Genomic DNA, 57,671 nt, shown 5'->3' with positions numbered 1-57,671 from the left:
TATAAAACAGTCCGCATGCAATTCTCCATGCCCATGAATTGCCAATCTTATCGACGATTGGCCATTCGGGATAATTACCCTGAAAAGCTGGCTCAGGCTGTATTTTAAATTGCAGATAATTCATATACATGTTCTTTGTTGCGATCATCATCCCGAAAACATCCTTAAAAAAATGCGGAGAGTGCGGATCTTTTTCAGTATCGCTATAGGCATGGTGCATCCGGTGCAGGATGGCATAAGCCCTGGGGTTTAAAAATGATGAGCCTTGCGAGATCAGCAATATCAGGTAGAAAAAACGCTCCCAAAAAAGCTCCATTTTAAACATCTTGTGCGACGAGTAACGGTGAAGGAAAAAGGTTTGGCTAAACAGGGATAAAAACCAATGGCAAAGAAAAAAAATGAAGATAATCATGTATAGGGTGTATGCTTTATAAACGTAGTTTGAGGGCGTTTAGTTTTTAATCGTGTAGAAAAAACGCTTTAAATTAAGCGTTTAGATAAAAAGAATCCTGTTCCAATGCATAGAACAGGATTCTTTTTTAATTATTTATTATCTCCCGAAATCGTCTTGAACGCGTACGATATCGCTTTCATCTGATGGGTTTGAAGCATCGGTATGCTGCCATATTTCTGCTACAACACCCCAATCTTCTAAACCGATTAAACGGTGGCGTTCGCCTTGTTGTAATTTGATCTGATCTTTTGGAGCATATTTTTTCACTTCACCTTCTTCATCAGTTTGGCTGGTTTTAATGCCAACAGTACCAGTTACCACTTGCCAGATTTCGGCTCTGCGGTGGTGATATTGCCAAGAAAGACGTGTATTTGGTGCAACAATTAAAATTTTCGGGCTTAATTTACCCCCAATTTTAAGGTCTTCTACGTTTAATCCATCAAAATAAGTATCGGCAAACTGTTGCGCCTGGGCTTCATCTATTACAAAGAAACCACCCCAAGGACGGGTTTCATCGCGGTTTACTACATTAAAACCTTCAATTTTTAAACGTTGTGCTACGCTTTCGAATATTTCTTTTTTGTCGTTTGTCATTGATAAAATATTAGTTTTCTAATGATTGTCAAGGTTTACAGGCATTAATTTATCTCCTGTGCGGTTCTATAATTTGCCGCAAAAATAAGCCTAATAAATTAAAAAAGCCGCTTCAAGCTTTTTATTTTTTTAAACTCAATTTACAAATTACCGTAAAATCTGTCCATATAATAGTTAAAGGCTGTAAAATTGCCGACAAACACCTCCATTGCTTTAGTATGCTCCCGAGCGGCGGCGAGGAATCTCTATTCGGTTTTGCTTCAGCCGAAACGACGATGAAAACGGATGCCTCATATCGGGCACCCGTTTTTTTTGTTAAAACATTATTTATGGTCGGTGTGACACCAACCATTAGAAATAATAAAATACTGTTGTTTAATAACCTGGATTTGGGGTCAGGTTAGGATTGTTTTTGATTTCTGAAGTAGGAATCGGGAACAATAAATGTTTGGTTTGCAATGGTTGGTTTACACTTTTATTAACGTGGCCAACAAAATTATCAAAACCATTGGTACTTTCATTGTACACTTTACGCAAACGGACCATATCAAACCAGGTAATACCTTCGTAACACAGCTCGTGCCAGCGCTCTCTCCAAACCGCTTCTTCAAACTGTGTCTGGCTCAAACCTGCAAGATCAGCCAACTGCGCTCTTTTTCGTACTGCATTTACCGCAGCATAGGCAGCAACATTCGGACTGCCATCTGCCCTGTTCTGTGCTTCGGCATAAATTAATAAGGTTTCGGCATAACGGATCTGTGGAATATTCAGATCGCTCCTGCTGGTACCCTCGACACCAAGTGTTCCATTTGCAACCAGATCGAAGTGTTTAAAAACATAAGGCTTACCGCGGTTAATCAGCGGCATTTTAAATCCATCGGTATAATAATCGGTAAAGAAATAACCTTCTCTGTTTTTAGCCCTTAAATCTCCTGCCTCATACGAGCCATAAAAACCTGCTGTTGGAATAGCCGTTCCAATCCCATCAATTTTAGAAACCAGTGGCTGGTGCAAAGGTAAATAAGATGACTGCAAGGGGTTACCAGATCCGGCAGCATCATTGTACTGGATCCCGAATAAATGCTCTACTTTATTGTCATTCTTCGCATCGTGCAGGGCTCCATAATTAGGGAGCAGGCCGAGTGATGCTGGATTCCCAGTTGAATAATCGATTATCTCTTTGGCTTTATCTGCAGCTAATTTATAATAAGCTGCTCCTTTGTTAAGGGGTTGTCCGGCCATGGTTAAATATACTTTTGCCAGTTCAGATTTAATTGCTGCTGTAGAAACACGTCCACTTGCATCCATCAAAGGCAAACCGGCCGCTTCTGCAGCAACCAGATCGTCAACAATGAGTTTGTAAACCTGTTCTTGTGGAGCACGTGAAGGAGAAAAATTGGGATCGTTAGGGCTGGTAATCGGTTTAGTAATTAAAGGCACATCGCCCCATAAACGTACCAGGTAAAAATAGGCCCAGGCCCTGATGAAAGCAGCCTCTCCCAAAATCCTTTTTTTCTGTGCATTGTCCATCGGGTTAATGCCCGGAACTTTATCCAACACCAGGTTTGTTTGTGCAATTACTTTATAAAATCCGTTCCAGGTTTGGTTAACATGCAGGTTTGTTCCGTCATAAATGAGTGAATACAAATTGTTCAGATCGGAGTTTTGTGCGGTTTCGGTAGATTGTATGCCGGTTGGCGCATCAAGCATCTGCCAGTTGTTGGAATAAATACCGGCACCATTTCCAATAAACCGGATCTCTGCATAAACAGCAGCAATACCTGCTTCTGCATGTTCTGGTAAAGTATAAAAATTATCGGGTGAAAGATTGGTGGGGTCTGTTTCATCTAAAAACTTCTTACATCCCGAATTCCCTATTATAGCGCTGCTTAGCAACAACAAAGCAGCGATATTTTTTATGTTTATTTTCATGTTGATATTCTTTCTATAGTTAATGTTTATAATCCAATGTTTAAACCTACCATGAAAGTAGTTGGCTTTGGATAATCAAAAAATGTTTGACCTTGGGCAAATGCATTTCCATAGGTAGTTACCTCAGGGTCGTTACCTGTATACTTGGTTGCCAGGAAGAAATTTTGAACCGATGCATAAACACGGAGTTTGCTTAAGCGTAATTTTTCGACAAGTGTCTTATCAAAAGTATAACCCAATAAAAGGTTTTTTCCACGGATGAAAGAACCGTCTTCTAACCAATGGGTATCCACATTGGTTACATATCCGGCAGATTGATCTCTGATTGCAGCAATTGGTGTATTTTGATTTTGAGGAGTCCAGGCATTTAATACACTGGCAAAACTATTGGCCTGTACCTGTCTGTCTTCACCCGAGTGATGGGTCATATTCAACACATCATTACCGTAAGAGTATTGAAGTTCTACAATCAGCTCTAAGTTTTTATAGCGGAATGAATTACCAAACGATCCCCAGCCTTTCGGTGTTCCGTTACCGATAATCTGGCGGTCGGCATCTGTAATGGCACGATCGCCGTTTACATCCAAATATTTAATATCGCCCGGAAGCAAAGTTTTACCACCCCGGTAACTGACATATTTAGCAGCCTCTGCCCTTTCGGCCTCGCTCCAGGTCCCTAAACGTACAAGCCCCCAGAATGAGCCCACAGGCTCACCTACCCTGATAATACCCGTTTGATTGGTGAAATTTGGGTTACCCACCCCAAAAATATCATCAGGAGTGGCCAAAGAGAGTACTTTGTTACGGTTAAGGGAGATATTGAAGCTGGTTTTCCAGGTAAAATTGTCTGTTTGTACGTTTACCGTATTAATTCCTAAATCTAAGCCTTTGTTCTGCATCGACCCAATATTTTTTCTGATCACCGCGTATCCTGTAGTACGTGGAACCGGGGCATCCAATAACATATCGGTTGTTTTTCTGTAATAAAGATCAGCTTCTAAATTAATGCGGTTGTTAAACAGGCCCAATTCTAAACCGGCATCAACCTGTGCTGTTTTTTCCCAAACCAGGTCCGGATTCGCCAACCTGCCGATACCAATACCTGTTACCCTACTATCGTTAATAATGGCAGCGTTATTAACCAATGTGGCGAGCGACTGATAGGCAGGAAGTTCTGAGTTACCACTTAAACCATAACTGGCTCTTAGTTTTAAGTTAGAAATGGTTTTGTTTCCTTTGAGAAAATCTTCATCTGAAGCTTTCCAGGCCAATGCCGCTGAAGGGAAAAAGGCAAATTTATGGTTCTCTCCGAATTTGGATGACCCATCTACCCTACCTGTAAAAGTAACCAGGTATTTATCTTTAAAGGCATAGTTCAATCTTCCAAAATAAGAGTTAAAAGCCGATCTGTTCCGGCTAGAGCCCACCGTAATCGATTTACTTCCAGAGCCCATGTTATTGTTTCCGTAAAAATCGGTTACAAAGTTCTCGGCATGGCTGGTATTGCTAAAGAAACTGGTAGCCTGCCAGGAGATACCCAATAATGCATTAATGGCATGCGACTCTGCAAAACGTTTGTTATAGGTTAAATAGTTTTCCAATGACCAGAAGGTTTCGCGATCATCGGTTACATTCGCCGTTCCATTCTGTCCATCAGAGATACCGTATAATTGCTTGGCATTATATTCGTTAATGTTACGGCTCACAATATTGGCGCCTAACTGGGTACGGAATTCTAAATCTTTGCTAAAGCTAATGGTAGAATAAATACTCCCCAAAGCAGTTTGGGTAACCATTCCATATTTTTGATCGGTTAAGATGTGCACCGGATTGGAGCCTCCTTCTGCCCATGGAATCAGTTTATTATCACCCCACTTGCCATCTGCCAGTTTAATTGGTAGAAAAGGAAATGCTTCTGTAATCATACGGACTGAATTTAAGCCGCCTGTTCCCTGATCAACAATGTTTTCATTCTGGTTATTGTAGCTCAAATTACCACCTACCTTTAACCATGGTTTAATTTTACTATCGAAATTAAACCTGCCTGAATATCGTTTTAAATAAGAGTTTAGTAAAAGTCCCTGGTCATCGCGATAGCCTGCAAAAACACCGTAAGTGCTATTTTCGTTTCCACCTGTAAAACCCAGCTGGTGATTTTGCGAAAGTTTGTTCTGTGTAGATTCTTTCAGCCAATCGGTATTATATAATGGATTTCCACTGCTATCGAAAAATTGAGGCAAGGCAATTCTGGCGGCTTTGGGCACAGGTGTGGATGCGTAACTTCCTGCTGCCCAACCTACGGGGTCGTAAACTTTAATATTCTCATAAGCCAGATCCTGCACTTTAACATACTCAAAGGCATCGAGCATTTTAACATGGTGTGCCGCCAATGTATTTATACCAAAATCTGCATCATAGGTAATGCGTTGGGCATTTGCTGTTCCTTTTTTCGTGGTGATTAAAATTACTCCATTTGCACCTCTTGCACCGTATATCGCTGTTGAAGATGCATCCTTTAACACCTCTACCGAAGCGATATCGCTTGGATTAATGTAATCGATAGCGTTACTGTTCTGTGTTTGCGAGCCCACTGGCAAAGCCACACCATCTACCACATAAAGCGGATTGTTACTCGTGTTGATTGAACTAAATCCGCGGATTTTGATATTCGTCTGTCCGCCGGGTCTACCCGAGTTGGTGTTTACCTGTACGCCAGAAATACGGCCAGCCAGTGCTTGGTTTAGGGATGAAGAAGGACGTTCCTGAAGTTCGCTTGCTTTAACCACACCAACAGAACCCGTAAGGTCTGTTTTTTTTACCGACCCATAACCAATTACCACTACTTCATCTAACTTATTCGCTTCGGCAGGCATCATTTTAACACTAATATTCGCTTCGTTCCCTACTGTTATATCTTTGTTTTGATAACCCATATAGGAAAAACGGATTACATCGTTTGTGTTGGCCTCAATGCTGAACTTACCAGCTTCATCGGTTACAGCCGTTTTACCTGAAGAAATGTTTTTGATACCAACACCTGGAATAGGCATGTTTTTTTCGTCTGATACGGTTCCTGTAATTACTTTTCGGTTTTGGATATGCACTAAGGGCATATTTGGCACGGAAAACCCCTCGGATTTTTCAGTAACCGGATTCATCGAAAAAGCAGGGCTATTGAGCAAAAAAAGCGCAGAAAGCCCTGAAATCTTTAGTAGATTGATTTTCATCGGTTTTAGGTTTAGTAAATGGTTAGTTAATAATATATAATTTAAACTGCTGGCTGATAAAACGTTTTATTAATTGTTTTATAAAAAATAATTGACGGTAAATCATCATTTTTAATCAGAAGGCTTTGCGTTAAAAGCAATTGTGTGATGGGAGATCGTATTTTTAAACGGGTTAAAAACTACACACAAATAAACTACACAGACATATACTGCACCACAAGGAGCAAATATTCTTAAGCTCATCATCATATTTGGTTATTGATAAATCGATTTATCAATTCAATATTAAATATTTTATCACAAAATCAAGAATATTATTTTGATAATTAAAATCACGCTGTTGTATGAATTCGATTATAGTATGATTACTTTTACAGGGGCTAAAATTTTTGAGTAAATATCCTAGGTAAATCAAAAAATGGCTCGATCTAAAATCATTATACCTCACCTACTTAAGTGTATTTTTAAGAATTTGATAAAAAAATTAAGTTTTTTTCAAGAGAAAGCACATCAGGTTTCTTATAAGTATTATTGATCAGCATTGCCTATCACCAATGTGTGTTTGGGTTATTGTCGTATATAAATGAGAAAGCCTCATATTGCTATGAGGCTAATTATTTTGTTTTATTCGCATCCACCAATAAAACTAAACCAAACAAACTAATGAAATTAAAAGACAAATAAGTTTGAGAATTGTTTTAATAAATAAAATCTTTTAATATTTTTTTATTGGGTTATAAGGAATAAAAATAGATGCTGCAAAAAAAAAGCGATTGAGATCTGTGTCAGACCATGATAAAAAACGATAATACAAAAAGGCACCAAAAAAATTTCGGTGCCTTTTAATGTTGCGCTGTATTTCTGATTAATTTAAATCAAAACGGTCTAAATTCATTACTTTATTCCAGGTGGCCACAAAGTCGTTCACGAATTTGCCTTGTCCATCCGAGCTTGCATACACCTCTGCTATTGCTCTTAATTCTGCATTAGAACCAAATACAAGATCTGCACGGGTTGCGGTCCATTTTGGCTGACCAGTTGAACGGCTGCTTCCGATATAGAGTTCTTTATCTTCTGCAACAGCTTTCCATGCGGTTTCCATATCCAGTAGGTTTACAAAAAAGTCGTTAGTTAACTGGCCGGGTTTTTCGGTTAAGACACCATTTTTCGAACCATCAAAATTCGTGTCCAGCGCACGCAAACCACCTACCAACACCGTTAGTTCAGGTGCTGTCAAAGTTAGCAACTGTGCTTTATCAATCAGGAATTCTTCTGTAGGAACAGGAGATTTTGAATTACGGTAGTTACGGAAACCATCAGCAACTGGCTCTAAATAACCAAAAGATTCTACATCGGTTTGCTCTTGCGAAGCATCCATTCGGCCTGGAGTAAAAGGCACTGTAACTGAATGGCCCGCGGCAGCAGCAGCTTTTTCTACCGCAGCAGCACCCGCCAATACAATTAAATCGGCTAAGGAAACATTCTTATCATCAATTTGTGCTGCATTAAATTCATTTTGAATACCTGCCAATACGCCCAATACTTTTTGCAATTGTGGAGGATTGTTAACCGCCCAATCTTTTTGAGGAGCCAAACGTATCCGTGCACCATTGGCACCACCACGTTTATCAGAACCGCGGAAAGTAGAAGCCGAAGCCCACGCAGTAGACACTAGTTCGGCCACACTCAATCCTGAAGTCAATACTTTTGCCTTTAATGTTGCGATATCACTTTCGTTAATCAATGCATGGTTAACCGCAGGTATTGGATCTTGCCAAAGCAGTTCTTCCTGTGGTACATCTGGCCCTAAATAACGTGCCAAAGGCCCCATATCGCGATGGGTTAATTTAAACCACGCCCGGGCAAATGCATCAGCAAACTGATCTGGATTTTCTAAGAAACGTCTTGATATTTTTTCATAAGCCGGATCGAACCTTAAAGAAAGATCGGTGGTAAGCATCGTTGGCAGATGTTTTTTCGAACCGTCAAATGCATCAGGAATAATGGCGGCTGCATTTATAGCTTTCCATTGATGTGCGCCGGCAGGGCTTTTGGTCAACTCCCATTCAAATCCAAACAGGTTTTCAAAGAAGTTATTGCTCCATTGTGTTGGTGTGGTGGTCCAGATTACTTCTAATCCACTCGTAATCGCATCAGCACCTTTGCCGGAAGCATAACTGTTGTTCCATCCTAAACCCTGGCTTTCTATACCAGCAGCTTCGGGCTCTTTACCTACATGATCTGCTGAAGCAGCACCATGGGTTTTGCCAAAAGTATGTCCACCAGCAATTAATGCTACTGTTTCTTCATCATCCATTGCCATACGGCCAAAAGTATCGCGGATATCTTTAGCAGCAAGAATTGGATCCGGGTTTCCATCCGGGCCTTCAGGGTTTACATATATTAATCCCATCTGCACTGCTGCAAGTGGTTTTTCTAAATTACGGGAGTGTACGTCGCCATCGGCATCATCATCTGTAACCACTACACCATGTGCTTTATCTGCACCATCAGAGCCGTGTCCGTAACGGAGATCGCCACCCAACCAGGTGGTTTCCGAACCCCAATATACCGATTCGTCAGCTTCCCAAACATCCTCGCGACCGCCGGCAAAACCAAAGGTTTTAAAGCCCATCGATTCTAAGGCAATATTACCGGTTAAGATCATTAAATCTGCCCACGAAATCTTGCGCCCATATTTTTGTTTAATCGGCCAAAGTAATCTGCGGGCTTTATCAAGACTCACATTATCCGGCCAGCTGTTCAGCGGTGCAAAACGTTGTAATCCGGCACCGGCACCACCACGCCCATCGCCCACCCTGTAGGTTCCGGCACTGTGCCATGCCATACGGATAAATAAACCTCCATAGTGACCAAAATCTGCCGGCCACCAATCTTGCGAATCGGTCATCAGTGCATGAAGGTCTGCTTTTAATGCTGCTAAGTCTAAACTTTTAAAAGCTTCGGCATAACTAAATTCACCATCCATTGGGTTAGATAAGTTAGAATGCTGGCGTAAAATACCCAACTTTAACTGCTTTGGCCACCAGTCGCCATTTCTGGTACCGCCACCACCTACATTACTTTTCATGCTGCCATTATGAAACGGGCACTTGCTAATATCGTTCGATTCTTTTTCCATATATTTTTTGTTAGTATAATCTAATTCCTTATTAAAGCTTAACCAGATTATTATAAATTTAGAGAATTGAAAGAACTAATCACAATCATTTAATTCTATAATGGAATAGTTAGAATCTATTACTATGCTATATCAGCAATTTAGGAGGATGCCAGGGCTTAGATCATTAAAATTTAACCTTATGTTAATTCTTCCTTAAAATAAAAAGGCCCCATTAAGTATTTAAATTTCGGAAGATATAATGTAACTGGCTTTCTCAGAATATACCCAGAAATTTCTTCTTCTTTTTACCGTTCTGTTTCCTGGCTTTTTCGGTTGCTTTTACTTGTTGGGCCCATTGCATTTTTGCTTTCCGGATGCTGTCTTCCCTCGCTGTTTGCAGCGCTTGTCTGTATTGCTGATTTGCGATTTCAAATGGTGACCGGTATGGGGTTGTCGGCAAGGCCGTAATATTATTGTTTTCTGTCTTAGCTAAGCTGTAAACTACAAAGGCGACAACTAAAGTACAGGCGGCAGCGTAGCCTAAAAAAGCCTTTCTTGGCGCATGGATATAATTTCCCTGGTGATATTCACCAGTCGAACCATTGTATTTTATTCCAGCCTTGAAAGCAAGGGGTTTTAATGCTGCCAGCTCTTTTTCAAGCTTTTCGTTCTTTTGCTGTGCCTCACCATATAAGGCGGCATAATGTAAGGTCTCATTGGGTATAGTATTTTCTCTGTGCCTGATGTCTTGTGGTACCGACAATATTCCCGCAGTAACTGCCTTCTGCAGTTCCATTCCATTGGCATACCGTTCATCTGGATTTTTTTGAAGGCATCGCCCGATCAGCTCGATCAACCAGTGGGGCACCTGCATTTCCGCATGCAGAATATCGTCCGGAAAGGTATTTTCCAGATTGCTCTTACGCAGTAACATGGCATCGGGGATTTCCTTTTCGAGATGTGATATCATGACCGTATTGCGGGCGGTATCACCTCCCTCTTCGAGTGGAAAAGGAACCTGGCCGGCCAGGAGTTCATACAGGATGACACCGTAACTATAAATGTCTGTTTGTAGCAGCATTTTCCCCTCATGCTGTTCCGGAGCCATAAATTCTACTGCCCCGGCATGGCGAATGCTTGTTCTGCGCTGCTCTTCACTCATAATGGCCAGGCCAAAATCCAATAGCACGTAATTGGCGGTCAGCGTATTGTACTTCACATTATTGCTTTTAACATCGCCATGTTTGACCCCAAACTGATGACAGTGTTCAAGTGCTGCAGCCAGTTGTTCAGCGACTTTCAGCAGTTCTTTTATGGTGAAAACTTTTTGATGCGGAGGCAATAGCAGTTCGCTGAGTTCGGGCCCTTCGATGTATTCCATTTCTATATAAGGAAAAGATCCGCTATCGGTAATCCCCGAACTGAGTATCTTCACCACATTTGGGCTGGGATGGGCGTTTACCTGCTGCAGTTTATTCACTTCATTGAGAAAATTCCGGTAGTTTTTATCGCTTTCATCTTCCACGTAAATTGGTGTAGGAATAAGTTTGATGGCAGAATAAACAGGCCCCATGCGCATCCCCTTGTAAACAGATCCCTGCCCACCGGTTTTTAAGGCACCGAGGTTTTGTAGCCCTTCTGCAATTGTAAAAATTTTACTCATGATGCTGCGCCTTAAAGCTAAACTCCAATACGACCGATTCGCCTAAGATAATCTGATCTCCCTCGGCTAATTCCTGCCCGATCTGCGTAGCATGGAGTTTTACCGTCTTTTCGGTAAGCGCTGAACGCAGTTTGACCTTATTGCGGGGCGGTATCCCACCTTCATCTGCGAAGATTACAAATTTGGCTATGCTGGTATCCCATTCGATATGCGCATGCTGCCGGCTGATGTACTTATTTCGTTCATCATCACTTTCCGATGGAAATGCAATGTGGTTGGTGCGGAAATAACCTTCATCAGACTGTGCCTTTTCATCTCTGCCGATATTGTATTTCCCACCCGCAGAAGTTATTTCGTAGCTTGGCTGTAAAGTCTTGCCGCTAAGTGCTTTCAGGTAGGCTTTAGCCTGTTGCTTAACAAAATGGGTTTTGGTTTTGACCAACAGTGCTATCGGCAGATTTTGCATTTCAACCGCGTCGTCGGGAATAGCTTCGTCGAAAGCAACTGTGAGTGACCAGCCTGAGGGCAGATCCAGGGAATAGTCATCACTGATGCGTTGTATCTCGTTTTTTAATTGGTCGGGATCCTCGGTAAACACGGCAGCTTCATACACATGGCGCGCTGCGGGGCTGCAGTGTATAAAAATACCCAAGCCTTTGATATTTGCGCCTTCTCCGCCCTCCGCTTTTTGTAACTCCTGTTTTACAAACTGTAGTAATGCGTGCCTGATTCCCTTCACATCATCGGGATGTTCCCCACTTGCGCTTTTGAAGAGGTCGAATATCATTTTCATCTGTATGTTTTGTTAGTGCTTGCTACTGTGTTATTAAAATATCGAATTAAACATCTGCTCTGTTCTCAATTGTAGTGAAGCTATACAAATTATTGAATGATGGTTTGAGTTAAAATGTTTCATCTTTTCAATTAAATTCCGGTATAGCTGCCTTGTCATCAGTTTTGGCCGAAGGAACAATGCTTTTAATATAGCCACCCGCTTTTAAGAACGGGATTACATGTCTGCCAGCCAATCGTACAGCGTCCGATGATCCTTTGGTAGCCTCAATGCGTATACAAACTACAATATGACCATTGCCAGTTGCAGTCGGTGCAAAAAACACATACCAGCCATCATTGATCTGCTGTTTTTTCCAGATCCGCTCCGGCGTACCGGTTTTACCTGCAACGGCCAGTCCAAGCGTTTGCACTTTTGGACTGCTCTGTTTAATCATGTACTCCTGCATCAGTTTGGCGTATACCGGATTGTTTACCAATTTCGTACCAGTTTTTATCGACTGTGGCTGATCGCTTACTTTAAGTACAAACCTGTTTGCAATCATATTTCCATTATTTGCAATCCCCGCAGCCATTCTTGCCACTGCCGCTGGGGTTGCAATGAGTGCGCCCTGGCCCCAAGACATCCCGGAAATTCCCTTTGCCCTGGTCCTTCGGATATTGTTGGGATCATACTTTGGTTTGGTGTTGAATTCGGTCCTGCGCCAAAGCTGTTTCCATTTTTCTTCCTGTGCTCCGTTTTCGCTGGGCTTATTGTAATAATACCCTCCTGCCCCATGTAAGAACATGCCTGTTTTTAAGTACAGCTCGCCCATGTTTTCCTGCAGCTGCTCCTGGTTTGCAAGTTTGATGAAATAGACGTTGTTGGATTTCACCACCGCCCGTTCCAGATCAATCCATCCCGTTTCATCCGGCTCGATACCTTTTGTACGGATACGTTCCCAGGAGGCCACCTGGTATTTTTTTTCGGCAGCAGCCATGCCCAATTTATTGAAGGATGCCATGGCGGTAATCAGCTTAGCGGTTGAGCCTGGCTGTGTGAAATTGGTAAAGCCAAGGTCAGCGGTCGTTGTCCACCCCGAAAGCTGGTTCTGTTCTGCATTGGTCATGGTTAACCGTTCCCAATCATGTATGGGTGGCAGTGGATATACGGCTGAAGTAAGGACATCGCCAGAACTTGCTTCCATGATCACTACAGAAACCCGGTTATCCGATAATGAAGTGTCACGGGCAATAGACTTTTGAATCTTGGTCTGCAGGCCGGCATCCAGGGTTAACTGTACATCGCGGTTTTTATTTTTAAAATCTTCCACCTTTTTGCTGCTGATTCCGGCAAGGAGTAACGGAGAAAGTGCGGCGTAATCTTTTTTCACAACCGTCATTTCCTTAACTCCCCGTGCCAGGAAACGGTTTTCGCTGTATCTCTTTGCAAGGACGGTAAAGCTCTTTAGAGGCAGTTTAAAGCCGCGGAGTTCGGCCGCGTGTTCATAATCGGCAAAATAGCCATTAACACTTCCGTTAAATATTCCTGAATTTGCATCGCCTGTCCAAAAAAACAGTTGTTCTTCGAAAGGATAATACCGGTCTAAACGTTGATGTACCGCAGAATCGAGATTGTAATTCGGGATACCCGCACCGATGAGCTTAAAATGTTGCGCCTTCACACTGTCGACGTTGCTGGTTGCCATTAAAATCCCCTTGCGGTCGTGTATGGTTCCGGCTTTTAAACGGCTCATCAATATTGCGACCCGGGGATTGTAACTGAACATTCTCGCGCCGCTACGGTCGGCTACCAAGGCTGGCTGTACTACCCATTTCCGGTTGTTTAGCACATAGCCCGCTACATTAACGCCCAATAGCATGATGCCCAAACAGGCAGCAATCAAGGCCGGAACCAGGTTTTTGTCCTGCGCTTTGGCAATGTACTGCATCTGTACTTCGCTGCCTCGGACAGCAGATACCGAAATCAAAAATCCGGCGGCTAAAAAATTGAGTACAAGTGATGATCCCCCATAACTTTGAAAGGGCAGGGATACCCCAGATAGCGGTAGCGCACCGGTAGAACCACCTGCTATGAGCAGGAACTGTACAAAGGTGGATACGCCGACCCCTGCACTTAAATAAAAGAGAAATGGTGATCCGGTCCTCCTCCCGATAATAATGGATCGATGAAGGTACAACAGGAACAACAGGAAGATGCATAACATGCCCGTTAATCCAAATTCTTCACCTATCGAAGGTAAGATCATATCGGTATGTGCTTCTGGAATGGTTTTAGCAAAGCCCTGCCCCACGCCCTGGCCGGTTGCGCCGCCTGTAGACATGGCCCACAGGCCGTTGGCCACCTGGTCGCCGCCATAAACCTCATTGTTCCAGGCATCCTGCCAGATTGCTTTGCGATCTCCCAGGCGCTGCACAGGCCCAGGGAAGATGCGATCCAGATATGGAATCTGATCAATCGTTAAAAAAGCCGACATGATCACCAGCACCATGATGGCAGATTCACTGAGCTGCCTGCGCCCGAAAAACATTAGCAGACCGACCAAAAGCAAGGTAATTCCAGTGGATATCCATATGTTTTCAAAAATCCATGAGGCCAATACGTACAACACGATAGCGCCTGCCATGAACATAAAATCGCCCCGGGAGAATGAAAATAGTATAATAAAGGTGAAACAAACCACCATCGCCGGACCAAGGTCTCCCAATATCAGAAATAACATGAGGGTCAACAGTATCGCCAATAGGGCAAAGGAGAAAAATGACCATCTTTTTTTCCAGCTCATATATTCACTGATCAGTTTCTCGTTTACGGCAAAAAATCCTGCAAGAAAAAAAATGATCAGATACTTTACCACCTCACTGGGCTGAAATCCGAACAGGTTTACCTTTACACCACTTCCTTCTGGCCCGGTTCCGAATAAGATAGTGAGTGCCAGCAATCCAATAGCGGCCAGGGCCCAGGGCCAGCCGTTTGCGGCTGATCGGATGTTCTTAAATAAAAGTAGGCGGTAAAGCCAGGTATCGGTATTGAAACGGCGCAGTTTAATGCACAGTATCAATAAGATGCCTCCGAAACCCATTAGCAGGTATAAAAGGGAATCTTTAGCTAAAAAACGGTCGCGCAGCGGATCCTGCAAACTCAGCAGCATCAGGAATGAGATGCCTGTGAGCATCATCACTACGGGCAATATAACCTGATCGGTAGTGCTGAATTTCCATGACAGGATGAAGTGGACAAGTAAAAATCCACCGATCAGGCTTCCGCAGATGATCATAAACCACTTGTTGAATTCCTCAGGTGTTCTGATGATCAGTGATTTTTCCTTTTTGAGGATATTGAAATCCCTGGTAGAGAAAAGCTTTATCGTATGTGGACGCTGTTCAAATGCGAAGGCGGTATTTTCATCAAGGTTTTGTACGCCCTTTGAGGCGCCAAACTGAAAACCTGGTTTTAAAGGTAATATTTTGAATGCCTGGTTGCCGGGCAACTTGGCAAAAGTGAATTCCCCTGCAGTACCGGTACGGGCATAGGCGGTGAGCTGAAGTAATTTCCGTTTACCGGCAGTATCCAAAGTATAAACCTTTGTAATGCCATTTGATTTTTCAGTTATATTTTTGATGGTTTCTGTCGGCTCATCATTGTAAATACTGTCCTGCGGCAAAATCATTTCCAAACGGACTAAAACACCAGGCGCAGCTTTTTTATTCGCTACGATTTTCCCGCTGATATCATGCTCGCCCATGCCGATATTTACCTGGGAGGGGTATGGGCGGGGATTACTTTGCTCCTGGTCGAATCTAAGCGAATCATCACCGGTATAACCAAGCAATGCCCGGGATGCCAACACCCTTGCTTTAAATGATTTCCCCCCTGTTTTATAGGCCTCATCTGCAGGTAAAAAGTACCTGCGTTTGTTCACTTCGCCAATGTTGTCGAGTTGCCCGGCATTTGGCGTTGCAGATGCAATGGTTTTTTCTATCAGATCAATGTCCCGCTGATCTTCAAAATAGTAACCTTTTTTAAGTAGGTTATGGATATGTTCGGCAGGTTTTTCCGCATTCAGGTTAACCATCGTGCCGGCGTTTAAGCGTGGAGCAACTTCTGCAAATCTAGGCTGAATGATCGCGTATAACTGATAAAAAAAGAGTGCGAGAACGGTTGCGGTGGCTAATATGAAGATCCTTTCCTGAGCCCGGCTCACTTTGACAGTTCCTTTATTCTGCTCCATTTTTTGAATCTGCGGTTTTAGGGGTGTTACCTTTTAGTGGATCAATCTTCATTAGTGCTGCATTTACCGGTTTCCGGTCAGGGAAATGGATGCTATTCTGTACCGGGATTAAACAATTGGTGAAGGTGACATTTTTGAGTAACAGTGCCTGGTCTGAAATGGCGATAGCGGTAGCGAAACCTTTAAACTGCAGGCTGTCAAGCTTCAATAGCCTGGATTGAGCGCGCATCGTTATGGCTGCACCTTTGTATCCGCTATCCGCTTGCAGCACAATGCCCTTTGCGATAACATACAGGGTATCTTTCCGCAGACTTAACGTATCGCTGATCAGGACCGGACTTTTAAAAATCGAGTCTGATAGTACCAGCGTGTCCCACAGGGCATGGTCAAATGCATCTTGTAGTAACTGCTCCTGGCTGTTTCTCACTTTTTGTTTTGGTGATGGATTAAGGGTAGAGACCGTATCTGTAGTGTGCGGGTTCTGCAAATACAAAAATACGGTAGTGCCGAGAAGGATGAGGCATAAAATAACCAGCGCAGTGAACCAATAATTTCTTTTGGGCGTTGCATGAATTGCCGGTGCTGGACTTTCAGGCGTCGGTATCGCCTCATTATTTTCTGCTCCTGCGGCTGCCTGGGGCTGTTGTGTAAAGTCTGGCCTGGTTGGCATTACCTTTTGAGGCGCTTTGTTATTCTGCAGCAGCACAACGGTAATGTTGTCACGGCCTCCATTTTCATTGGCAAGCGCGATGAGATTGCCTGCTTTTTTAGCAAGTGTATCCCCTTGGAGAAGCAGGGTGGTGATATCCTGCCTGTTTACCATATCGGTCAACCCATCACTGCATAATAAGAGAAGATCGCCCGGCAGGAAAGGAGATTGACCGGTTTCAATATAGCTCTCATCGGCAGCAATCTGATCGCTGAAACCGATTGCCTTATTAATTTCATTGCGTTTTGGATGCTGCATAGCAGCAGCCTCGTCCAATCTTCCCGAATCTTCCAGAAAACCTACAAATGAATGGTCTTTAGAGATTTTGATCAGCGATCCGTCCCGTAGCAGGTATAATCGGGTATCACCAACGTGCGCATAATAAAATTGATTGTGCTCAATATCCGCAATTACCATAGTGGCCACACAGGCCATTTCAGAAAGGTCTGTTTCTGTTTGCTTTTTGGCAATGATCACTTCATTTGTATTCCTGAACGCCATGATCATCTGCGAGATTGGATCGGCTGGACGATCTGAGAATTGCATCGAAATCTGTTCCGTAGCAATACCCGCCGCTACTTCGCCGCCGTGATAGCCACCTACGCCATCTATTACAGCTGCCAAAATCAACTGATCGCTGGTAAGAGGCTTAACAATAAAGCTGTCCTCGTTGTTGTCTCTGGATTTGCCGGTGTCTGTGAGGCCAAAAAAGTGTTTATCCATTTTTATTACGGGAATTTTTAATGTCTTTAAAATGAACGATCATCAGCGCAACGACCAGTGATAACAATAAAATTGATAGCAGTTGCGACATAAGTTAGGATTTAAATAGGTTTATACCGATTATACCGTTGAGCAACATCCTGGAGTTCAGCGGCAAAGAAACCCATTGTGGTGAATTAATTTCGCTGCGTGGTACCAAAACCTCGTTCAAAGTAGTAAGTTCGCCGAAAGAAGCTAAATAGAAATTACCGTCTGTTTTGTTATAGCGGATGTGTAAGTGTGGTGAATTGGCCCATTCTGAGGCAATCTTGAAAATATTGGAATCTTCGCGTCCTTCATCGTTACCCGAAACGATAGTATCTTCTGTTTTAATCAGGAACTCGATTTTTTTGCCCGAAAACTGCTTGTCGGGTATGATGGCTTCCAGTCGGCCGAGAACGGCCTGATCCTTAGACGGGGTGGTATTACCATCAACATATTCCAATTGAGCATCGTATGGGATTTCCATATAACCTTCGCTGTAGTAAGTGAAGCCCTTTAAAATATCGTTGTTGATATCGAATGTCTGCGCAATACCCGTTTGGCGGGGAATGAATGTTACACGGAGATTTTCCGATTTCTGATTGTTGTCTGGCAGCAGTTTTCCGATAAAACCCTTATCGCCCCTTGCGTAATCGGGATGTGATACCAACCGAAATACCCATTTTGAGCCAGATGGCTCAACATTTTTCCCGGCTTGCCGGTGTTCTCTTAAAATCGCATAGAATTTTTTGACTGTTTCCTGTACGATTAAGCCCAAAATCCCTTGTTTATTGTCTATAAATTCACGGTAATCTTCAGCGTTGAAGGTGATAATGAATTCATGATAAAAAACGATGCGATCGGCAAAAGATAATTCCCTGATGGACTCCTTAAATTTATCTACAATAAAGCTGTAGATGGTTTCCGGAGTGAGTTGCTGTGCTTTTTGGTCACTGCTCTTGTTTTCATCGGTTAGAAACCAATCCTGAATACCGATACGCTGCCAGAAATTTGATTTTGTTTCCATAAGTTAAGGTGCCTATGTGGCGGTTGAGGGAAATTATTTTAAAAATTAAAACTGTACAGGACTCAATGAAGTATCAGGGTTAAGATCTTCTGTGCTATCGGCAGCTTTATCTCTGGCTTTTTTGATCTCTGCATTGATTGCACTATCCACCGCCCGCTTTGTTGCTGCTGCTTCAGCCAGCTTGCGCTGCTTCGCCAATCTCCTTCTTTCCTGTGCTGTGGTATCAACTGGCGGAGGGATCGAATCTATGGTTTGGACAGCTTGCTGTGCCTGTGGCTCGCTGCGAAACTGGGAATAGCCCAGAAAAGCAATCAATCCGATAATTGAGATGACCATAAGCGCAAACGCAAAATGAGGTAACATTATACCGTTTCTTTCCGGAACCTGCGCTGTACTTTCAAGTGTCAATACCTGTTTGCGGAGCATTTCGTTCTCCGCTTTGAGCGAATCCATAGCAGAATGGTCTATGGGTAAAACACTGCCCGATAAGCTTCCGCTAAGCACCGCTTCATGCAAGGCCATTCCATCGCTGTACCTGAGCATAGGATCTTTCTGCAGGCATTTTTCGATCAGTTTTAGGAGCCAATCCGGAACCTGCATCTCCCGGGTTTTCTGTTCCTCGGTCCAGCCCGTGGGTAAGTTTGCTTTGCGCAGGTTAATCACGTCAGGCACTTCGCTTTCCATATGACCGATCATTACCGAATTACGTGCGGTATCGCTATTTCCAGGCAGAGGAAAAGGAACTTGGCCTCCGAGTAATTCATATAAGATGATGCCATAGCTGTACACATCGGTTTGCGGAAGCATTTTACCTTCGTTTTGTTCGGGTGCCATAAACTCCACCGCGCCTGCATGCCGGATGCTACTTCTACGCTGCTCCTCACTCATAATGGCGAGTCCAAAATCCAGCAGTACATAGTTAGCTGTGTGCAAATTGTATTTAACATTATTGCTCTTAACGTCGCCGTGTTTTACGCCAAGTTTATGGCAGTGCTCAAGTGCAGCGGCCAGGTGTTGTGCAACTTTTATGACTTCGCTTAGCGTAAATATCTTTTGGTGTGGGGGTTGGAGCAGCTCACAAAGATCAGGTCCTTCTATATATTCCATTTCTATAAATGGGAAGGATCCGCTTTCTGTTATGCCGAAACTGAGCATTTTTACGACATTCGGACTGGGATTTTCATTTACCTTTAGCAACTTTGCTACCTCGTTTTCAAAATTGCGGTAATTTTTATCATCGCGGTTCTCGTTGTATATTGGAGTAGGGATTAATTTCACTGCAGAGTAAATTGCACCGATGCGTTTCCCTTTATATACCGATCCCTGTCCGCCCGTTCGCAGCGCTCCCAAATTCTCCAGTCCTTCTGTAATTGTAAATACTTTACTCATATTTCTCCTAATAACAATTATAAGGATTTTTTGTTGCCTATTAATAATATAAATATGATGGCCCAATCCTTTTTTTGCCTGGCCAGGAGGAAATTCCTACCGTTGCCGGCAGTTCCCGATGTATAACATCGGTTGGTTGAAATAATAACTGACGTTGCTAAAATAAAGTATCCAGGTTTCATCTTATTTATGGGGCCATTATTATGCCAGAACGCAGGTTGGTAACGCAACAAGGTCATTAGTACAAAGTAAAACGTGACGGGGCCGAACTTTCGCCGACTCATCTATTGAATTATATGCGTTATTTGGTCAAAAAAACAACTAAACACCAAAAAGAAGCCTGCAATCAATGATTTGCAGACTTTTAGTTTTTATCAATGATTTCTGATACTGATTCCAGTGGAGCCGAAGGGAGTCGAACCCTTGTCCGGTTGCAAAGCCGGAAAGGCTTCTGGCAAAATCATTAAACAATACAGCTATTAAAGGCTCACCATCACATCAGTCGACAAGCGCTTTTGCATTTTTTAATTCTTTTCGGAGTGTTCAAGACTTATCCTCAAAGTAAAAAAGAAATCTACTTCATCTCTCAGGAAAGAAAACCTGTAAAATTCATAGCGACCACCATCTTTTTGTCTCTGAATTCCTGGCGTTTGTCGATTAGCTTCCCAGGCTGGTATAATGCTGCGATTTGCGCTGAAACGTTTCTAGTAGTTGCACGTCTTAATATCAGAACAATCAATAAAAACATTATAAAAATTAAAACTCAAAGCATATGAAAACTTTATTCAAAACATTATTCGCATCATCTTTAGCATTAGTATTATCTACTTCAACAGTATTATCAGCTAACGCATCTGAAACCATCAAACCTGTTCATGCTTCAAAAGCATTAAGCTTCAAACGCATCAAAGTAAAAGGAAATGTAGAGCTGACCATCATACAGGGAAAACGTACCGGCATCAGCTATGCAGATGAAAACACTGGTAAAGTTAAGGTTGTACAGAGCGGAGATGGTTTAGAGATCACCTCGCTGGATAACAGCACCGCAAAACTTACCATTTACGTAAATGAGATCTATCGTATCCATGCAATGGATAACGCTAAAGTAAAAACACAGGGCAAAATCAATACGCAATATTTGCAGGTTTTCTTAAGCGGAAATGCATCATTGAATCTAAACTCACAAACTGACGGATTATATACTGTGATCGAAGATCAGGCTGATTTAACCTTAAGTGGTTCAACTGGCGACCATATGCTCGTAATGGGCAAAAAACAAAAGCTGACCATGGATAAATTCGTTGCAGCTAATACAAAAACCAGCTTAAACACGGAAAACGCACTAGCGTCACTTAGCAAATAAAAAAAGAATTATATTTTGGTTCAGGCGGTCTGTTTACGGACCGCCTTTTTGTTTAATCGACACAGGTCTGTTCTGGATCACTTCCACAACAGGTTTTTCTCCCTCTATTACATCAAATAGGATATGCCGTTTCGCTTTTAGGCTCTGAGAGTACAAAATAACTTTGAACAGTTGTGATATTGGGCAGCGTAGCGAGTTTGTTACGCAGAAATTCATGATAATCATCCATATCCCTGGTAGCGATACGGAGGATAAAATCGTGAGCACCGGTCATCTGCAAACATTCCATTACCTCGCCGAACTTAGAAACTTCGGTTTCGAATTCGATCAGGGTTTTAGCCGTATGTTCTTTCAACAGTACATGCGAAAAAGCGATCAGGTTTCTGTTGATCTTTTTGCGGTCGAGAATGGCCACAATCCTCTTAATATAGCCTTGTTCCTTTAATCGTCTTATCCGTTCATGGATAGTGGCTATAGATTTATGCAGCTTCAAGGATACTTCTTTATTGGTTAAAGAGGCATCATGTTGCAACAATTTTAGTATTTCTACATCAACCTGATCTAAATCTCCGTGGGTCATTGACGTTAATAAATTGAAAAAAAATATAATGGAAGTTAAAAAATCAAGCCAAAACTGAAATAAAGACTAATTTTTTATCAAAAAAACAGAAATTTTCTGTAAAAAACAACATGTGTTGATGTAAAAAATTATAATACTGAATTTTACCGAAATAAAAATGAATCAAAATAGCTATTGCTATCTGATGTAATCAACAGTTATGACCACAATAACAGCAAATAAAATGACTTCTGCCAAGGAGGGAAAATTCGAACATTTATCGCTTCTGGTTGGTAACACACCAATGCTTGAGCTCACCTACACCTACCAGGGGAGTGTAGGCAAAATTTATGTTAAATGCGAGCATTACAACTTAACTGGCAGCATTAAAGACCGGATGGCACTTTACACGCTAAAAAAAGCGTATGCCGAAGGTAAAATCAAAGCTGGTGATCGGATTGTTGAAGCCACCAGTGGCAATACCGGGATTGCATTTGCGGCCATAGGTAAAGCTTTGGGCCATCCGGTTACCATCATTATGCCAAATTGGTTGAGCAAAGAGCGCATGGATATTATTAAAAGTTTAGGTGCAGAGATTATTCTGGTGAGCAAAGAAGAAGGCGGTTTTATCGGCAGCATTAAACTTGCAGAACAGATGGCCGCAAGTGATCCAGATATTTTCTTGCCTAAGCAGTTCGAGAATATCGCCAATCCGGAAGCACATGAACATACCACAGGTAAAGAAATCTGGGAGCAGTTGCGCTTGAAAAACCTTTCGCCCGATGCTTTTGTTGCCGGAGTAGGCACTGGTGGAACTATCATGGGGGTAGGAAATTTCTTAAGAAAGCAAAATCTGGCCATTAAGATACATCCATTGGAGCCTGCAGAATCGCCGACTTTAACTACTGGTTATAAAGTAGGCAGTCATAGAATCCAGGGTATTTCTGATGAATTTATCCCCGAAATTGTTAAGCTTAACGAACTTGATGAAGTACTGCAGGTAAACGATGGCGATGCCATACTCATGGCACAAAAACTGGCCGAAAAACTTGGTTTAGCCGTAGGCATATCATCAGGCGCAAACGTAATCGGTGCCATAAAGCAACAACAAAAAATGGGTACAGAAAGCTGTGTCGTGACCATCTTTTCGGATAGCAACAAGAAATATTTAAGCACCGATTTAATGAAGGTAGAACCTGTTAAAACCGGATACATTAGCCCTGAGGTAGACTTTATCGACTACCAGGCCTTTAGCAGATTACATTAATCAGAACAATCAACAAATAAACCACAACATGAAAAAAATCACCATTTTATTCTGTGCCGTATGCCTGATCAGCCTTAGCACATACAGCCAGATTTTAAAACCTGTAACCTGGAGTTACGCAGCAAAAAAAACCGGGCCAAATACGGCTACTGTTTTCATTAAGGCGACTATAGACCAGGGCTGGCACCTCTATTCGCAATTTGTTAAAGATGGCGGTCCGGTTAAAACAACCTTTAGTTTTCCAGCGTCGGGCGCCTATACCCTGGTTGGAAAAACCATCGAACCAAAAGCCATAACCAAATTCGAATCTACTTTTAAAATGGACGTAAGCTACTTCGAAAAGTCAGTAGTGTTTCAACAAAAAGTAAAGCTAAAAGGCAAAACCGCAACCATTAAAGGCAATGTAGAGTTTATGGTATGCGACGATAAACAATGTTTACCGCCTGAGCAGGTAGATTTTAGTATTCCTGTGAAATAATAGCGTAACAAAGCATATGATATTCTTAAAGAAAATCTGTCTCGGTTTGCTGTTCTGCTGTGCAATATCCTTAAATGGATATGCACAGGACAGCACAAATACCGAAGAGCTAACTTTTACAGAGATTAAGCCAGAAGCGGTTGACAGTACAATTAAAGCAACTGATACTGTTGCTAAAATAGCTGCTTCTGTTCCTGCTGTTACTCAAAAAAACATTGCTCAACCAAAAGAAGAACACAAAACCTTGTGGGGAATTTTTATTGCAGGTTTTGTTGGCGGTTTAGCAGCTTTGCTGATGCCCTGTATCTTCCCCATGCTGCCCCTTACAGTAAGTTTTTTCACCAAGGGATCAGAAAAAGGAAGGGCTTTTCGGCGTGCGGCACTCTATGGCTTTTTCATCATCCTCATTTATGTGGTTCTTGGGCTTTTGGTAACGGTAATTTTTGGCGCCGATGCCCTGAACAGCCTGTCCACCAATGGTATCTTTAATTTTTTCTTCTTTTTATTGCTGGTTGTTTTTGCAGCTTCGTTTTTAGGGGCATTCGAAATTACCCTGCCCTCTTCCTGGGTAAATAAAATGGATGCCAATTCTGATAAGGGCGGCATTGCAGGATTGTTTTTCATGGCCGGAACATTGGCCCTGGTATCTTTCTCCTGCACAGGCCCTATTATTGGCACGCTACTGGTACAGGCAGCAACAACAGGGGCTTTATTAGGGCCTGCAATAGGCATGTTCGGTTTTTCTTTGGCCCTGGCCATTCCTTTTGCACTGTTTGCACTCTTTCCATCGGCAATGAACAAACTGCCAAAATCTGGGGGTTGGCTAAACAGCGTAAAAGTAGTTTTGGGTTTTCTTGAGCTTGCTTTTGCATTAAAGTTTTTGAGCAATGTAGATCTGGCCTACCATTGGGAGTGGTTTGACAGGGAAATATTCTTAAGCCTGTGGATCGTTATTTTCGGGATGATGGGCATCTATCTTTTGGGCAAACTCAAGTTTTCGCATGATAGTCCGCTGGCATTTATCTCTGTACCAAGGCTTTTTCTGGCAACAATAGTTCTTTCCTTTACCATTTACTTAATCCCTGGTATGTGGGGGGCACCCTTACGCAGTGTATCGGCTTTTCTTCCACCGCAGGAAACACAAGATTTTGACCTGTACACCACTGGGTTACTGGCAGGAAAACAAACATCAACAAATGACAGGCCGCATAAATATGAAGATAAGTTCCACGCGCCGTTAAAGCTGAATGCTTATTTCGATTATGACGAAGGTTTAACTGCAGCTAAAAAACTAAACAAACCTGTGCTGATTGATTTTACCGGCCATGCCTGTGTAAACTGTAGAAAAATGGAAGCTAATGTTTGGCCTGACAAGGATGTGTATAAAATGATCAACGATGATTACGTATTGATCCAGTTATATGTAGATGATAAATCGGAACTGGCACCAGCTGATGTAGTAATTACACCAGAGGGAAGAAAACTTAATACCATTGGTAAAAAATGGAGTGATCTGCAGGCCAGGAAATTCCAGTCTAACTCACAGCCTTTTTATGTACTGCTAGATCCCAATACAGAAGCATTACTGGCACAACCACAGGGTGCAGATTATGAAGTAACAAATTATAAAAAATTCTTAGAAAGCGGGTTAAACGCTTTTCATAATAAATAAAAACATACTGGCCATTGTAGAAGTATGGCCAGCAGTTAGTGATAGTTAAGACGACGATGTGGGCATTGCCGGATGGCATGCCCATTTTCACCACCAGATGCGTGTGATAAAATACACATAATCCCACCTTAATACCTAAACCATGAAACTTAAAATTTTTGTTGCCGTTATATTATCAATAGCAAATACGGTTGTCAACGCACAGTCCCTTTACCAGTGGAAAACGGCCAGCAGTGGCGGTTATACCTATAAGTACGTAACAAATGACCCGACCCGTTCCCGATTTTATACGCTCAGTAACGGATTGACTGTAATACTGTCACAAAACAATAAAGAACCAAATATTGTGTATAAAATGGCCGTTAGAACAGGCAGTAATACCGATCCCAAAACCAATACCGGTCTGGCACATTATCTTGAGCACCTTTTATTCAAAGGCACAGATAAATTCGGGACACTGGACTACGCCAAAGAAAAACCGTTGCTGGACAAAATTGAGGATCTGTATGAGCGGTACAATAAGACCAAAGATGGGCCGACACGGAAAAAGATCTATCAGGAAATCGACAGTATATCTGGCGTAGCTTCCAATTACGCTATTGCCAATGAATACGATAAAATGATGAAAGCAGTGGGTAGCCAAAGTACAAATGCCCATACAAGCAGTGAAGAAACTGTATACGAAGAAAACCTGCCATCCAATGCGGTGGAAAAATTCCTTGCTGTACAATCAGAACGTTTCCGCATGCCAGTATTCCGTATATTCCATACAGAGCTTGAAGCAGTGTATGAAGAAAAAAACAGAGGGCTTGATGATGATGGCACCAAAATGTACGAAGGCATGCTGAATGCACTTTTTCCAACCCATAACTATGGTCAGCAAACTACCATCGGAACAGTTGCACATCTAAAAAACCCTTCCCTGGTAGAAATCAGAAAATATTACAACAAATATTACGTACCCAATAATATGGCGCTGATTATGTCTGGCGACATCAATTATGATTCGCTAATTAAGGTCATAGACAGGAATTTCGCTTACATGGTTTCAAAACCATTTACGCCATATGAGCCTGCTCAGGAAAAAGCATTGACAAAGATTCAAAAAATTGACATAAACGGCCCAAGTGCGGAAAGTTTATATATTGCATACCGGGGCTTCCCCCAGAACAGTCATCAGAGTTTATTATTGGATCTGATTGGCAGCATCTTATCGAACGGTAAAGCAGGGATGCTTGATATAAATCTGAACAAACAACAAAAGGTTTTAAAGGCCAGTGCCGGATACAACCAGATGAAAGATTATGGTATGTTCATACTGTCGGCATCACCAAAAGCGGGACAAAGTCTTGAGGATGCTCAAAAGCTTTTGACCGGGCAGATCGAGCTGCTAAAAAAAGGTAGTTTCGATGAAGGGTTGATTAAAGCAACTGTTGCAAACATCAGGCTGGGCGAGTTGCAGGCTTACGACAGCAACGACGTGCGTGCAGATGCAACCATGACAGCCTTTATCTTAAACCGTGGTAAGGAATGGGACAAGATGCTTTCGTCGACTGATGCCATGGCCAGGATAACCAAGAAGGAAATTGTTGATTTTGCAAATCAGTTTTTCATCAATAACTATGTAATCGTGCTTAAACATAAAGCAGAGGACAAAAGCATTGAAAAAATAGAAAAACCGATGATTACAGCGGTAAAAACCAATGCAAACGAAGTTTCCAATTTCGCAAAGAACATCATATCCTCAGCAGTTAAACCCATTGCTCCAAAGTTTCTGGACTACAAAAAGGATCTCGTACAGGGTAAAGTGGGCATCGCCGACCTGATCTACGTACAGAATACCGATAATAGCATCTTCCGCATGGGTTACCGCTTTGAAATAGGTTCACACCATTCCAAACTTTTGCCTTATGCCGCCCAGTACCTATCCTTTTTGAGCAGTGACGAATATACTGCTGAAGATATCAGTAAAGCATTTTACAATATCGCCTGCAGCTACAGCGTAAATATGGGCACTGAGGAGACCATGGTTTACATCAGCGGTCTACAAGAGAACTTCGACAGGGCAGTAAGCTTGTTAGCGCATCTGCTCTCCAACTGTAAGCCAAATGAAGCCGCCCTTGAAGATTTCAAAGCTCGCCTGCTGAAAACAAGAGACAATGCAAAACTAAACAAGAACTCCATACTTTCAGGACTGATGAGCTATGCGCAGTATGGCAAGGAAAATCCATTTAATTATGGGCTGAGTAATGATGAAATCAAAAATTTGAAGTCGGCCGACCTAATTGACATCTTGCATAAGCTGGGAGACTTTAAACACACCATCATCTACTATGGGCCTAAGCCAATGGCTGACCTTACAGCGCAAATAACAAAACTGCATAGATTGCCAGGTTCTTTCAGCGACATCCCTTCAATCAAAAAATTCAACTATGAACCGACCAATGCCAACAAAGTGTACTTCGCCGATTATGATATGGTTCAGGCAGAAATCCGGTGGATCCGTAATGCAGGATTGTACAACCCGGCCCAAAGAGCGAAAATCAGTTTATTTAATGATTATTTCGGCGGAGGTATGGGCTCTATCGTGTTTCAGACAATCAGAGAATCAAAGGCCTTGGCCTACTCTACCTTTGCCATGTACGCCTCACCTAACAGTAGAGATAAACAAAATTCGGTAGTGGCCTATGTAGGTACACAAGCCGATAAAATGAATGAGGCAATTGCTGCGATGAACGAACTGCTGAGCAGCCTGCCCGAATCGCAAAAGGCATTCAGCCTATCAAAAAACAATGCTTTGAGTGAACTCGAGGCCGAAAGGATTAGCAAAGACGGGATAATTTACACCTATCTCGCGGATAAAAAACTAGGCTACGACTACGATTCAAGAATAGATGTCTATTCTGCACTGAAGCCGCTGGGTTTCGATGACCTTAAGTCTTTTCATGAGCAGAATATTTCTGGTAAAAACTATAATTACTGCGTTGTGGGTTCAGAGAAAACCATCAAAACGACCGATCTTGAAAAACTCGGAACATTGGTTAAACTGGATTTATCTACCATATTTGGTTACTAAAATTAAACAATAAACTGAAGTCCCAAGGTCGTTGATCGTTGGACTTTTTCATTTAGTCATAGGGCCTGCGGGCCAAGATGCAATCATCTTTCAAAAGCTGAGATAGATATTGGCATTGGCGCAATTAAGCCACTGGATGCATGCCCTAGCAAACGGTTATCTACAGGAAAAATGACTGGCGGGCTAAGATTTTGAACTGGTGTAAAAGTTAGAGGATGTATTTTGCACTATCGGGATCTAGAAAAACAATTGTTCCCTTATGTTCGCGTAGTATTGTAGAGGGGAAAGCAGTATCAATTGGCTGCGTAAGCGTATTAAGAACAGCCTGTGCCTTTGTGCTGCCCGGAACTACACAACTAATTACTTGGGCACTTAATAATACCGGAATTGTTAGCGTTAAAGCTTTGGCGGGTACCCTATCCAAACTGGTAAAACAACCATCATTAACCTGTTGCTGCCGGCAGGCAAGATCAAGGTCGACCACCTTTACTTTCCTGGTATCATTGAAGTCGGCAACGGGCGGATCGTTAAAGGCCAAATGACCATTTTCTCCTATTCCCATGCAAACGATATCAGTTGGATAATCTTCAAGAAGTTTTGCATACCGATCGCATTCTTTTTCCAGGTCATCAACATTTCCGTTAAGGTAATGAACAGATCTGAAATCGAAATGGTCGAAAATCCGTTCCTTTAAAAAGTTGCCAAAACGTTGAGGTGCCGTATCTTCCAGATCAACATATTCATCCATATGAAATGCATTTACACTTTGCCACGGTATATTTTCGTAGTAAAGTGCCTTTAAAAATTCATTTTGCGACGGCGCCGCGGCAAAAATAATATTGACCGTATTTTTTTTCCTTAATACAGCATTTATGGCAAGCGAAAGACCATTTGCGGCAGCCTCACCCATCGAATTTCTAGAATCGTAAACCCTTACTTCGGGTAATTTTAAATCTTTTAGCACTGCTAATTTTATATAATAATGAACCAATTTAACGAAGGAAAACCAAATACCAACAAGAGACAATCTTATTTGGCATTATGAATTCGGGCTATTTAGAAAACAGCTCGTTGGTGTAAATATTTTTGCCCTTAACCATGGTAAGCAGAACATTGATATCATCATCAAAAATCACAATATCAGCATCTTTCCCGGCAGTTAAAGATCCTTTAGCATTTTGTAAACCCATAATGGTGGCCGGGGTTAAAGAAGCCATCTTCACGGCATCAACAATGGTTGTATCAGCTAAGGAAACCATGTTTCTCACCAATCTATCCATTGTTGCCACGCTTCCGGCAAATGCACTCCTATCGGTTAATTTAGCTACATCATCTTCAACAATAACTTCAAGGCCATCCTTTTTACTGCCAAGTTTACTTAAACCCGGCGGCATTCCTGCTGCCCGCATGGCATCGGTTATAAGCGCTATTTTATCTGCACCTTTAATTTTCAGCACAAGTTTGAGCAGAGGGGGCGGAAGATGAACACCATCGGCAATAATTTCCACCGTCATATCATCAATTAAATACGCACTTTCAATTACTCCGGCGTAACGGTATGCATTTCGCCTGGACACCCCCGACATGCACGAATAAAAATGCGTGGCATGTGTGAAACCATTTTCGAATGCAGGCACTACTTCTTCATAAATGGCATCGGTATGTGCAATAGATGGCAATATATTTCTCTCTTTGAGGTATTGCCCAAACGCTATGGCGCCTTTAAGTTCAGGAGCAGCGCTCCATCTTTTTATATTATTGGAACGGGCGATAATACCTGTATACTCCTCAATATTTGGTACCCTTATATATCTTGCATCCTGAGCACCTTTCTGTTCCATAGAAAAATAAGGCCCCTCGATATGGATTCCAATAAATTGTGCCCCACTGTGGTTTACGCTATCTGCTTTTTCATACACATCTAAAGTATCGATCAGGTCCTGGTATTCGCAGCTTAAAGTGGTTGGCATTAGCGAGGTGGTTCCATGTTTCGCGTGCAGCGCAGCAATAGCCAGATACCCATCAATTTCATTGTCCATAAAATCATGACCACCACCGCCATGTACGTGTAAATCGATAAAACCTGGCGAAATATATTTTCCTTTGGCATCGATTACAACTGCTCCGGGAACATTGATATCGATGTGGTTAACACTTTCAATCTTACCATCTCTGACAATTACACAGCCCCCATCGATCACCCTCAGTGGAGAGATTATCCTTCCGTTGTGTATTTTAATTATATTCATTTTTGAACCTTTCATTATCTATAACGTTTCCACTCCTGCCTAAACCATTAGATGCCCGAAAACGGAGCCGTTTTGTAAAAGGTGCACGCTGTGGATATAAACTGCTGTTGCCAGGGAGCAGAAACCACAGAACAACAAATGTATTAACCCGATTTATCTCACCTAAACCATACTTCATCATCTTATTCTTTTCAATCTGGCCAGTAAAACATTCATCCGGGCATTCCTGTATTCTATTTCCTGAACAATTTCGGCCGGATACATCACATCTTTATTCAGATCAGCGAACTTCTTATCGAGCGAGCTGCTTTTTAAAGCCTCCAGCCCCTGGATTAAGCTTTTTATTGAATCTTCTTTCATATCATCAGCATTCGCCCGCGATTCAATTAACTGATAAGAAAGATACTGAATGCGTATATCAGTCATCAATTTATAATGTTCAAATTCCTCAGCATTTTTTTGGGGTTTTAGTTTAGACAAAACCGTACCGGCAATTCTGGTGCTATCCAGTAGCTGTTGGATGGAAAGGTTTGTGTTTACAGGTATGCCCTGGGTAATTTCGAAAGGAACCGCCGATATTGCATTCCAAAAAGCCTTCGAGGCGTTATCGTCAAAACCATACCTGGATTTGGCGTAGTCGTTGATAAAACTTTTGTAATCCAGGGGTTCATCTTGCTTAATGCCCTTTAGAAAGGCAGCTATCAGCATATTAAAACCACTGATGGGATATACACGCCTAATTGCATACAGATCCGAAATATCCCTGGTGCTTTCGAAAACAGTAGAATATAAACCCGAGGTAGACCATGAGGTCATTATAATGCCTTTATATCCAAACTTCCTTGTCATCGGCACAAAATCCGTAATGTTCTTAAAATGTTTTTCCCATTGGGTTAGAAAGTAATTATCGGGATGGCTTCTAATTGCCGGTGCTCCCCATATTTCAAATCCGCTCTGCATCAGTTTCTGATGATCACCGAACATGTTGATGTCCCAACCATAGTTCCAATCCACAAAAATGGTTTCCTTAGGGAGACCCTTTAATGCTTCGGGGTATTTTAGTGCGATATCTGCCCATAAAACCGGTTTTTTTCCTAAACTTACAACCACATCGCAAAGCATTTTAATGTAATCGCCATATAAACGACCAATGCCAACTGCTTTTATCTTCTTTTTAGATTCTTCACCATGGCCTAAAAGGTAGGTTTCATCGCCACCGATATGGATATAAGGTGAATTGTGGGTTGATATTAAATCTCTATACAGGGTAGTAAAAAGTTTTTTTGCTGCCTCTTCCCTGATTGGATTAACTTGCGAATAATCCTTTTGGTCTTCCCGAAGATTTTTAAACTTTGTATTTCTTAAAATATATTCCACATGTCCAAAACTTTGTTGAAGCGGAATTACATCAAGCTTAATCCCATTACAATAGGCAATAAAAGACTTCACTTCTGCTCTTGAATAGGCATACCTGTTCGGAATCAAAGGTTCATCCTTAAAAGGATAGGTACCTTCCCACTCCATAATCAACGTATTTATTCCGCCTTCGCTAAGCTGTAGGGCCAGTTTTTTAAGTGCCGGCATTGGAATCGCCTGAATGCGGAGATCCAGGTGGAAGCCTCTTACCGGGAAAGGGTTTGGATTTCCAGATCTTCCGGATTGAATTGCATCAGACTTAAAAAAAGCCGTACACAAAAGTAAAATCAGCAAAATTTTTATTTTCATATGCTATATTTTAACCCAATACATCGCCAGGACAATTGGGATGTTATGGTTTAATTAATGACAATATCCAGGCTTAATTCATTTGCGAAATACCCTCCGTTATGATCTCTTGCCTCGAAAACAATCTTATCGGCATTGCCTGTACCACCGTAAAGATATTTTACAGCACCCTTTGCAATATCTGTCTGAGAAAATGAAGCATTGGCAGAAAGCGGAACCCCGTACTTAACCAAGTATCCAGCTGTTGGAACCTGTTTAATGGTATAAGTGATATTCTTGTCATCTGTACCTGTCATTTGTAAATTGGCGATGGTTAAAGGTACAATTGGTTTGCTGGCAGATACATTAAGCGGGCTTACCTGCCCAAGTTTCAGTAAGGTTATTGGCGGAGAGGTTACAGCTATATAAGCGGCAAAACTACCTGAAGAAAATTCCCTTGGCCTAAGTTTGATAAAATTATCGACATTATGCCTTAGAAAGACATTGATAAAGCTTCCATTATTTGCATAAAGCTGGCTAACAGCCGAGGTAACATCAAAAGAAACCCACCCCACAGTAGCACCCGGAACCGGAATGGTTGACATGGCCACCGAATTGTATGTTGGTGCATTGTTCCAGGTAATGGTGCTTTCTATCCAATCTTTATTCTCGCCCAGGTGTGCAGAAAAAGAGTAAATGGTTGAAGGGGTAAGTCCGGTATTATAAACATATACAAACATTTTGGCTGCTCCGATTTTATCCCCAAAGCCCGGTTTTGTTAAAGGAAACTGCATTACCCCTATCCTACCCACGGTAGCATCGGCTGAGCTTACAGCTTTTAAATCCATTGTTGCGGCATCATTGAAATTGGCGTTATTATTACCGTTTCCGCCACGTATATAAACATCCTTTGTTACGTTTATTTTTTCGGTTACCACATTTCCGCCGGGAATTGCATCATCAGGCTTTTCATCAAGCAAACGGTAAAAGGTAAATTGTGCCGTTACCTGCGCCACGCCATTGCTAAATTCCAAATCCTGACTCCTTACCACAGCCGCGGTAGAACTTAAAGATGAGTTTTGGTTGATGGTTAAAATATATTGATCTGAACTACTGGATGATCTACTGTAATAAATAAAATTGCCGTTAATGGTTTCCATTTTTTTGGATTCGCCAAGGCCAATATCAGTCGACTTCAATTTTCCTTTTATGATGAGATCTTCAAGCAGGTTTTTGAGTATGATCGGAGGAACCTGATCTACAGATGCATAACCAATAGTAGCCAGCAATTGTTTCATGGCTGGATTGGTTAAAAATACGCTTGTATAACTATCACTTGTACCAAATAAATCCACTAAACCCGCTCTTTTTACGGCAGCTGAAAAAAGATCCAGTTCGGTAAGATCTGTACTATGATCCGTAAGCAAAAACTGCTTTATGGTCTGCGCTTTGAGATTGGCTCCAGCTGCCGCTCCATCACTATCTTCATTTTTCAATAGTTCGAATTTGCTGCAGCCTGCTGCAACCAGCAAACCTGTACAGAAAAACAGTGTTTTTAAGTAAAGTTTTAAATTTTTCATCTGTAGCCGTTTTTATTGATAATATGAATTTTGATCTAAAAGTGGGTTTAACCTAATTTCGGTAAGATTAATGGGCCACAGGAAATTTTCAGGATTTGAGATGCCATTTATCGGTCCAAGAACTTTCAGGGCCTTACCGGTACGCACCAGGTCATACCATCTTTTGCCCTCGTAACAAAGCTCCCTTGCACGTTCGTCCAAAATAAGGTCTTCAATCTGATCAGTTGTCAAACCTGTATACGATGCTGGTGTGTATGCTACAGCTCCAGCCCTTGTTCTTATCTGGTTAACCAAAGTCATTGCGCCTGCAATATCGCCTGTTTTGTTCAGCGCTTCTGCCCGTAACAGCATAATATCTGCCAGGCGGTAAACAATAATATTCTTATCATCCTGCGTACCACGAACAAACCCCGACTTTTCAAAGAACTTGACAATTCCCGAATTGGTATCAAAGTTCACTTTCGATCTTAAATCTGTTGAAGTAAACTTACTGGAAAGATAACCGCTTGCTTTGAAAAATGGCTGAAACCCTAAATCCCCATAAACGGTAATCAGGAATGAGCGTGTTGCCCGTTCCGAAAAGTTGTAATCAATTTCAAAAATCGACTCTGATGAAAATCCTTTGGTAAACATCTGGGCATAGGCTGTATTATCTATCAGCGCAGGGTTAACATTATAATCTATTGTTGAGGAGGCACTATATAATGCCGTTAAAGCGTAAGTAGAATTAGATAAGATTTTCTGAGAAGCCGTTAATGCGTTTTGATATTGATGCCTCCACATGTAAAAATCGGTATATATCGCATTTACGGCCCCCATGGTAAACTGCGCCCTTGTTGCTGAAGCTGTAGAATAAGAAGCGGGTATTGCCGCAAGTGAGGCAGAATCTAAATCCGCCTGAATGCGGGCGTATACTGCAGCAGTATCTGAGCGGGCAATACTTACATTCTGGTTAGCATCTGTTAAAGGTTCGGTCACCAAAGGCAGTTTGCCCCAGATACGCGTCATATAGAAGTAGCAAAAAGCCCGAATGGCAAATGCCTGTCCCCTAACGCTGCTATAGTCGGCAGCCTTGCCTAAATACAAACCTTTATTTTTCATCTCCGAAGTATTCTTTAAAATCAGATTACTTTGATTAACAACCTGGTAAATGCCATTCCAGCTAGTAATAGGCAAACTCGAATTAAGGTTATTGGTGAGTAGGTTTAAGGTTTGGGAGCTCAGGGCCAATGGGTTTAGCGCCACATTATCGGCCCTGCCCTCGCCATACAAAACAGATTCTGGTGCCATTGCGCCCTGCATCAGATTATAAGCGCCATAAAGCGCTGCCGTTGCCTGCGAGGTTTCAGTCCAATAGTTGGAACTGGAATATGATGTTGTAGGATCTATCTCCAACGCCTTTTTGCAGCTTCCCAAAAGAAGCAGTCCGATTAGCATGAAGCTGTACATTTTATAATCTTTCATTTTCGTAATATTTAAAGACTAAAGTTTAATGATAAATTATATGTTCTGGTTCTAGGGAACGAACCTCTATCTACCCCCACTGCCAGTGCATTTGTGGATGAACTTACTTCTGGGTCATATCCGGTATACGAACCGAAGGTTAACAGGTTCACCACTGAAAAGCCAATGTTGGCATTGCTGATTTTTAGTTTATTTAATAGTTTAGAAGCTATTCTATAATTTAGTGCAACATTCTGTAGTCTGATAAAAGAACCATCTTCGACAAACCTATTGGAGATGGCATAATTCAGCATAGGGTCGGTTTTCACCAATTTTGGCACATCTGTTACATCGCCCTGTTTCCTCCATCTTCTGAGCTGATCGGTTGTGAGGTTCTGATCATACGGCGAAGCATCCAGGTTTCTTTTTACCTCGTTAAACACATCATTGCCAAAACTGTAGGTAATGAGCGTTGAAAGTGTGAAGTTCTTATAGGTAAACTCGTTCTGAAAACCGCCTGTAAAATCGGGGTTTGGATTACCGATAACCTGTAGATCAGCATCATTAATAATCCCATCGCCATTTACATCTTCCCAGATCACATCTCCACCTTTATATACTGCGCCATTGGCCGAACCCTGGCGGTAAGGTGTTACAGCTCCGGTTGTAGGGTTTTTCTGGTAAACATTATCCGCATCGTAAGCATAAACACCAAGTGCTTTCAGTCCATAAAATACACCAGCCGTTTCGCCAACCCTTGCCATGTTGTAGATATTAGGCCGGTAGTCCTGATTTCCCGGAAGGGAAAGAACCTTATTTCTGTTCAGTGAAAAGGTCAATGTAGAATTCCACTTAAGTGCACCATCTAGATTAATTGTTGACAAGGTAAATTCGAGCCCCTTATTCTCAAGGCTTCCAAAGTTTGCAGGCACTGTAGCATAACCTGTTGTGCCTGGCACCGCAACATCAAATAAAAGGCCTGTAGTTTTTTTCAGATAGGCATCTGCAGTGAAGCGGATTCTATCATGGAGAAAAGCTAAATCCAGGCCTATATTGGTCTGTTTTGTGGTTTCCCACCTCAAAGAAGCGTTGGGTACGCCATTACTTACAATGGCAACATTGCCCAAATAAGTGCCTGGGGTATAAAAAGAGCCTTGCCAGGCGTAATTTCCGATCGACTGATTTCCGGTAACGCCAAAACTTCCCCGCAGTTTGGCATCGGATATAAAAGTGATTTTTTTGAACCAATCCTCCTGCGAAAGTCTCCAGCCGGCCGAAAAGGAAGGAAAATAACCAAAGCGGTTTTGGGCACCAAACCTCGACGATCCATCAGCACGCATAACTGCAGAAAACAGGTATCTGCCTTTATAATCATAGTTGGCCCTACTAAAATAGGAAAGCAGGCTATGTTCTTCTATATTTTGATTGTACAAGGATACCACCGAAGTTCCGTTTATAGAGGTGATGGTTGCATCAATCAATCTCCTTCCGATTACATCCACATTGTTATCGGTAAATTTTTGATAGGACTGCCCCAATAAAAATGTCAAATGGTGGTTGTTTGCGATGGTTGCCCTATAATTTAAAGTATTCTCGTTGATAAACGAATAATTTTTACCGGTGGTCAGGTAAGAAGAACTGATCTGCCCCTGTGGCAAAAGTGCCTGAGGCGTAAAGTTTGTTTCTTCGGTATTGGAATAATCCAGCCCCAATGAGGTTTTAAACTCCAGGTCTTTGATAATTTTTACTCTAACATCCTGATTACCAAAAATCCGCCAGCGGTTTATTTTATTTGCGGCAAGCTCCGATATTGCGATCGGGTTGGGTTTGCTTCCCTCAAGCAAAGGAATAAGCTGGCCGGTTACGGGATCATATGGTGTGTAAACGGGCATGGTACTCAGCGCCTGGTAAATTGCACTCTGGTTACTAAGGCCACTGAGAATTCTATTATAGTCATTGGTAGAAATGTTAAAATTAGTGTTGCCAGAAATAACTTTATTTATGTTATAGTAAACTTTTGCCGAAGCAAAGGTTTGCTTAAATTTCGTATTGATGATGATCGGATCAATATCCTTGTAACCGGCACTGATAAAATAGTTCATATTGTTATCTTTCGAAGCGCCCTTTATACTCACATCTGCCTTGTACTGGTAGGCCGAACGGTACATCAGGTCCTGCCAGTTGTTTGGCTGGGAATAGTAAGGATGCAGGGAATCGATTACGGAAACCTTTGTAGTTTGTGCCCCGGTAAAATTATAGATGGCATCAATAAAAGCACTCCTGAACTGGCTTGCGTTAAGAACACCGATCTTTCTGGTTATATCGGCCACACTTCCATTTGCAGATACCTGGATTTCAGGTTTTTTGGCGTTCTTCCCACTTTTTGTAGTGATGATAATCACCCCGTTTGATGCGCGGGAGCCATAAATCGACGCGGTACCATCTTTCAGGACCTCAATAGATTCGATATCTTGCGGATTCAGATCAGCTAAAGGACTGAAAGTAGAAGCATCATCTACCAATCCGCCCGCATACGTATCTGAATTGATGGGAATACCATCTACAATGTATAATGGCTGACTACTTCCATTTACGGAAGAGGCACCACGGATTCTGACGGTTGCCCCTGCTCCCGGCTCTCCTGAATTGCTCGTGATCTGAAGACCGGCAATTTTGCCCTGTAAACTACTGTTTACATCGCCAAGGGCATGACTATCCATTTGCTTTGCCGAAATAGAGCCTACAGCGCCTGTTATTTCTTTAACCTTTTGGGTACCATACCCCACATTAATGGTAACCTCGCCCAGTTGCTGTGCGTCAGGAGTAAGTTTTATATCCAAGGTTTTGCGTTCGCCTATATTTATGGTTTGATTTTTATAACCCAGATAGTTGAACGTAATTACTGCACCCTGGCTCACCCTGATACTGAAGTTTCCATTTTTATCAGTTGCCGTGCCCACATTGGTTCCCTGAACCCTTATCGAAACCCCAATAAGCCCTTCATTGGTTTTATCTTCACTAACCTTCCCGGTAAGCATGAAGGTAGGTACCGGGGCGGTATTAACCTGGGCAGCAGCACTCCAAATAGAGAACAAGGCTACAACAGCCATCATGTATATTTTTTTCATATGCATTTTCTATTATCAGTTTCGCGTTTGGTAACTATTAATCAATTTATCCCCGTGTAAAATAATGAACAATCGGGAACAATTCGTTAACGTACACGATTAAAATTTAAATTTTTTTAATTATGGTGCAGGCGTGAACTTAAAACTTCTGATCACGATCTCGACTTCTTTTGCGTCACTCGGCGCCAATCCTTTGAAACACCAGAGATTCATCTTCACTGGCAGCGCAACACTGGGAATAGAGGTTGCAGGTGCCAAAAATGTATGAGAAAAAAACATATTGGTGTCGTCGTTGTAAAAACCGTTCATGCTTTTAAGTACAACAGAATTGTTTGTCCAGGTATAACGATGGGTACTAGCGGTTCCCTCTGATTGTGTCCATTGGGTGGTTACGCGCTGCTGCGTTCCGGTAGTACCCGCAGCCGGATATACACTATAATTTACGTTTGGTTTGGAAGCATTGCCCCATCTCGCAAATTCTATATCCATTTCATTATAGCCATCAGGGCCAGAATAATGGAAAAGGCCTGCTACCACATTTTTATCGAGCGTACTAACTGGGCCCTGTACCTGCCATTGATAGGTTCCATACCCCAGATTAACTGTAGAGGTAACTCCGGCACAAATCCACTTCGAGGTTGCGCTATCGTAAGAGAGTTTAAGGTGCAACAGCCCTTCGCTGTCTTTCCATACATTTTGGGCACCCCAAATGTTTGGACCAGGGCCGAGGCCATTCCCACTTTTTACCGTCCAGGAGTAACCGCCAAAAGTTATGGTTGTAGCAGTGGCATTTTGCTCAGCTGTATCAACTGTTTTGGCTTTCAATGATGCAGATTCTGCTTTTTGAGGCAGCAAAATATCCTTTTTACACGCCAAAAGGATGGGTAACATCAGCAATAATTTGTTCATTTTGTTTTGGTTAATTGGTTTTGGTTGAGTTGTTGATGAGTTAAATCAATTTATAGCCAATATTATAACTATCTATATGCTAATATATTAAAAATATCGTTAACGTACACGAAAAAAAATAATAAAAAATATTTTACCTTTTAATTTCATCAGTTACCGCCGGTTTTATCGGCATAAACTCTATAGAGCCAAAATATTCCGGACGGTGAAAATCTGGTAATGCACTCAGTATGCGATTCCAACAGAGATAATGAGGATTTGGTAATCCATCGCCACATTTAAAAAAATTGGCCTTTGCATTTTGCCCTTCAAAACTCCTGAGTTTATGGTACACAAAAACCTCTGTCGGGATTTTGAGCAGTATATCCCAGTTGAAACTTTCTCCTTCATTCCCCCATTCCACTTTTGTGCGTATTTTACCTATTACATCTTCGTTTAATAGTTTTCTTCTTCCGCTTTTATCCCCATAGGCTACTTTCCCTGTACCGAAGGCATTAAACTCCAGATTATAATAGTTGTCAGATTCATCAAATGAAATAAAAAACTCTACGCAATTATCAAGATGCACATCGCTGTTGATTGGCCTGTTTATGGAAGCAAAATAATCATCGGTTACGAAAAACTTGATTAAAATGTATTTTGAGGTATGGGCAATTTTGAATGAAGCATTACAGGAAGTTGGGATATGCGGCCATGAGCTATTGTTCAGGTCATGGCTGGGCAGTGCTTCCAGTTTGTTCCACAGGTCAGCAGGAGATCCTCCGGTTTCGTCTTTAAAAAAGGGTACGGTTAAGTTCATATTAAGTTTTGAAGTGGAAAATACAGATCAAAGTCTCCAGCTTTTTAGCTTATAACCTTTGTAGGCATAGAATAAAAGATACAGATAGCAGGGCAACAATACGATGTAAGCGTTTTTAAGTCCATAAACATCGGCAAGGTGCCCATAAATTAATGGAAGAATGGCATTGCCTGAAAGGCCCATGATCAATACGGCTGCACCTATTTTGATAAACTTACCCAATCTGTCCATCGATAGTGGCCAAATGCCGGCCCATATCATTGAGTTGGCAAAACCGAGCAGCACAATAAACCAGATTGAAACATCTGCCTGATGACCGAACATTTTAATCTGTCCGCCCGAAAATAAGATGCAAACGGTGAATATAATGCCAAAAATCACACACATACGCAGCGCCAAAAGCTGGGAAATGTATTTTGGGATCAATGAAATTCCCAACAGGTAGCCTGCTATGGTTGCAGAAAGGGTATACGATGGAAACACCTTGGCCTCCAGCAGAGAAATGTTCATTGAATGTGCATATCCGATAATGGTATCAACGGCGATAACCTGCGAACCCACGTGAACAAAAATGGCCAGTGCGCCCAATATCAGATGAGGAAACTCGAAAATATTCGTTTTCTCCCTATTTAAGGCAGCCGTCGTTTTATCTTCCTCTTCAGTATTGATTTCGGGCAGTACCGAAAAACGGACCAGGAAACCCAGAACCAGCAAAATGATGCCAACCGCTGCATAAGGATAAATTACCCTTCGGATCAATTCGTCAAGCACGGCAGCCCTTTCGGGGATACCCATTAATTTTACCTGCTCAAATAATTCCCTATCTGATGGTTTTAGTACCACAGCAGCAAAAAGCAAGGGAGCCAGGATTCCGGCGAATTTATTGCAGATGCCCATTATACTAAACCTCTTCGCTGCACTTTCTTTGGGGCCGAGGATGGTGACATAAGGATTTGCCGCAGTCTGCAGTACCGCCAGTCCCGCACCCAAGGTGAACAGCCCACATAAAAACAAAAGGTAGCTTCTGTACATGGCCGCCGGAATAAATAAAAAGGCGCCCAGAGACATTACCCAAAAACCAACCATCATTCCATTTTTGAAGCCGGTCTTCTTTAGCAGTAAGGAAGCAGGATAAGAAATGAACAGATAGGAAATGTAAAAAGCAAATGCTACAAAATAAGACTCCAGGTTATTCAGTTCGCAGCATAACTTAAAATAAGGGATAAGCATGGCATTTATCCAGGTGACAAACCCAAAAACAAAAAAGAGCACAGCAATAATGCAAAGTGATTTTGTGTATGTCTTCTTATCCATAAAAAAAATTTTGTTTAGCTGATTAATACATGCGTTAACGTACACGAATTAACAAAACATATATTGTAATTCCAAATCAATATGTTTATGATTAGGAAAGGGAAAGAAACACGAAAATTAAAACCGGCTTAGTTAATGTAGAAATCGCAGTTTTGGGCAGTAATGATATCGATCGGCATAAAATTGTTTTTTTCGCCGGTTTTTGCATGTACAACAAACTGATACAGTGCCATGATACCTTTGTATCCCTGCTCCCGGGGTTTTTGACAGATGAGAAAATCAATACTCCCCTGCTTTAAGAACTGTAGATTTTCTTTAGTGTAATCAAATCCGATCAGCATTTTACGTGCGTTAGTTTGGTTTAAATATTTTGCTACTGCCGACACTCTGGAGTTGGTCACAAAAATGGCCGAAACATTATTTTCCTTAAAAACTGTCTGCAACGATGTAGCCACGAATTGATAATCAGTCTGTACGATATCAATTTTGAGGATGGTATTTTTTAAATCCTTCTCTTTAAAGTAACTACGGAACCCCTGTTCCTTACGGAGCAGGTGGTGATGATTATCTATTTCGTGAGAGATATTGACAATCAGTATTGTATCATCTTCCTTGATAACATACTTCATTAAATGGGCAGACAGATAACCACTCTGGTAAAGTTCAGGCCCGAAATAACTCAAACTGTTATGGCCCTGGATATCAGAATTGATAAAAACATAGGGAATTTTTCTTTTGTCCAGTTTGATCAGGAAATTTTCGGATTCCTCAATAAAAATTGGTGCAATAAGGACGGCTTGAATATCTGAAAGATCAATTTGGTCAATCTGTTGAACAAAGGAGGTTTTGTGGTTTAGATCGTAAAAATATTTTTTCAGGATAATTCCATAAGGAGCTATTTCACCTGCAGCCTGCTCAATACCCAGCAAGGGTTCTTGCCAATAATCCGTTTCATCAGAAACGGACGGGATGATTACGGCAAAAACAATCTGCTTTTTAGAGGCTAATCTGCGGGCCAAAATATTGGGCTGATACGCCAGTTCCTCAATAATAGCCAGTATTTTATCTTTTGTTTTCTTGGAAACACCTGTTCTGTTATGCAAAACCCGATCTACCGTACCAATAGATACATTTGCACGGCGGGCAATTTCCTTAACACCAACAAGTTCTTTATTTCCTTCCATAATTAAATTCTTAGCTAGTCTTTTACAGTTCTTTCTTAAAGGTATTTATTATCTAAAAATGCTGGTCACCTTAAAGCTTCGTCCCTTTTGAGTAAAACCGGAATGCCATATGCATTCAGTTAACGTACACGAAAATAACAATTATTAATTATAAAATGGGCTTAGCTGTAAGACCCCTATTATAACCGTGAATACGAATGTACTATCGTGTGGATACATCTCTGTTAATTTAGATTTGTTTTTAGCGTCGTTGCCTAGGTCTATCGTCATGCTGAATTTATTTCAGCATCTTTCCTGCCATTAAGAGATCCTGATTCTAAAAACATCAAGTGTTGACACAAATATTTATTTGTTTTTCCGCTCTTTGCCACGGTGGCATGGTAGTTTTTCGCAGAGCATGTTGTTTTTATTGGCGCCCAAGAATGCTGCGCATTTTGGAGCGTCAAAGTACCCAAAGCGCTTTGTCAATCCACCAATGTGGCTCCTCACAACCCACGCTCATCAAAAAAAAGCAGCACTTTGTTTAATCAGTTTTTGTTTGTGTTTTCTTTGGGCTGATTGAGCCCTTCGGGGTTTGTGTTCAATTCTCGTGGAAGCTTTGACTCATCGCTTATGAACACAAAACCACTGCGTTTTAGGTTTGGCTATTTGTTCTATTCTGCACCTGTTTTTTGATTTTCTGCCGCTTGGGATTGACGGGCGTTCTTCGGTGAAACCTGTATATTGTTAAAGCAGGTTAGCATAGCGCCTAAAAACCCACACATATAAAGACATGCCCACACGACAAGCTTTTACGGAGAATAGTATTTGTCCGCTACGATATATGAGAAATGTATAATTCTTACCCTTAAATGTATAAGTGGGCAGCGATTTGATGATGGAACTTTGTGTGATCAAAAAAAATAAAACGATGAACACAACAGATCAACAATCGAAAATCGTCCTGGTAACCGGTGGTAGCCGCGGAATAGGAAAAAGCATTGCATTGAATGCAGCAAAACGCGGCATTGGCGTAATCCTCACTTACAATAGCCAGCCCGAACACGGAAAAGCGGTGGCTGATGAGATCAACCAAAATGGTGGTAAAGCGGTTGCATTGCAGCTCAACTCGGCCGATACGGGATCTTTCAGCAATTTCAGCAAACAGGTATTGCAAGTGCTTAAAACAGAATGGGATCGAGAAAGCTTCGACTATCTCGTTAACAATGCGGGAATAGCTCAACGAACACTTATTAAAGATACAACTGAAGAAATGTTCGATCAACTGGTGAATGTCAACTTTAAAGGTGTATTCTTTCTGACGCAAAAGCTGCTTCCTTTCATCACTGAGGGCGGCCAGATTATTAACATCTCTTCCGGGCTCGCACGGTTCGCGTTTCCAGGCGTGGCGGTGTACGGTGCGCTGAAAGCCGCAACTGAAGGCTTAACAAGGTACTTCGCCAAGGAATATGCTGACCGGAATATCCGGGTGAACAGTGTTGCACCCGGTGCGATCGATACCGAGTTTGGCGGCGGAAAAGGCGATGAGGGCCATAGACATCAGATTGCAGCCGGCATAGCCCTGGGGCGCCTTGGTGTAGCTGATGATGTAGGTCTTTTTGTTGCATCGCTATTATCGGATGACAGCAGATACGTAAATGCCCAGCGTATAGAAGTGGGCGGCGGCATAATGATATGATCAATTATTAATAGCAAGCTTATGCCTGTCCTTATTCAAACGGTAAATGAAATATGAAACAGCAAATACCAGGTATGTTTACTAAATTTGAATCAGGGTTAGACAACGGTTGTATGGATTATATAGATATCAAATCAATTGCTGAACTGCACAGTTTTTTTCATTACGATAAACCGCTGCACCCGCTTATTTCCGTTATAGACCTGGCCAGGGTTGACCGCTCGAACAGGAAACCGGGAGCCTCCTACCGGCTTGACCTGTACTCCATAGCCTGTAAAAAGATCGAAGGTGTGTTTAGATACGGCCGGACCAGTTATGATTTTTCAGCCGGTTCGTTAATGTTTACCGCACCTGATCAAGTGCTAACCCCTGGAGTCGAAAACAAGGTGGAGGGCTGGGCAATTTATATACACCCTGATTTTTTAAATGCAACCAGCAGAGGCCGTAAACTATCCGAGTATTCTTTCTTCGGTTATGACACCAATGAATGCCTTCATATTTCAGATGCTGAAAAGGATGTTTTGGAAGATTGTTTGCGCAACATCGGTAAAGAGATCGGAAACAACCTTGATAAACATTCGCATAATTTGATCCTGACAAACCTTGAACTGCTTTTATCCTACTGTTCAAGGTTTTACGACCGACAGTTTTTAACCAGGGTAAAAGCGGGAAATGATATTGTTGAAAAATTTGAAAGACTTTTGAATGATTATTTTGCTCAAGGCTCTCTGATTGACACCGGCATTCCAGATGTAAAGTATTTCGCTTCGCACTTAAATTTATCTGCCAATTACCTATCCGACCTATTAAGTAAATATACCGGCAAGTCAACACAGGAACAGATCCATTTGAAATTAATTGATAAAGCAAAGCATTTACTATGGAGTACAGAAAGCGCGATCAGTGAGATTGCTTATGGACTCGGCTTTGAGCACCCCTCTCATTTCACCAAAATTTTTAAAAACAAGGTCGGGCAGTCTCCGAAAGAATTCAGGAACCTGAATGAAAGAGAACAACGGCTATAAATAAAAAGCTATGAAAACGTTAAATATCCATTATCAGGCAAAAGCGATTTGGCTGCTTTTGCTGTTCGTATCATTCATATTTTCCATTCCCGTAAAAGCGCAGGATACAGCACACATCCGGAATGTGGTGCTGGTTCACGGTGCTTTTGTAGACGGGTCTGGCTGGCAGCCGGTTTACGAAATACTTATAAAAAAAGGATATAAGGTAAGCGTAACACAACATACGCTTACCACTTTTGAGGAAGATGTTGCAGCGGTAAAGCGAATAATTGATCAGCAGGACAGCCCCTGTATCCTGGTAGGCCATAGCTATGGAGGAGCAATTATCACGGTAGCCGGCAATGATCCAAAAGTGGCCGGCTTGGTATATATTGCTGCGCATGCCCCTGATGATGGCGAGTCGGAGGCAAATAACGGCAAGCTGAATCCTTCGGCTTATAAATCGCTGACCAAGGGAAAGGACGGCTGGGATTATATTGATCCGAAATTCTTCGCAGCCGATTTTTCAGCGGATCTACCGGCATCAAAGGCCGATTTTATGGCCAATTCGCAAACGCCAACAGCAGATTCCGTATTTCATGCCATTATCCACAACCCTGCCTGGAAAACAAAGCCAAGTTGGTATATGGTAGCCAAGTCAGACCGGATCATCAATCCGGATCTGGAAAGAATGTATGCAAAACGTGCAAAAAGCCAGGTTATAGAAATAGAAGGAGCCAGCCATTCGGTTTACATCTCGCACGCTAAAGAAGTAGCCCAACTCATTATTGCTGCAGCCAAAGGCACAATTCAAAACAAATAACTCCCAGAAAACAGATCAGCGCCACATGAAACCTATCCAATTTATGTTTGTCCCACTTCTATTTACAGTTCAACTCTACTTTTACTTAGTTTTTTGGCGATATACACTGATGGGAGCATATTAAATTCCTGCTTAAAATACTTGGTAAAATACTTTGGGTTGTTAAAACCAACCTCGTAAGCAATTTCGGAAACGGTTAGCTGCGATTTTTCCAAAAGCTGGGTTGCTTTTCTGAGGCGGTAAAAACGGATATACTCTACCGGAGATTTCCCGGTTAAAAGCAGTACTTTTTTATAAAGGCTTACACGGCTCATGTTCATGTCCTGGCTTAACCGATCTACAGAATAATCAGCATTGGATACATTGGTTTCGATCAGCACAGAAAGCTGCCGCATAAATTTTTCATCAACAGATTCTATTTCATCGGCTTTGGGATTAATATCGACCTGCTTTTTATATTTTATCTTCGACGATTCTAACTGTTTGAGCTGGTTTTTAATTTTGAAGAGCAGTATTTCAAAATTAAAAGGTTTCGTTACATAATCATTAGCCCCGGTTTCCAGACCAGAAAGCTGCACCTCTTCGCCTGTAAGTGCGGTCAGTAATATTACTGGTGTATCTGCAGTACGTACATCGCCTTTAATTTTTTTACACAGGTCGATACCGTTCATTTCGGGCATACTGATATCGCTCACCACCAGATCGGGATGGGCAGATAAGACTTTTTGCCATCCCTCTTTTCCGTTCACCGCTTCGTAAATCTGATAAAATTCGTTTAAATTATCTTTTAAATAGAACCTAAAGTCGTCATTATCCTCTACCAAAAGTAACACTGGCTTTTTATCGAATCCCGATACAGCCACAGCATTACTTTCTTCTGATAGCGCTCTGGTAGACGGTTTAGCTGTAAAACTGAGTTTACTATTTTCTACTATTGTTACCTCTGCCTCATCAAAGGGAATTTTAACTGTAAAGGTAGAACCCGCACCAACCTTACTTTCGGCCCAGATCTCACCACCATGCAAGCGGACAAACTCTTTGGTAATGGCCAAGCCTATCCCGCTGCCCTGATTAACAAAGGATCCCGGGATATCGCTCTGAAAAAAGCGGTCGAATATCCGGTTCAGTTTATCTTCTTCAATGCCGATACCATTATCGCTAATACTGATCAAGAGACAGGTTTGATTAAAATTATTTAGCGTCGAACTTAACAGCACACTAACCGATCTACTTTCGGATGTAAATTTAAATGCATTGGAAAGCAGATTGAACAGTATCCTTTCTATTTTATCATGATCAAAAGCTGTGATCAAGCTGATGAGTTCGGATTCGAAATGGAATTTAATATTTTTCTTTTCGGCAATATCGGTAAAGGAATAGGTCAGGTCTTTTATAAAATCAACTACATCGCCAAGCTTACAATCAAGTTTTAACTGCTGCACTTCCATTCTTCTGAAATCCAGCAACTGGTTTACCATGTTCAGTAGTCGTCGCCCATTTCTATGGATCATCTGCATTTGCTGTTTTTTTTCTTCATCTGCTGTCTGTCTGATCAGTTTTTCCATTGGTGTAATGATCAGTGATAAAGGCGTACGAAACTCGTGACTTACGTTGGTAAAAAATTTGATCTTCATCAGATCCAGGTCGTGCATACGTTTTGCCTCATGGCGCTCCTGCTCCAATGCAAATTCGCGTTTTAATTTTCGGATACCCCGGTGTCTGATCAGAAAAAGTATTCCGCCGGCAAGCGCAAGATAAAGCAAATAAGCTAATGGCGTTTTCCAGAAGGGTGGCAATATTTTGATAGAAATTCTTTTCTCGTTCGATACCCAATCGCCTGTAGAATTGGTAGATGAAACCCTGAACACATACGATCCCTGATCCAGATTGGTATAGGTTGCCCTGCGTAAATTCCCTGTAGGCTCTTGCCAGGTTTTATCAAAGCCTTCTAACATATACCGATACCTGATCTTATCAGGGTTAAAGTAATTTAATGCTGTAAATTCAATCGAGATTACATTATGCTCATGGGTTAAAGATAAATTTTCAGAACTGTTTAAGGTTTTATGCAGAATCACCTCTCCATCCATCTCCTCGCTAACAGCCACGCTTTTATTGGCAATCTGCAGCTCAGAAAGGGCAATTTCAGGTGTTGTATGGTCAGTCCTGATATCTTCTGGCTTAAATAGATTAAAGCCATTTGCACCTCCGAATATCAGTTCGCCATTTTTGGTAATATAGCCGGAGTTTATATTAAACTCTCTTCCCTGCAGGCCGTCCTGCTGATCATAATTTCTGAAGGTGTAAGTAAGACCTTTATCTGTTTTTTTTACCTTGATAAACGTTAAGCCTTTTGTGGTGCTTAGCCAAAGGTTACGGTTTTTGTCTTCAAGTATCTTTAACGTATTGTTATCAGGAAGCCCATTATCAACTCTATACACATCAAATTGGTTGTTTTTAGGGTTATACCGGTTCAGTCCGTCCCTCGTGGTTACCCAGATATACCCGTAACTATCTTCCAGGATATCATAAACATTGCCATTGCTCAGTGAGTTTTTAAGGTATGGGTCTGCATTAAAATGCCTGAATTTTCCGGTTTTCTTCTCCCAAAAATCCAGGCCTGATGAGGTACCGATATAGGCATTGCCATATTTGTCTTTTAATAAAGTCGTAATAAAATTAGACCCTATGGTATTGGCTGATGAATAGGCCTTGTAATGTGAAAAGGTACCTTTTGAACGGTCCAGTACGTCGATACCTGCACCTAAAGTGGCAATCCAGAGCTTTTGGTCGTCCCCTTCAATAATATCCCATATCCGGTCATCGCCAAGGCTCTTGGCATTGTTTGGATCGTGGCGGTAATTTTTAAAATTCTGTCCATCAAAACAGTCCAAACCGCCAAAATAAGTTCCGATCCACAGTTTTTTTTGATCATCGATAAATAAGCTTACCACAATATCGTTACTGATGCTATTGGGGTTATCCACCTGGTGCCTATAGGTCTTATAACTTTGTGTTTTTCTGTTGTAATAAATCAGCCCCTGTCCGTTGGTGCCAATCCATAGATTGCCCTGATCATCTTCCACAAACCGGTTTACATCATCATAGGGCAAACTGCGGCTGTCAGAAGCCAAATGTCTGAACAGTGGAAATTTGATGATGTTTTTATGGTAATAGCTAATTCCTTTTTTAAAAGTCCCAATCCAGATAATTCCTTCGTTGTCTTTATAAAGGCTCACTACACTATTCTGGCTTAAACTTTTCGGATCGTCCTCCCTATTTTGCACATAGGTTACTTTAAGGTTTTGTTTATTTAAAATGTTAATGCCACCATGATCGGTACTGATCCAAATAGTACCGCTTTCATCCTGGATTACTCCGGTTACCAAACTATTATTTAAACTACCTGTTTTTTGACTAAAATATTTTACAAGATGATGTTCTGGCTGGTAATAAGTTAGTCCTTCCCGGTCATCAAAACTCCAGATAAATATGTCACCGTCATTGTCGATAAAAAAACGCAGCGGTTTAAAAGCAGTCTTTTCTTTGATCTTAAAATCGTAATACCTCCTTTTAACCCTTAAGGTATTGATATCTAAAAGTTCGAAAGATTTATCGGTATGTAAAACGTAAATATTGCCTTTGGCATCACTTTGGATATGGGTAACAGGTGCTGATCCCAAAGCATTCAGGGCACGGTCTGAACATTTTAAATGGCGGGTTTTCTTTGTAATTATGTTGTAAACATAGATGCCTTCGGCCCCGGCATTGAACCAAAAGTTACCAATTTTATCTTTTTTAATACCTATTACTTTTGTAGTGGGTATACCCATGCTTTTAAAGTAAGCGGCAATATTCTGGATAAATTCCTCCTTTTCAAGATCAAAAACATTTAGGCCTGCCCGGGTATCGATTAGCAGTTTCGCATCGGGTAGTTCGCTTATTGCATTGATGAAATCATCGCTTAAGGATTTTGGATCCCTCGCATTATGCTTAAAAACCTTAAACTGATAACCATCATACCTGTTTAATCCGGCCATGGTACCAAACCACATGTAGCCTTGCTTATCTTTATAAATAGCGGTTACCTGATTACTGGAAAGTCCGTTTGATAGATCAAGCCTTGAAAACTGCAGTTGTGTTTGCTGTGCATATGCAAATTCACAAATAACCAATAAGATCAGGATGATTTTAACACGCATTTTAATCGCAAAAAAAATATTTGGTTATGGGTAAAGCATACGCAATGTAACAATAAAACTACAAAAACCAATAACAGGTTATTTTTATAATTAACTCATAAAATATAACCAGATGTGCTTTATTTAGTTTTGAAGTGTTTTTATAGATATCTATATGTATCTTAGAAACTCAGGCGTAAACTAGCATATCCTTCTACCAAAAAAATGAATAACCACAGTTTTTTAGCAAATAAGCGTAAAAGTATCTGGTTAGCGTATTTATTTATGCTTATGTTGAGCGCATTTATTTTTTCGTGCAAAAAGGAACGAACAGCAGATGTTGAAATTGACATTCAGGCTGAACTGTTGAGCAGACTCAACCAGATAAGGAAAACAGGCTGCACCTGCGGAACAGATATTATGCCACCTGTACAAAAGGTAACCTGGAATACCGCATTGGAAAAAACTGCCGCACTGCATGCTGAGGATATGTTGAACCGGAACTATTTTAGCCATATCACACCCGAAGGTATTCCGGCTGTGCAGCGATCGCGGGAACAGGGGTACACCGGAACGGAAGTTGGGGAAGTTATTGCTAAAAATTATAACAGTGCTGCCCTGGTTATGGAAGCATGGATTGCCAGCGAAAGCCATTGTAAGGCCATGATGGACTCGGCCTATAATGAAGTAGGTGCCGGCAAAGCTGGCACCTACTGGGTAATGGATTTAGGTAGAAAAAATTAATACGCCCGTTATAAATTGTTAATTAATTAAAGGATACGGTATAGTTATTTACCCTATGGTCTCTGCCTCCGGCGGTACTGGTTACCTCAAAACCGAACTGAACGCGGTCTATCGTTTCGTTCCCGATCCAGCCAAGGTCGTTTTTAAGATAGTTCATAATATCTTTGATATTAACATTGCCTGAGGTTGAGTTGCTGGTACGCAGGAAAGAAAATACCTGTTTGCCATCCGAACCAACAGGGCCTTTGTACACATTCCAGGTATGTCCGCCAACAGTTTTGTTGGCTACATTGATTTGAGCCACACCACCCGGATACGCACTGGCTATAGGCCCAACACTTCCTCTGTAGTTCATCCACAGCATAATTTCATATTTGTCATTACTCGTCCAAACATCATAATCTGCGCCCCATGATCCATCTGAAGGCACGGTAATATCGTATTGAGAGGTAAGGCTATTCAAACTGCTCAGCGTGCGCTGTACCTTGCGTTCGGAATTGGGGTAAGATTTTATACCTGATGTATTTGGATGGTTAGACCAGATCCCCCAATTGTTTCCATTATTGGCCCAGATACTCTGATAGCCAGGATTTGCACCCCATACATTATTAAAAACAGTATATGGAGAATAAGTTTTACTGGTGTAATTAAAGGTGCTGTTATCCGAGGTCCAATCGGCTTTTACCTCTCCTGTTTTATCTGTTACAACTTGCTGCTCTTTTTTGCAGGCTGTAAATAAGAGCATGGTTACTGCTGCACATGTTAAAAATTTTCTCATAATCGGTTAGAATTTTGGCTAGTAATTTTTTCTATCCAAATGTAGTTGCAAAAAGTCTCTGACGTAGGTATCTTTTGTTTACATCTAGGGGCTGAATTGTTAAATCGGCCCAGAAAAAAATGTATGGATATCACCACATCTGAGGTAGCAGATTTTCGAGACAACATTATGAAATCCAACAAGATAAAGTTGGATTCTGATTAAAGGATAATTGGGGTATGGGAGGATAAACTTATAATAGGATTACAAAAGGCTTAATCAAATTGCAGTGAAAACATGTTAGGTAGCGTACCTGCACAAACCAATTCATTTGACCCCTTTCCGCCAATTCACTAAAATACAGACAAACAAAACTTTACAACAATTTTATTTCTGGTGAGACGGGGGTCAATGTACTCAGGTTTATCCACCTAGGTTGGTTGCTTAGTTGATCACACTCATACCGTGATTAAAATGGCTGAATAATTATCTTCACTGTTGGTTGCCAGGTCTTTTCCCGGTAAATCTATTGCGCCTGAGGATGGTATTCCGGCAATCCATTGATCGATGGTGGGTAATGCGCCATCCGAGCAGATCAGGAATTGATCGCCTTGTTCAACTTCCATATAGTGATAGCCGATAGTCGCTTTTTCGGGTTTTCCGGATAGGTTTCTAGTGAGGATATGCGTATAATCAAGGATTGTTTGCTCATCGAGTTCAATTCCTGAGTCTTGCAAGGCATTGACCATGGTATGGCTCCGGGTCTGGAAAATCACTTTGCCATTTTTTAAGGCGTACACTGTGAGGTCACCCAGCCAGAAGATATGTGCTGATAAGGCATGCAGCACGAGTCCGGCTACAGCTGCTCCGGACAATTCTTGCCGATTGGTATTTATTTCAAGGATGGCCTGGTTTGCAATATCGATTGATTCCTGAAGGGAAACGGTGTTGATTTTCGGTGCAGATTTGATCTTATCCAAAATCTTTTCGCAAGACAGTTTAGCGGCAACAGCGCCATCAACATAGCCAGACATTCCGTCAGCAATGATAAAACTGTTGCGTAGGGCATCTGAAGTGTCGATGAGCAGGAAATCCTGATTATCTGTACGTTTGCCCTTTTCACTGAGTTTTTTGATGTTCATAATTTGATTGCCTTAGCTTAGTTTTTCCAGGATGATTTGAAAGCTTTCAAACACTTCTTCGTATTTTATGTGGTTGGTTTCGATGATCTGATTGAATAAGATGCTATTTTCTTCCCGGGCAACTTCTTTTTCGATGATTTCTTTAAGTGCATTTTTGCTCTCTTGATTGGCAGATACCATCAGGTTAACATCAATGCCCATCAATGCTGCGCCCGCTTTGGTTACTGTAAAATCTTCCAGACCATAAACCTGGTCATAATGTTCGTTAGCCGCACGCTCATCATGAATATTCAGGTAATTTTGTAGAATAAATCCCATGTCATCAGCATCCTTGTTGTTTTTATGATGCCGGTCTCGCCAAGCAACCAGTTTTAGTATAAATATTCCCGTAAGCGAGACAATTTCGATGGTCAATTCTCCGTCGATTTCTACTTTGTGTACGTGCTGCTGAGCTTCATCAAACCCGAGTACGGTCATAGCAAATGATTGGTCGGGTGGCCAGAAGATCTTGTGTTTTTCATTTGCAATCCCGCCAAAGGGTACAATATCCACCTGAAATTCATTTAGGTAGAGGAAGCGCTGCTTTTGCTTGGCATCCTTTGTGAAATTATCCAGGCCAGTGATCGCCTTCTCTACGGCTGCGAATTCTTCCCATTTGTTAACTGCTATGGCAATATCGATATCTTGCGTTCTTCTGGCAGACTTTTGTCCGTTCAGTTCCATGATAATGTCACGGGCTGTGGCGCCTATGATAAAGAATCTAATATCCAAATTTTCAAATACTGGTATGATTTCCTTCAGTAAGGCCTTGATAAGTGGGTGTTCGAGCTTATCGCTCGATATTTTATAATCCATTTTCCATGATCAGTTTCGCCGTTTCTATATTTCGACTGTTTCCATTTGCCAATAAATCAGCGTAGACGATTAAAGGCGGCGCTATGTTTGGTCGATTTAAGATTAGTCCTTTCGTCCATATGGGATGATAAATTTCTACGTTTCCTAGTTCATCAGGTACAAGCTTGAGGGTCTTGGCTAGTGTGGCCATTCCCATATCTGAATAAATCGTAAAATCTTGCGCCTTGAGGTATCCAGTCATTATTGCACCAGCCCCTTCACCGCCAAGATAGGCGTGAATGTTTGAGTGGTCGAGTATTTGGTCGCTGAGCCTTTGCTGTTCAATGCTGCGCATTTTCCTTCTGAAAACCCTGGGCTTTATTGTTTCGTTGTAGGCCGTTACCCAACGTCTGATGAGTTCGTCCCTGTGTTTTAAGGTTCTACCTTTTGTTGTCTTGAGCAGGAAGTTTTCCTCTTCTAGTTCGTTGATGATATTGCTGACCGAACCAAGGGCGATATCAGTTCTAGCGGCAATTTCTCTGTAGTTGAATTGAAGGCTTTCCGGGTTGGTGATAAAGAGTAACAGCAGTTTTAGACCAGCCTCTGCGAAAGCTCTGGATTGGTTGGTTTTTTTGTTAATGCGTGCTTTTCGCCCTTCTACATATAAAAAAATATTGTCTGTTTTGATATGTGCATTCCCCGCCCGATCAAGGTAATTCACGCCGCTTTCCTTCAATCGCTCCGCGGTGTCTTTACTCAGATAATCAGCAATGATCAAACTATCTTTCAGGTTTCGGTGTATGCTCGAAATCAAAACACCATAATTGGCATTTTTTGCGTGCTTTTTTACCTCGCAAAAAAATAGGTTATTTTTTAACCTAATGATTAGATCATCATTTTTGGATCGTTGTTCAAGGGTAATGGGAATTCCACTTATTGTGTTTAATTCGCTTACAGCCTCTTGTACAAAGTCAATATCATTCTCCATCCTGTTCATTATATTTGAATGTTCAGCAGTGCTGAACATTCAAATATAATGAACATAAAAGACATAAACAAAAAAATACTTTCATAATATGTTAAAATTAAATGATTTATAATTCATCTTGCAAAAAGAATTGTTTTAATATGTTCAACATTTTTTAATGTTCAGCACTGCTGAACATTAAAAAATGTTGAACAAAAAAACTTGGACATTATTTTATAACCACGGCAAGGTTAGCAAAAAGAAGAAAAAAGACATTTTTTCTCTGTTATTGACGGTAATAGATCAGGCGATAAAGACCGAGCCAGTACAGAGGTATTGACCTTATTCAAGAATATTATATATTTGAAAATCTAATATGCTCCAAAATGAACACCAAAAAACTGAATTCAGCTTGCATTGATTGTAGGCTTCCTGACCTCCGCCAGCGCAGGATGATCCGCCATTTCCGGATAAATCCCCTCCAGCCCAGCCATCATCCGCATAAAATCTTCCTTCTTACCATCCATCTCCCCGATCAGCTCAAAACACCTGCTCACCTCATCCATCACATCATCCGCCATCCCCACGCTTTGCACACTGACGACGCCTTCCGCATTCCCTGAACGGTCAAAAACCAGCTCCGACATCAGCACCTCCTGTACCCCAGCCTCCAGCCTCACCTTTCCCATCACATCAGCCACGCCTCCACCGGAAACAGAAGCTATACTACCCACCCCAGGTTCACCACGGGCCTGGCACCAAACCTTTAAGAAATAAAAAAGAAGCCCGACCACGCAGATGCCCATCAGGCAGGCAGCAACAAAAAACATCGGCTGCCAATCAGAAAGAAAAAGTAACATCAAAGAAAATTTATCCGTCAAGCGGCATTGCTTAACTGGATCAAAGTTTCACAGAACGCAAAACTTTACGGCCGAGCTTGGAAATATTTGCATCGAAAAAGGCTTATCGTATGATCTGCATATGGGGAATAAAGGAAAACCTTGGAAGAAATACTCCAGATAGCACATAGGAATACAAGTACCTGATTATAACAAAATGTGCTAAAAACGACAAAAGCCTCAACATTCTAGTTAAGGCTTTTGTTCTGGATTGGAATTGACGGGACTTGAACCCCGCTAGCGTTCCATTGAATATCAATATTTAAATCTTAAAGCCTAACCATTTTTACATTGATAGACTTTGCTTTATTTATTTCAGTACAAGCCGCCACAGGCTTGCACTAGCGAACCGATTAAATACGGGCTACACCTGCAAAGGGATTGTTTGAATAGGCCGTAGCAAAACGCTACGACCAGATGTATCCGGAAATTATCCTCTTAAGTAAAGTGTCAAAAAGAAGAAAACTAAGGGAAATATAACCACACATAATGTTATAAAAATACTTTTTCTTCTCTCCTTTTCAGATTCATTTTCAAATTCATTCATGATTGAATCATGTAGTCCTTCTTTTTGCATCAAATACTTAAAAATCAAGTATAATGGGAAAAACAACAATAATGGCCACAGATACATAATTGTTCCAGCCTTAGCTACAGGAAAAGTAAATAGCCCCTTTCCAAAAAATATTTTCACGACATTAAACAGCCCAAAAGCCATAAAAACCATTATTGCAAATATTACACAAAATACAGACACTAATGGAATTGACCTATCATTATCATAGTATTTATAGAGCCTAATATATATATGTCGTATCTCTTTTTTCATTATTTATTATTTATTATAATCTGCGATCATATCAACAGGATTATGACCCGTGGCATCCAATATCCCATACGGCAGGATTAACCTTAAGCGCTAGTTGAGCAATTGATAGGATTGATACGAGCGACACGCTCGCACCAGCACGGGTTCAATCTAAAATCTGTTTTACTGGCTCGACTGATTCTGAGATTGCTTAAACTTGAACTCCTACAGAAATAACAAAGCCCAACATTTTTATATTGCTGAGCTTTGCTACTTTCCTTACTTTTACACGCCACATGCTTGTGCCAGCGTAGGATTAGGCAGCTAAACGATTACCCGTTCCTTAAATTCATCAGGAATTTCATTATATAGAGGGGTCATTAGCATTGAGGGAAGCCAATTATCGACACCATACTGAATATCTTCATCGCTTATTTTTTTCATTGAAGGCTCAGACCTCAATACCTTAAATGCAATTTGGTTAAACTGCTTATCAGAAATGATGATCAGTTTTCTTTTTATGTTTTTCTTTAAAAGCTCAATAACAATTCTTAACCGTAGTATCGTATCCCCGTATATTGATATTCCTTCAAGATGTTTAACTTTTGCAAAGCTTGATTTGATGCCAGAGAGTGCAAAATAATCTCCATCTTTAACATAAAACCAGTTCCCCTCAATTTGATTATTGTTGCTATATTTTAAATTCGGCAAATCACTTTTTGTAATCTCCTTTTTAATGCTTTTAACTGAGACAACTTTATTTATCCCCCTTTTTGTAGGCGTTTCGGATATCACTCTCCCAAATAGCAAATTTGATTCATCTATTTCATTCACATCTATATCTGTGAATATATCGTAAACACTGAATAGAATATAATCTACTCCCATAAAGGTTTTCAGGGAAAAGTAAGAGCAATTGACATAATTATAAGATATGTTTTCCAAAGAAGGTATTTCTTCAAACGGAATAGTATTTAATGGTAATTTAATATAATGTACTTCCATAATTATTTTCTAAAAAGATTCTTTCCAGTTTGGAGCATTTTTTTCAAGCCACACCAAAGCCTTTTGTGCATACTCAGCATATTCTTTTTTCTTTGGATTAAATGCGTTGTTGATGTTTGCTACGGCACCTTTTGTTTTCGCATATTCTAAAACCTGTTGTTCCACTGCCCTCAATAATTTTGGATCATCTATCCCATTTAAAACAGGTTCTATCTTC

The 57,671-nt window shown here is 41.4% G+C and carries 40 protein-coding genes (2 of these 40 cut by a window edge); 9 read left to right on the top strand and 31 right to left on the bottom strand.

From position 1 onward, the window contains the following. The 11 genes from EYS08_RS03310 to EYS08_RS03260 form a co-directional block, all read right to left on the bottom strand. On the bottom strand, nucleotides 1-412 hold the 5' portion of the coding sequence (locus EYS08_RS03310; protein ID WP_131028430.1) for an acyl-CoA desaturase. It extends 317 nt beyond the left edge of the window; the window shows 412 of its 729 coding nt (coding positions 1-412); its start codon is at nucleotides 410-412; its stop codon lies off the left edge, out of view. A 138-nt stretch (nucleotides 413-550) separates the two neighbouring features. Beyond that, a complete protein-coding gene (locus EYS08_RS03305; protein WP_025142534.1) occupies nucleotides 551-1,048 on the bottom strand; it encodes a cupin domain-containing protein in 498 nt (165 codons plus the stop codon). Nucleotides 1,049-1,423: 375 nt separating this feature from the next. Then, complete coding sequence (locus EYS08_RS03300; RefSeq protein ID WP_131028429.1) at nucleotides 1,424-2,980, bottom strand: RagB/SusD family nutrient uptake outer membrane protein; 1,557 nt, start codon at nucleotides 2,978-2,980, stop codon at nucleotides 1,424-1,426. 26 nt (nucleotides 2,981-3,006) lie between these two features. Then, nucleotides 3,007-6,207 carry a SusC/RagA family TonB-linked outer membrane protein gene (locus EYS08_RS03295; RefSeq protein WP_131028428.1) on the bottom strand — a complete coding sequence of 1,067 codons (3,201 nt, stop codon included), beginning with the start codon at nucleotides 6,205-6,207 and terminating at the stop codon, nucleotides 3,007-3,009. Nucleotides 6,208-7,072: 865 nt separating this feature from the next. Continuing rightward, a complete protein-coding gene (katG, locus tag EYS08_RS03290) occupies nucleotides 7,073-9,349 on the bottom strand; it encodes a catalase/peroxidase HPI (protein WP_131028427.1) in 2,277 nt (758 codons plus the stop codon). Between the two features lie 256 nt (nucleotides 9,350-9,605). Beyond that, nucleotides 9,606-10,994, bottom strand: coding sequence for a serine/threonine protein kinase (locus tag EYS08_RS03285; RefSeq protein WP_131028426.1), 1,389 nt, complete (start codon nucleotides 10,992-10,994; stop codon nucleotides 9,606-9,608). Next, nucleotides 10,987-11,787, bottom strand: a complete 801-nt coding sequence (locus EYS08_RS03280) for an FHA domain-containing protein (RefSeq protein WP_244215843.1) — start codon at nucleotides 11,785-11,787, stop codon at nucleotides 10,987-10,989. The genes EYS08_RS03285 and EYS08_RS03280 overlap by 8 nt, the downstream gene beginning before the upstream one ends. A 127-nt stretch (nucleotides 11,788-11,914) precedes the next feature. Next, nucleotides 11,915-16,018 (bottom strand): FtsW/RodA/SpoVE family cell cycle protein, encoded by a 4,104-nt coding sequence (locus EYS08_RS03275; RefSeq protein WP_131028425.1) that lies wholly within the window; start codon nucleotides 16,016-16,018, stop codon nucleotides 11,915-11,917. Then, on the bottom strand, nucleotides 16,005-17,450 hold the full coding sequence (locus EYS08_RS03270; RefSeq protein ID WP_131028424.1) for a PP2C family protein-serine/threonine phosphatase: 1,446 nt from the start codon (nucleotides 17,448-17,450) through the stop codon (nucleotides 16,005-16,007). Before EYS08_RS03270 ends, EYS08_RS03275 begins: the two co-directional genes overlap by 14 nt. A 94-nt stretch (nucleotides 17,451-17,544) precedes the next feature. Next, nucleotides 17,545-18,498 (bottom strand): hypothetical protein, encoded by a 954-nt coding sequence (locus EYS08_RS03265; RefSeq protein WP_131028423.1) that lies wholly within the window; start codon nucleotides 18,496-18,498, stop codon nucleotides 17,545-17,547. Between the two features lie 45 nt (nucleotides 18,499-18,543). After that, nucleotides 18,544-19,887, bottom strand: a complete 1,344-nt coding sequence (locus EYS08_RS03260) for a serine/threonine protein kinase (RefSeq protein WP_131028422.1) — start codon at nucleotides 19,885-19,887, stop codon at nucleotides 18,544-18,546. Between the two features lie 772 nt (nucleotides 19,888-20,659). On the opposite strand from EYS08_RS03260, the gene EYS08_RS03255 reads away from it, so the two are divergent. After that, on the top strand, nucleotides 20,660-21,250 hold the full coding sequence (locus EYS08_RS03255; protein ID WP_131028421.1) for a GIN domain-containing protein: 591 nt from the start codon (nucleotides 20,660-20,662) through the stop codon (nucleotides 21,248-21,250). Nucleotides 21,251-21,362: 112 nt separating this feature from the next. On the opposite strand, the gene EYS08_RS03250 is transcribed toward EYS08_RS03255, so the two are convergent. Further along, complete coding sequence (locus EYS08_RS03250) at nucleotides 21,363-21,830, bottom strand: Lrp/AsnC family transcriptional regulator (protein ID WP_057933797.1); 468 nt, start codon at nucleotides 21,828-21,830, stop codon at nucleotides 21,363-21,365. Nucleotides 21,831-22,029: 199 nt separating this feature from the next. On the opposite strand from EYS08_RS03250, the gene EYS08_RS03245 reads away from it, so the two are divergent. The 4 genes from EYS08_RS03245 to EYS08_RS03230 all read left to right on the top strand — a co-directional run bounded on the left by EYS08_RS03245 (nucleotide 22,030) and on the right by EYS08_RS03230 (nucleotide 28,302). Next, on the top strand, nucleotides 22,030-23,076 hold the full coding sequence (locus EYS08_RS03245) for a PLP-dependent cysteine synthase family protein (protein WP_131028420.1): 1,047 nt from the start codon (nucleotides 22,030-22,032) through the stop codon (nucleotides 23,074-23,076). Nucleotides 23,077-23,104: 28 nt separating this feature from the next. Then, complete coding sequence (locus EYS08_RS03240) at nucleotides 23,105-23,554, top strand: protein-disulfide reductase DsbD domain-containing protein (protein WP_131028419.1); 450 nt, start codon at nucleotides 23,105-23,107, stop codon at nucleotides 23,552-23,554. A gap of 16 nt (nucleotides 23,555-23,570) precedes the next feature. Continuing rightward, on the top strand, nucleotides 23,571-25,226 hold the full coding sequence (locus EYS08_RS03235; protein WP_131028418.1) for a protein-disulfide reductase DsbD family protein: 1,656 nt from the start codon (nucleotides 23,571-23,573) through the stop codon (nucleotides 25,224-25,226). 142 nt (nucleotides 25,227-25,368) lie between these two features. Then, the gene (locus EYS08_RS03230; RefSeq protein ID WP_131028417.1) at nucleotides 25,369-28,302 is read left to right on the top strand and encodes a M16 family metallopeptidase; all 2,934 of its coding nucleotides are present in this window, start codon (nucleotides 25,369-25,371) and stop codon (nucleotides 28,300-28,302) included. A 208-nt stretch (nucleotides 28,303-28,510) separates the two neighbouring features. Here the strand turns inward: EYS08_RS03230 and EYS08_RS03225 are convergent, their stop codons facing one another. From EYS08_RS03225 to EYS08_RS03180, 10 genes are all read right to left on the bottom strand, one after another. After that, a complete protein-coding gene (locus EYS08_RS03225) occupies nucleotides 28,511-29,266 on the bottom strand; it encodes a glucosamine-6-phosphate deaminase (RefSeq protein ID WP_244215842.1) in 756 nt (251 codons plus the stop codon). Nucleotides 29,267-29,354: 88 nt separating this feature from the next. Then, nucleotides 29,355-30,551 carry an N-acetylglucosamine-6-phosphate deacetylase gene (gene nagA / locus EYS08_RS03220; protein WP_131028416.1) on the bottom strand — a complete coding sequence of 399 codons (1,197 nt, stop codon included), beginning with the start codon at nucleotides 30,549-30,551 and terminating at the stop codon, nucleotides 29,355-29,357. A gap of 177 nt (nucleotides 30,552-30,728) precedes the next feature. Beyond that, nucleotides 30,729-32,276, bottom strand: coding sequence for a family 20 glycosylhydrolase (locus tag EYS08_RS03215; protein ID WP_131028415.1), 1,548 nt, complete (start codon nucleotides 32,274-32,276; stop codon nucleotides 30,729-30,731). A 50-nt stretch (nucleotides 32,277-32,326) separates the two neighbouring features. Continuing rightward, nucleotides 32,327-33,835 (bottom strand): CBM96 family carbohydrate-binding protein, encoded by a 1,509-nt coding sequence (locus EYS08_RS03210; RefSeq protein WP_131028414.1) that lies wholly within the window; start codon nucleotides 33,833-33,835, stop codon nucleotides 32,327-32,329. A 12-nt stretch (nucleotides 33,836-33,847) separates the two neighbouring features. Then, the gene (locus EYS08_RS03205; RefSeq protein ID WP_131028413.1) at nucleotides 33,848-35,299 is read right to left on the bottom strand and encodes a RagB/SusD family nutrient uptake outer membrane protein; all 1,452 of its coding nucleotides are present in this window, start codon (nucleotides 35,297-35,299) and stop codon (nucleotides 33,848-33,850) included. A gap of 11 nt (nucleotides 35,300-35,310) precedes the next feature. Beyond that, nucleotides 35,311-38,406, bottom strand: coding sequence for a SusC/RagA family TonB-linked outer membrane protein (locus tag EYS08_RS03200; RefSeq protein WP_165456356.1), 3,096 nt, complete (start codon nucleotides 38,404-38,406; stop codon nucleotides 35,311-35,313). 120 nt (nucleotides 38,407-38,526) lie between these two features. Beyond that, a complete protein-coding gene (locus EYS08_RS03195; RefSeq protein WP_131028411.1) occupies nucleotides 38,527-39,315 on the bottom strand; it encodes a glycoside hydrolase family 16 protein in 789 nt (262 codons plus the stop codon). A 133-nt stretch (nucleotides 39,316-39,448) separates the two neighbouring features. Continuing rightward, nucleotides 39,449-40,114, bottom strand: a complete 666-nt coding sequence (locus EYS08_RS03190; RefSeq protein WP_131028410.1) for a carbohydrate-binding family 9-like protein — start codon at nucleotides 40,112-40,114, stop codon at nucleotides 39,449-39,451. Between the two features lie 27 nt (nucleotides 40,115-40,141). Continuing rightward, the gene (locus tag EYS08_RS03185) at nucleotides 40,142-41,428 is read right to left on the bottom strand and encodes a sugar MFS transporter (RefSeq protein ID WP_131028409.1); all 1,287 of its coding nucleotides are present in this window, start codon (nucleotides 41,426-41,428) and stop codon (nucleotides 40,142-40,144) included. A gap of 128 nt (nucleotides 41,429-41,556) precedes the next feature. Next, nucleotides 41,557-42,612 (bottom strand): LacI family DNA-binding transcriptional regulator, encoded by a 1,056-nt coding sequence (locus EYS08_RS03180; RefSeq protein ID WP_131028408.1) that lies wholly within the window; start codon nucleotides 42,610-42,612, stop codon nucleotides 41,557-41,559. A 910-nt stretch (nucleotides 42,613-43,522) separates the two neighbouring features. On the opposite strand from EYS08_RS03180, the gene EYS08_RS03175 reads away from it, so the two are divergent. The 3 genes from EYS08_RS03175 to EYS08_RS03165 are packed head-to-tail and all read left to right on the top strand — an operon-like array spanning nucleotide 43,523 to nucleotide 46,117. Then, on the top strand, nucleotides 43,523-44,290 hold the full coding sequence (locus EYS08_RS03175; RefSeq protein WP_131028407.1) for an SDR family NAD(P)-dependent oxidoreductase: 768 nt from the start codon (nucleotides 43,523-43,525) through the stop codon (nucleotides 44,288-44,290). 53 nt (nucleotides 44,291-44,343) lie between these two features. Further along, on the top strand, nucleotides 44,344-45,315 hold the full coding sequence (locus tag EYS08_RS03170; protein WP_244215841.1) for a helix-turn-helix domain-containing protein: 972 nt from the start codon (nucleotides 44,344-44,346) through the stop codon (nucleotides 45,313-45,315). Nucleotides 45,316-45,325: 10 nt separating this feature from the next. After that, nucleotides 45,326-46,117, top strand: a complete 792-nt coding sequence (locus tag EYS08_RS03165; protein WP_131028406.1) for an alpha/beta hydrolase — start codon at nucleotides 45,326-45,328, stop codon at nucleotides 46,115-46,117. Nucleotides 46,118-46,179: 62 nt separating this feature from the next. Here the strand turns inward: EYS08_RS03165 and EYS08_RS03160 are convergent, their stop codons facing one another. After that, entirely contained in the window at nucleotides 46,180-50,319 is a 4,140-nt protein-coding gene (locus EYS08_RS03160; RefSeq protein ID WP_131028405.1) for a hybrid sensor histidine kinase/response regulator transcription factor, read from the bottom strand. Nucleotides 50,320-50,523: 204 nt separating this feature from the next. On the opposite strand from EYS08_RS03160, the gene EYS08_RS03155 reads away from it, so the two are divergent. Continuing rightward, nucleotides 50,524-51,042 (top strand): CAP domain-containing protein, encoded by a 519-nt coding sequence (locus EYS08_RS03155; protein ID WP_131028404.1) that lies wholly within the window; start codon nucleotides 50,524-50,526, stop codon nucleotides 51,040-51,042. A 22-nt stretch (nucleotides 51,043-51,064) separates the two neighbouring features. Here the strand turns inward: EYS08_RS03155 and EYS08_RS03150 are convergent, their stop codons facing one another. From EYS08_RS03150 to EYS08_RS03115, 8 genes are all read right to left on the bottom strand, one after another. Continuing rightward, on the bottom strand, nucleotides 51,065-51,820 hold the full coding sequence (locus EYS08_RS03150) for a GH12 family glycosyl hydrolase domain-containing protein (RefSeq protein WP_131028403.1): 756 nt from the start codon (nucleotides 51,818-51,820) through the stop codon (nucleotides 51,065-51,067). Nucleotides 51,821-52,257: 437 nt separating this feature from the next. After that, nucleotides 52,258-52,941, bottom strand: coding sequence for a PP2C family protein-serine/threonine phosphatase (locus tag EYS08_RS03145; RefSeq protein ID WP_131028402.1), 684 nt, complete (start codon nucleotides 52,939-52,941; stop codon nucleotides 52,258-52,260). 12 nt (nucleotides 52,942-52,953) lie between these two features. Then, nucleotides 52,954-53,796, bottom strand: a complete 843-nt coding sequence (locus EYS08_RS03140) for a nucleotidyl transferase AbiEii/AbiGii toxin family protein (protein WP_208745777.1) — start codon at nucleotides 53,794-53,796, stop codon at nucleotides 52,954-52,956. Further along, nucleotides 53,786-54,763: a type IV toxin-antitoxin system AbiEi family antitoxin gene (locus EYS08_RS03135; protein ID WP_165456355.1), complete on the bottom strand. Its 978-nt coding sequence runs from the start codon at nucleotides 54,761-54,763 to the stop codon at nucleotides 53,786-53,788. Before EYS08_RS03135 ends, EYS08_RS03140 begins: the two co-directional genes overlap by 11 nt. 386 nt (nucleotides 54,764-55,149) lie before the next feature. Continuing rightward, a complete protein-coding gene (locus EYS08_RS03130; protein WP_131028400.1) occupies nucleotides 55,150-55,623 on the bottom strand; it encodes a hypothetical protein in 474 nt (157 codons plus the stop codon). A gap of 448 nt (nucleotides 55,624-56,071) precedes the next feature. Beyond that, nucleotides 56,072-56,470 (bottom strand): hypothetical protein, encoded by a 399-nt coding sequence (locus EYS08_RS03125; protein ID WP_131028399.1) that lies wholly within the window; start codon nucleotides 56,468-56,470, stop codon nucleotides 56,072-56,074. A gap of 303 nt (nucleotides 56,471-56,773) precedes the next feature. Then, nucleotides 56,774-57,454, bottom strand: coding sequence for a hypothetical protein (locus EYS08_RS03120; RefSeq protein WP_131028398.1), 681 nt, complete (start codon nucleotides 57,452-57,454; stop codon nucleotides 56,774-56,776). Between the two features lie 9 nt (nucleotides 57,455-57,463). Next, nucleotides 57,464-57,671 carry the 3' portion of an RHS repeat domain-containing protein gene (locus EYS08_RS03115; protein ID WP_244215840.1) on the bottom strand. It continues 494 nt past the right edge of the window, so only the last 208 of its 702 coding nucleotides appear in the window; its start codon lies off the right edge, out of view; its stop codon occupies nucleotides 57,464-57,466.

The sequence above is a fragment of the Pedobacter kyonggii genome, assembly GCF_004310665.1.
Taxonomy (GTDB): Bacteria; Bacteroidota; Bacteroidia; order Sphingobacteriales; family Sphingobacteriaceae; genus Pedobacter; species Pedobacter kyonggii.
The sequence above is the reverse complement of the archived record's forward strand: the minus strand, read 5'-3'. Positions and strand labels throughout refer to the sequence as shown.

Excerpts from the sequence above, each read along its gene's own strand:
- EYS08_RS03305 (WP_025142534.1), bottom strand. The coding sequence starts at position 1,048 with ATGACAAACGACAAAAAAGAAATATTCGAAAGCGTAGCACAACGTTTA.
- EYS08_RS03300 (WP_131028429.1), bottom strand. The coding sequence starts at position 2,980 with ATGAAAATAAACATAAAAAATATCGCTGCTTTGTTGTTGCTAAGCAGC.
- EYS08_RS03295 (WP_131028428.1), bottom strand. The coding sequence starts at position 6,207 with ATGAAAATCAATCTACTAAAGATTTCAGGGCTTTCTGCGCTTTTTTTG.
- katG (WP_131028427.1), bottom strand. The coding sequence starts at position 9,349 with ATGGAAAAAGAATCGAACGATATTAGCAAGTGCCCGTTTCATAATGGC.
- EYS08_RS03285 (WP_131028426.1), bottom strand. The coding sequence starts at position 10,994 with ATGAGTAAAATTTTTACAATTGCAGAAGGGCTACAAAACCTCGGTGCC.
- EYS08_RS03280 (WP_244215843.1), bottom strand. The coding sequence starts at position 11,787 with ATGAAAATGATATTCGACCTCTTCAAAAGCGCAAGTGGGGAACATCCC.
- EYS08_RS03275 (WP_131028425.1), bottom strand. The coding sequence starts at position 16,018 with ATGGAGCAGAATAAAGGAACTGTCAAAGTGAGCCGGGCTCAGGAAAGG.
- EYS08_RS03270 (WP_131028424.1), bottom strand. The coding sequence starts at position 17,450 with ATGGATAAACACTTTTTTGGCCTCACAGACACCGGCAAATCCAGAGAC.
- EYS08_RS03265 (WP_131028423.1), bottom strand. The coding sequence starts at position 18,498 with ATGGAAACAAAATCAAATTTCTGGCAGCGTATCGGTATTCAGGATTGG.
- EYS08_RS03260 (WP_131028422.1), bottom strand. The coding sequence starts at position 19,887 with ATGAGTAAAGTATTTACAATTACAGAAGGACTGGAGAATTTGGGAGCG.
- EYS08_RS03255 (WP_131028421.1), top strand. The coding sequence starts at position 20,660 with ATGAAAACTTTATTCAAAACATTATTCGCATCATCTTTAGCATTAGTA.
- EYS08_RS03250 (WP_057933797.1), bottom strand. The coding sequence starts at position 21,830 with ATGACCCACGGAGATTTAGATCAGGTTGATGTAGAAATACTAAAATTG.
- EYS08_RS03245 (WP_131028420.1), top strand. The coding sequence starts at position 22,030 with ATGACCACAATAACAGCAAATAAAATGACTTCTGCCAAGGAGGGAAAA.
- EYS08_RS03240 (WP_131028419.1), top strand. The coding sequence starts at position 23,105 with ATGAAAAAAATCACCATTTTATTCTGTGCCGTATGCCTGATCAGCCTT.
- EYS08_RS03235 (WP_131028418.1), top strand. The coding sequence starts at position 23,571 with ATGATATTCTTAAAGAAAATCTGTCTCGGTTTGCTGTTCTGCTGTGCA.
- EYS08_RS03230 (WP_131028417.1), top strand. The coding sequence starts at position 25,369 with ATGAAACTTAAAATTTTTGTTGCCGTTATATTATCAATAGCAAATACG.
- nagA (WP_131028416.1), bottom strand. The coding sequence starts at position 30,551 with ATGAATATAATTAAAATACACAACGGAAGGATAATCTCTCCACTGAGG.
- EYS08_RS03215 (WP_131028415.1), bottom strand. The coding sequence starts at position 32,276 with ATGAAAATAAAAATTTTGCTGATTTTACTTTTGTGTACGGCTTTTTTT.
- EYS08_RS03210 (WP_131028414.1), bottom strand. The coding sequence starts at position 33,835 with ATGAAAAATTTAAAACTTTACTTAAAAACACTGTTTTTCTGTACAGGT.
- EYS08_RS03205 (WP_131028413.1), bottom strand. The coding sequence starts at position 35,299 with ATGAAAGATTATAAAATGTACAGCTTCATGCTAATCGGACTGCTTCTT.
- EYS08_RS03200 (WP_165456356.1), bottom strand. The coding sequence starts at position 38,406 with ATGAAAAAAATATACATGATGGCTGTTGTAGCCTTGTTCTCTATTTGG.
- EYS08_RS03195 (WP_131028411.1), bottom strand. The coding sequence starts at position 39,315 with ATGAACAAATTATTGCTGATGTTACCCATCCTTTTGGCGTGTAAAAAG.
- EYS08_RS03190 (WP_131028410.1), bottom strand. The coding sequence starts at position 40,114 with ATGAACTTAACCGTACCCTTTTTTAAAGACGAAACCGGAGGATCTCCT.
- EYS08_RS03185 (WP_131028409.1), bottom strand. The coding sequence starts at position 41,428 with ATGGATAAGAAGACATACACAAAATCACTTTGCATTATTGCTGTGCTC.
- EYS08_RS03180 (WP_131028408.1), bottom strand. The coding sequence starts at position 42,612 with ATGGAAGGAAATAAAGAACTTGTTGGTGTTAAGGAAATTGCCCGCCGT.
- EYS08_RS03175 (WP_131028407.1), top strand. The coding sequence starts at position 43,523 with ATGAACACAACAGATCAACAATCGAAAATCGTCCTGGTAACCGGTGGT.
- EYS08_RS03170 (WP_244215841.1), top strand. The coding sequence starts at position 44,344 with ATGAAACAGCAAATACCAGGTATGTTTACTAAATTTGAATCAGGGTTA.
- EYS08_RS03165 (WP_131028406.1), top strand. The coding sequence starts at position 45,326 with ATGAAAACGTTAAATATCCATTATCAGGCAAAAGCGATTTGGCTGCTT.
- EYS08_RS03160 (WP_131028405.1), bottom strand. The coding sequence starts at position 50,319 with ATGCGTGTTAAAATCATCCTGATCTTATTGGTTATTTGTGAATTTGCA.
- EYS08_RS03155 (WP_131028404.1), top strand. The coding sequence starts at position 50,524 with ATGAATAACCACAGTTTTTTAGCAAATAAGCGTAAAAGTATCTGGTTA.
- EYS08_RS03150 (WP_131028403.1), bottom strand. The coding sequence starts at position 51,820 with ATGAGAAAATTTTTAACATGTGCAGCAGTAACCATGCTCTTATTTACA.
- EYS08_RS03145 (WP_131028402.1), bottom strand. The coding sequence starts at position 52,941 with ATGAACATCAAAAAACTCAGTGAAAAGGGCAAACGTACAGATAATCAG.
- EYS08_RS03140 (WP_208745777.1), bottom strand. The coding sequence starts at position 53,796 with ATGGATTATAAAATATCGAGCGATAAGCTCGAACACCCACTTATCAAG.
- EYS08_RS03135 (WP_165456355.1), bottom strand. The coding sequence starts at position 54,763 with ATGGAGAATGATATTGACTTTGTACAAGAGGCTGTAAGCGAATTAAAC.
- EYS08_RS03125 (WP_131028399.1), bottom strand. The coding sequence starts at position 56,470 with ATGAAAAAAGAGATACGACATATATATATTAGGCTCTATAAATACTAT.
- EYS08_RS03120 (WP_131028398.1), bottom strand. The coding sequence starts at position 57,454 with ATGGAAGTACATTATATTAAATTACCATTAAATACTATTCCGTTTGAA.